The sequence below is a fragment of the Pseudomonas sp. LBUM1660 genome (genome assembly GCF_059695935.1).
In genome coordinates this window covers 3577669-3633351 of sequence record NZ_CP166795.1, presented here as the reverse complement: position 1 = coordinate 3633351, position 55683 = coordinate 3577669, and the positions used below count along the sequence as shown (strand labels likewise).

General features: G+C 60.4%; 55 protein-coding genes and 1 pseudogene (2 of these 56 cut by a window edge). 25 read left to right on the top strand and 31 right to left on the bottom strand.

Features of this window, described 5'->3' with window-relative positions; all coding sequences use genetic code 11:
- Window positions 1–805: the 3' portion of a methyl-accepting chemotaxis protein gene (locus tag ACA068_RS16960; RefSeq protein WP_497303369.1), read on the top strand. Its footprint begins 800 nt before the window's first position; the window shows 805 of its 1605 coding nt (coding positions 801–1605); the start codon falls outside the window, past its left edge; its stop codon occupies window positions 803–805.
- Window positions 806–965: 160 nt separating this feature from the next.
- Here the strand turns inward: ACA068_RS16960 and ACA068_RS16955 are convergent, their stop codons facing one another.
- From ACA068_RS16955 to ACA068_RS16945, 3 genes are all read right to left on the bottom strand, one after another.
- Window positions 966–1205, bottom strand: coding sequence for a DUF2789 domain-containing protein (locus ACA068_RS16955; RefSeq protein ID WP_497303367.1), 240 nt, complete (start codon window positions 1203–1205; stop codon window positions 966–968).
- Window positions 1206–1337: 132 nt separating this feature from the next.
- A complete protein-coding gene (locus ACA068_RS16950) occupies window positions 1338–1568 on the bottom strand; it encodes a hypothetical protein (protein ID WP_010459643.1) in 231 nt (76 codons plus the stop codon).
- Between the two features lie 159 nt (window positions 1569–1727).
- Window positions 1728–1976 (bottom strand): hypothetical protein, encoded by a 249-nt coding sequence (locus ACA068_RS16945; RefSeq protein WP_497303365.1) that lies wholly within the window; start codon window positions 1974–1976, stop codon window positions 1728–1730.
- A gap of 410 nt (window positions 1977–2386) precedes the next feature.
- On the opposite strand from ACA068_RS16945, the gene ACA068_RS16940 reads away from it, so the two are divergent.
- The 3 genes from ACA068_RS16940 to ACA068_RS16930 all read left to right on the top strand — a co-directional run bounded on the left by ACA068_RS16940 (window position 2387) and on the right by ACA068_RS16930 (window position 4194).
- Window positions 2387–2857, top strand: a complete 471-nt coding sequence (locus ACA068_RS16940; RefSeq protein WP_042932119.1) for a hypothetical protein — start codon at window positions 2387–2389, stop codon at window positions 2855–2857.
- Window positions 2857–3060 carry a hypothetical protein gene (locus ACA068_RS16935; protein WP_403097083.1) on the top strand — a complete coding sequence of 68 codons (204 nt, stop codon included), beginning with the start codon at window positions 2857–2859 and terminating at the stop codon, window positions 3058–3060. The genes ACA068_RS16940 and ACA068_RS16935 overlap by 1 nt, the downstream gene beginning before the upstream one ends.
- 117 nt (window positions 3061–3177) lie before the next feature.
- Window positions 3178–4194: an ABC transporter substrate-binding protein gene (locus ACA068_RS16930; protein WP_497303363.1), complete on the top strand. Its 1017-nt coding sequence runs from the start codon at window positions 3178–3180 to the stop codon at window positions 4192–4194.
- A 71-nt stretch (window positions 4195–4265) separates the two neighbouring features.
- Here the strand turns inward: ACA068_RS16930 and ACA068_RS16925 are convergent, their stop codons facing one another.
- On the bottom strand, window positions 4266–6413 hold the full coding sequence (locus tag ACA068_RS16925) for a TonB-dependent receptor (protein ID WP_497303361.1): 2148 nt from the start codon (window positions 6411–6413) through the stop codon (window positions 4266–4268).
- Between the two features lie 89 nt (window positions 6414–6502).
- Window positions 6503–6889, bottom strand: a complete 387-nt coding sequence (locus ACA068_RS16920; protein ID WP_497303359.1) for a DUF2946 domain-containing protein — start codon at window positions 6887–6889, stop codon at window positions 6503–6505.
- Between the two features lie 95 nt (window positions 6890–6984).
- Here ACA068_RS16920 and ACA068_RS16915 point away from each other — a divergent pair, with 95 nt between their 5' ends.
- On the top strand, window positions 6985–7422 hold the full coding sequence (locus tag ACA068_RS16915) for a DUF3995 domain-containing protein (protein ID WP_497303358.1): 438 nt from the start codon (window positions 6985–6987) through the stop codon (window positions 7420–7422).
- 126 nt (window positions 7423–7548) lie between these two features.
- On the opposite strand, the gene ACA068_RS16910 is transcribed toward ACA068_RS16915, so the two are convergent.
- The 7 genes from ACA068_RS16910 to ACA068_RS16880 form a co-directional block, all read right to left on the bottom strand.
- Window positions 7549–7911 carry a Na+/H+ antiporter subunit G gene (locus ACA068_RS16910; RefSeq protein WP_010459660.1) on the bottom strand — a complete coding sequence of 121 codons (363 nt, stop codon included), beginning with the start codon at window positions 7909–7911 and terminating at the stop codon, window positions 7549–7551.
- Entirely contained in the window at window positions 7908–8186 is a 279-nt protein-coding gene (locus tag ACA068_RS16905; protein WP_007935991.1) for a K+/H+ antiporter subunit F, read from the bottom strand. The genes ACA068_RS16910 and ACA068_RS16905 overlap by 4 nt, the downstream gene beginning before the upstream one ends.
- Window positions 8183–8671, bottom strand: a complete 489-nt coding sequence (locus ACA068_RS16900; RefSeq protein ID WP_497303356.1) for a Na+/H+ antiporter subunit E — start codon at window positions 8669–8671, stop codon at window positions 8183–8185. Before ACA068_RS16900 ends, ACA068_RS16905 begins: the two co-directional genes overlap by 4 nt.
- Window positions 8668–10353 carry a monovalent cation/H+ antiporter subunit D gene (locus ACA068_RS16895; RefSeq protein ID WP_497303354.1) on the bottom strand — a complete coding sequence of 562 codons (1686 nt, stop codon included), beginning with the start codon at window positions 10351–10353 and terminating at the stop codon, window positions 8668–8670. Before ACA068_RS16895 ends, ACA068_RS16900 begins: the two co-directional genes overlap by 4 nt.
- The gene (locus ACA068_RS16890) at window positions 10350–10694 is read right to left on the bottom strand and encodes a Na+/H+ antiporter subunit C (protein ID WP_007986256.1); all 345 of its coding nucleotides are present in this window, start codon (window positions 10692–10694) and stop codon (window positions 10350–10352) included. The genes ACA068_RS16895 and ACA068_RS16890 overlap by 4 nt, the downstream gene beginning before the upstream one ends.
- Complete coding sequence (locus ACA068_RS16885) at window positions 10694–13612, bottom strand: monovalent cation/H+ antiporter subunit A (RefSeq protein WP_497303352.1); 2919 nt, start codon at window positions 13610–13612, stop codon at window positions 10694–10696. Before ACA068_RS16885 ends, ACA068_RS16890 begins: the two co-directional genes overlap by 1 nt.
- 272 nt (window positions 13613–13884) lie before the next feature.
- Window positions 13885–14910, bottom strand: a complete 1026-nt coding sequence (locus ACA068_RS16880; protein ID WP_497303350.1) for a DMT family transporter — start codon at window positions 14908–14910, stop codon at window positions 13885–13887.
- Between ACA068_RS16880 and ACA068_RS16875 the strand changes: the two genes are divergently transcribed.
- The 5 genes and pseudogenes from ACA068_RS16875 to ACA068_RS16855 all read left to right on the top strand — a co-directional run bounded on the left by ACA068_RS16875 (window position 14905) and on the right by ACA068_RS16855 (window position 19657).
- The gene (locus ACA068_RS16875) at window positions 14905–15468 is read left to right on the top strand and encodes a helix-turn-helix domain-containing protein (RefSeq protein WP_497303348.1); all 564 of its coding nucleotides are present in this window, start codon (window positions 14905–14907) and stop codon (window positions 15466–15468) included. The genes ACA068_RS16880 and ACA068_RS16875 overlap by 6 nt on opposite strands.
- 319 nt (window positions 15469–15787) lie before the next feature.
- Window positions 15788–16057 (top strand): annotated as a pseudogene (locus ACA068_RS16870) (ATP-binding cassette domain-containing protein); the annotation flags it as partial.
- A 14-nt stretch (window positions 16058–16071) separates the two neighbouring features.
- Window positions 16072–17505, top strand: coding sequence for an FAD/NAD(P)-binding protein (locus ACA068_RS16865; RefSeq protein WP_497303347.1), 1434 nt, complete (start codon window positions 16072–16074; stop codon window positions 17503–17505).
- Window positions 17506–17710: 205 nt separating this feature from the next.
- Entirely contained in the window at window positions 17711–19207 is a 1497-nt protein-coding gene (locus ACA068_RS16860; RefSeq protein WP_497303345.1) for a helix-turn-helix transcriptional regulator, read from the top strand.
- Window positions 19208–19402: 195 nt separating this feature from the next.
- Window positions 19403–19657 (top strand): DUF1652 domain-containing protein, encoded by a 255-nt coding sequence (locus tag ACA068_RS16855; RefSeq protein WP_497303343.1) that lies wholly within the window; start codon window positions 19403–19405, stop codon window positions 19655–19657.
- 486 nt (window positions 19658–20143) lie between these two features.
- Here ACA068_RS16855 and ACA068_RS16850 read toward each other — a convergent pair whose 3' ends face one another.
- Window positions 20144–21259: a Gfo/Idh/MocA family protein gene (locus ACA068_RS16850; protein ID WP_497303341.1), complete on the bottom strand. Its 1116-nt coding sequence runs from the start codon at window positions 21257–21259 to the stop codon at window positions 20144–20146.
- Between the two features lie 570 nt (window positions 21260–21829).
- Here ACA068_RS16850 and ACA068_RS16845 point away from each other — a divergent pair.
- Entirely contained in the window at window positions 21830–23377 is a 1548-nt protein-coding gene (locus tag ACA068_RS16845) for a TerC family protein (RefSeq protein ID WP_497303339.1), read from the top strand.
- A gap of 61 nt (window positions 23378–23438) precedes the next feature.
- Here ACA068_RS16845 and ACA068_RS16840 read toward each other — a convergent pair whose 3' ends face one another.
- The 5 genes from ACA068_RS16840 to ACA068_RS16820 all read right to left on the bottom strand — a co-directional run bounded on the left by ACA068_RS16840 (window position 23439) and on the right by ACA068_RS16820 (window position 27579).
- Window positions 23439–24206 carry an SDR family oxidoreductase gene (locus ACA068_RS16840; protein WP_219093920.1) on the bottom strand — a complete coding sequence of 256 codons (768 nt, stop codon included), beginning with the start codon at window positions 24204–24206 and terminating at the stop codon, window positions 23439–23441.
- Window positions 24207–24250: 44 nt separating this feature from the next.
- Window positions 24251–25318 (bottom strand): phosphotransferase family protein, encoded by a 1068-nt coding sequence (locus tag ACA068_RS16835; RefSeq protein WP_497303337.1) that lies wholly within the window; start codon window positions 25316–25318, stop codon window positions 24251–24253.
- 144 nt (window positions 25319–25462) lie between these two features.
- A complete protein-coding gene (locus tag ACA068_RS16830) occupies window positions 25463–26425 on the bottom strand; it encodes a 2-hydroxyacid dehydrogenase (protein WP_497303335.1) in 963 nt (320 codons plus the stop codon).
- A gap of 102 nt (window positions 26426–26527) precedes the next feature.
- The gene (locus ACA068_RS16825) at window positions 26528–27124 is read right to left on the bottom strand and encodes a TetR/AcrR family transcriptional regulator (RefSeq protein ID WP_497303333.1); all 597 of its coding nucleotides are present in this window, start codon (window positions 27122–27124) and stop codon (window positions 26528–26530) included.
- 71 nt (window positions 27125–27195) lie between these two features.
- A complete protein-coding gene (locus ACA068_RS16820) occupies window positions 27196–27579 on the bottom strand; it encodes a tautomerase family protein (RefSeq protein ID WP_497303331.1) in 384 nt (127 codons plus the stop codon).
- A 268-nt stretch (window positions 27580–27847) separates the two neighbouring features.
- On the opposite strand from ACA068_RS16820, the gene ACA068_RS16815 reads away from it, so the two are divergent.
- Window positions 27848–29128, top strand: a complete 1281-nt coding sequence (locus tag ACA068_RS16815; protein WP_497303329.1) for a serine/threonine transporter — start codon at window positions 27848–27850, stop codon at window positions 29126–29128.
- A 317-nt stretch (window positions 29129–29445) separates the two neighbouring features.
- Window positions 29446–31107 (top strand): SulP family inorganic anion transporter, encoded by a 1662-nt coding sequence (locus tag ACA068_RS16810; RefSeq protein ID WP_497303327.1) that lies wholly within the window; start codon window positions 29446–29448, stop codon window positions 31105–31107.
- 172 nt (window positions 31108–31279) lie between these two features.
- On the opposite strand, the gene acnB is transcribed toward ACA068_RS16810, so the two are convergent.
- Window positions 31280–33889: a bifunctional aconitate hydratase 2/2-methylisocitrate dehydratase gene (acnB, locus tag ACA068_RS16805; protein WP_497310612.1), complete on the bottom strand. Its 2610-nt coding sequence runs from the start codon at window positions 33887–33889 to the stop codon at window positions 31280–31282.
- Between the two features lie 408 nt (window positions 33890–34297).
- Here acnB and ACA068_RS16800 point away from each other — a divergent pair, with 408 nt between their 5' ends.
- On the top strand, window positions 34298–34768 hold the full coding sequence (locus ACA068_RS16800; RefSeq protein ID WP_008028699.1) for a DUF1289 domain-containing protein: 471 nt from the start codon (window positions 34298–34300) through the stop codon (window positions 34766–34768).
- A 125-nt stretch (window positions 34769–34893) separates the two neighbouring features.
- On the opposite strand, the gene uspL is transcribed toward ACA068_RS16800, so the two are convergent.
- A complete protein-coding gene (gene uspL / locus ACA068_RS16795) occupies window positions 34894–35757 on the bottom strand; it encodes a universal stress protein UspL (protein WP_497303324.1) in 864 nt (287 codons plus the stop codon).
- 161 nt (window positions 35758–35918) lie between these two features.
- On the opposite strand from uspL, the gene ACA068_RS16790 reads away from it, so the two are divergent.
- From ACA068_RS16790 to ACA068_RS16780, 3 genes are all read left to right on the top strand, one after another.
- On the top strand, window positions 35919–36527 hold the full coding sequence (locus ACA068_RS16790) for a MiaE family protein (protein ID WP_105345386.1): 609 nt from the start codon (window positions 35919–35921) through the stop codon (window positions 36525–36527).
- Window positions 36528–36684: 157 nt separating this feature from the next.
- Window positions 36685–37392 (top strand): winged helix-turn-helix domain-containing protein, encoded by a 708-nt coding sequence (locus tag ACA068_RS16785; protein WP_497310611.1) that lies wholly within the window; start codon window positions 36685–36687, stop codon window positions 37390–37392.
- Window positions 37393–38679, top strand: coding sequence for an ATP-binding protein (locus ACA068_RS16780; RefSeq protein WP_497303322.1), 1287 nt, complete (start codon window positions 37393–37395; stop codon window positions 38677–38679).
- Window positions 38680–38817: 138 nt separating this feature from the next.
- Here the strand turns inward: ACA068_RS16780 and ACA068_RS16775 are convergent, their stop codons facing one another.
- From ACA068_RS16775 to ACA068_RS16765, 3 genes are all read right to left on the bottom strand, one after another.
- A complete protein-coding gene (locus ACA068_RS16775; protein ID WP_497303320.1) occupies window positions 38818–39606 on the bottom strand; it encodes a MipA/OmpV family protein in 789 nt (262 codons plus the stop codon).
- A gap of 102 nt (window positions 39607–39708) precedes the next feature.
- Window positions 39709–40197 (bottom strand): GFA family protein, encoded by a 489-nt coding sequence (locus ACA068_RS16770; protein WP_497303318.1) that lies wholly within the window; start codon window positions 40195–40197, stop codon window positions 39709–39711.
- A gap of 45 nt (window positions 40198–40242) precedes the next feature.
- Entirely contained in the window at window positions 40243–40647 is a 405-nt protein-coding gene (locus ACA068_RS16765; protein WP_497303317.1) for a PaaI family thioesterase, read from the bottom strand.
- 259 nt (window positions 40648–40906) lie between these two features.
- On the opposite strand from ACA068_RS16765, the gene ACA068_RS16760 reads away from it, so the two are divergent.
- The 3 genes from ACA068_RS16760 to ACA068_RS16750 all read left to right on the top strand — a co-directional run bounded on the left by ACA068_RS16760 (window position 40907) and on the right by ACA068_RS16750 (window position 44116).
- Window positions 40907–41791, top strand: a complete 885-nt coding sequence (locus ACA068_RS16760; protein WP_497303315.1) for a LysR substrate-binding domain-containing protein — start codon at window positions 40907–40909, stop codon at window positions 41789–41791.
- Between the two features lie 100 nt (window positions 41792–41891).
- On the top strand, window positions 41892–43016 hold the full coding sequence (gene aguA / locus ACA068_RS16755; RefSeq protein WP_497303313.1) for an agmatine deiminase: 1125 nt from the start codon (window positions 41892–41894) through the stop codon (window positions 43014–43016).
- 2 nt (window positions 43017–43018) lie between these two features.
- The gene (locus tag ACA068_RS16750) at window positions 43019–44116 is read left to right on the top strand and encodes an extracellular solute-binding protein (RefSeq protein ID WP_497303312.1); all 1098 of its coding nucleotides are present in this window, start codon (window positions 43019–43021) and stop codon (window positions 44114–44116) included.
- 139 nt (window positions 44117–44255) lie between these two features.
- On the opposite strand, the gene ACA068_RS16745 is transcribed toward ACA068_RS16750, so the two are convergent.
- From ACA068_RS16745 to ACA068_RS16715, 7 genes are all read right to left on the bottom strand, one after another.
- Window positions 44256–44873, bottom strand: coding sequence for a DNA-3-methyladenine glycosylase family protein (locus ACA068_RS16745; protein ID WP_497303310.1), 618 nt, complete (start codon window positions 44871–44873; stop codon window positions 44256–44258).
- Between the two features lie 5 nt (window positions 44874–44878).
- Entirely contained in the window at window positions 44879–45682 is an 804-nt protein-coding gene (locus ACA068_RS16740) for an isocitrate lyase/PEP mutase family protein (protein ID WP_497303308.1), read from the bottom strand.
- A 40-nt stretch (window positions 45683–45722) separates the two neighbouring features.
- On the bottom strand, window positions 45723–46805 hold the full coding sequence (locus ACA068_RS16735) for a bifunctional transcriptional activator/DNA repair enzyme AdaA (protein WP_497303306.1): 1083 nt from the start codon (window positions 46803–46805) through the stop codon (window positions 45723–45725).
- Between the two features lie 64 nt (window positions 46806–46869).
- Window positions 46870–47559 carry an arsenical resistance protein ArsH gene (arsH, locus tag ACA068_RS16730; protein ID WP_497303304.1) on the bottom strand — a complete coding sequence of 230 codons (690 nt, stop codon included), beginning with the start codon at window positions 47557–47559 and terminating at the stop codon, window positions 46870–46872.
- Window positions 47559–48044, bottom strand: coding sequence for an arsenate reductase ArsC (locus tag ACA068_RS16725; protein ID WP_497303302.1), 486 nt, complete (start codon window positions 48042–48044; stop codon window positions 47559–47561). The genes arsH and ACA068_RS16725 overlap by 1 nt, the downstream gene beginning before the upstream one ends.
- A 74-nt stretch (window positions 48045–48118) precedes the next feature.
- Entirely contained in the window at window positions 48119–49159 is a 1041-nt protein-coding gene (locus ACA068_RS16720; protein ID WP_497303300.1) for a DMT family transporter, read from the bottom strand.
- A gap of 74 nt (window positions 49160–49233) precedes the next feature.
- Window positions 49234–49854 carry a LysE family translocator gene (locus tag ACA068_RS16715; protein ID WP_497303298.1) on the bottom strand — a complete coding sequence of 207 codons (621 nt, stop codon included), beginning with the start codon at window positions 49852–49854 and terminating at the stop codon, window positions 49234–49236.
- A 475-nt stretch (window positions 49855–50329) separates the two neighbouring features.
- Between ACA068_RS16715 and ACA068_RS16710 the strand changes: the two genes are divergently transcribed.
- Window positions 50330–50692 carry a DUF6124 family protein gene (locus tag ACA068_RS16710; RefSeq protein ID WP_497303296.1) on the top strand — a complete coding sequence of 121 codons (363 nt, stop codon included), beginning with the start codon at window positions 50330–50332 and terminating at the stop codon, window positions 50690–50692.
- Between the two features lie 172 nt (window positions 50693–50864).
- Here the strand turns inward: ACA068_RS16710 and ACA068_RS16705 are convergent, their stop codons facing one another.
- Window positions 50865–51761 (bottom strand): DMT family transporter, encoded by an 897-nt coding sequence (locus tag ACA068_RS16705; protein ID WP_497303294.1) that lies wholly within the window; start codon window positions 51759–51761, stop codon window positions 50865–50867.
- 91 nt (window positions 51762–51852) lie between these two features.
- On the opposite strand from ACA068_RS16705, the gene ACA068_RS16700 reads away from it, so the two are divergent.
- From ACA068_RS16700 to ACA068_RS16685, 4 genes are all read left to right on the top strand, one after another.
- Window positions 51853–53184 carry an aminotransferase-like domain-containing protein gene (locus ACA068_RS16700; protein WP_497303292.1) on the top strand — a complete coding sequence of 444 codons (1332 nt, stop codon included), beginning with the start codon at window positions 51853–51855 and terminating at the stop codon, window positions 53182–53184.
- A 155-nt stretch (window positions 53185–53339) separates the two neighbouring features.
- Complete coding sequence (locus ACA068_RS16695) at window positions 53340–54308, top strand: tripartite tricarboxylate transporter substrate binding protein (RefSeq protein ID WP_497303290.1); 969 nt, start codon at window positions 53340–53342, stop codon at window positions 54306–54308.
- Window positions 54305–54799: a tripartite tricarboxylate transporter TctB family protein gene (locus ACA068_RS16690; protein ID WP_497303288.1), complete on the top strand. Its 495-nt coding sequence runs from the start codon at window positions 54305–54307 to the stop codon at window positions 54797–54799. The genes ACA068_RS16695 and ACA068_RS16690 overlap by 4 nt, the downstream gene beginning before the upstream one ends.
- 13 nt (window positions 54800–54812) lie before the next feature.
- Window positions 54813–55683 carry the 5' portion of a tripartite tricarboxylate transporter permease gene (locus ACA068_RS16685; RefSeq protein ID WP_497303286.1) on the top strand. Its footprint extends 638 nt past the window's final position, so 871 of the gene's 1509 nt are visible here — the first part of the coding sequence; its start codon is at window positions 54813–54815; its stop codon lies off the right edge, out of view.

Genomic DNA, 55683 nt, shown 5'->3' with positions numbered 1-55683 from the left:
ACTGTCCAGCGACCTCGATACCGGTGTCGAGCAGGTCGAGCACACCGGACAGCACCTGGAAAACATTGCGCGTCTGGCTGCCGGCGTCGAACATCAGGTCGGGGAAATCGCCAAGGGCGCGGACACCAACCGCGAACAACTCGACAGCCTGTTCCATGCCATCGAACAGATGCGCAGCGACCTGGCGGTCAGCGACCAACAGACCCAACGCCTGGCTCAGGCTGCCGTGCAGATGGAAGGTCAGGCCGAAACCATCAGCGAGCGTCTCGCCGAGGTCGGGCTGGATGACTACCACCAACGGATCTATGACCTGGCCCGCGAAGGCGCCGGCCAGATTGCCGCGCGCTTCGAAGCGGACATCGACCAGGGGCGTGTCAGCCTCGATGACCTGTTTGATCGCAATTACCAGGCGATCCCCAACACCAGCCCGGCCAAGTTTCAGACGCGCTTTGATCGCTACACCGATCAGGTCTTGCCCGCCATCCAGGAGCCGTTGCTGCCGCGCCATGAAGGCCTGGTGTTTGCCATCGCCTGCACCCAGCAGGGTTACGTGCCCACCCATAACAAAATCTTCAGTCAGCCGCTGACCGGCGATACGCAGGTTGATACGGTACAAAACCGCACCAAGCGCAAATTCGCCGACCGCACCGGCATCCGCTGCGGCAGCCATCAACAGCCGGTGTTGTTGCAGACCTACACCCGCGACACTGGTGAACTGATGCACGACCTCTCGGTGCCTATCATGCTTAAAGGCAGGCATTGGGGTGGATTGCGGTTGGGGTACAAGCCGCAGAGTGCTCGCTAGATGCTCAACCTGATAACCGGTGAGCAAGTCTGAAACTCAACTGTGGCGAGGGAGCTTGCTCCCGCTGGGCTGCGTAGCGGCCCCAAGACGGGCCTGCTGCGCAGTCCAACGGGAGCAAGCTCCCTCGCCACAGGTTTATCGCTGACGGAAGACAGGCGGGCTAGTGAACCTGATGCATACGCAAGTTCAGGTCGTCGACCGCCCCAGCCCAATCGGCATCTTCACGCAATTGTTCTTTGAGGAAGCCGGATTGTTGTGGCGTCCAGAAATCGGCATCGATGAGTTTCTTGTCGTTGGCCAAAGGCGAATGGCTGGCGATGAAATCGTCGATGGCTTTCTCGCTGGAGTCCAGACCGAGCTGGTCGAACAAACCTTTCAAGTCGTGTGTAGGTGAATCCATCTTCATCTCCTGGCGGGTCGCGTCGAGTGCGATATCTGAGGTGCGGCTTCATTGCATCTGAGGGGGCCGCGCTTCAGGAGTTCGATTGCGATGTGGGGAAGCAGGAGAGAGCATAGACTGCAAATCCGGCGATCAGGCTTTCAATGCACCTTCATCGACAGCAGTTTTCAGGGCCTGGGCAGCCTCTTTGGCGGCGATGGCGGCGACGTCGGAGGTCTTGAACCAGCGATCTTTTTCGACCTGGTGATACGTCACCGTGGTCAACGGTGGTTTGGCACGCATGACAATGACTGCCTGGAATTCGCCTTCGACCTCTCTGGCTTCGCCCCGGATAAAAAATTCACCGATATCAAATTCCGTCACGTAGCTGCCTTCCCTTGGAAATAGAGTGTTGTGTTGAACGCCGTCCGTCCTGGGGACGGATTTTATTGGTCGGGCAGTATGGCAGTAGTTGCCTGCCGGCGGCTGAGTTAAGTCGCCGGCATGACGAAACGTCTATAGACATGAATGCAGGGGAACGCGTCAGATGCGAGACTCAAGCGAGCGGGCAAGTGCGCAGGCTTCGTTATGGCTGCCGCGGAAACCTCTTACACGACCCGTGGAAATTTCCTTGATATGGAAGAAAGCGTTACCGGCCAGCACGACCTGAAAGCGTGGCAGCAGAAGGCTTTCAGGCTGAAATTCATGCGGCTGGAACACCGCGGGGTGCAAGTGGGTGCAGCTGTTCGCGCGCGTTGCCTGAGGGGAAGCGAAGTGAGTCATGGTGCACATGTGAAGTCCTTTTCATTGTTTTGCCGACGTGTGTACGTCGTTTTGGGTAGTCTCGGTGAGCATCGCTGCTCTAGAATCAGCATCATTGGCTGGCGAATGGTGTTCATCTAAAGCAATTTTTTACTTGCGATATGTCGGAAAAGTGCTTTTTTTAGAGAGTTTTTTCCCTAAAGTTGGTAATCCGGTTTCCTCTGGCTGTAAGAAGGGCGTTTTCCTTCAACATCTGACGACTTTCACAGAGGACGGCGCGAGTGATATTCCAGTAATCTCACTGACCTCGCGAGGCATGAGCGCTCTGCTCGGCTCAAGATTTCAACCCGGGTCTTACGGCAACACTTCGGCATAGCCGCTTTATTCTGCTGTGCGCTTTTTCTGCGTGCGGCATCATTTTCAGATGTGGGGATGTTTCCTTGGCAGTAAGTAATCTCGATATGCATGCTTTGTTCGTGCTGGGTGATTTGCGCGCAAAGCTGGTTAAACAGTTTCAGTCACGTTTCGTTTACATCACCGAACAGAACGCTGAAGGCATTTACATCGCCGAGATCGACACCGAAGAGGCGCTGGTGGTCGATGACAAGCCAGGGCTCAAGCTCAAGGTCGGCGATCATTTCAGCGCTTCGGTTCTGCCCAGTCGTGAAGGCGGCAAGCTCGACATCAAGTTCCGTGAAATCAAACTGACGGTTTACGGGCTGGGCGATTACGCCTTTGTCACCACCGCAGAGGGTCACGCGATTGTGTTCAAGGAAGGTCATAGCGTGGTGATGGTCTTCGCTGCGCACCAGCAGTTGCAGGAAGGCCTGACCAAAACCCTGAAAGCCGTGACCGCTAAAGCAGCCAAGTGGCGCAAAGGCGAACTGATCACGTTCAAGGCCAGTGAGTAATGACCCTGACCCGCGCCGATTTCCACGAACAGAACCAAGCCAGTGCGCACGTCGAAGCCCGGCGACTGTTCGAGCACAAGGCGGTTCTGCAGGGAGGCTGGCTGACGTGGGTGGCGTCACAGATTTACACGCTGCGCCCGGCGGCCTACGCCAGCATGGTAAGAAGAGAGCTGGCACGCTTGCAGGAAACTTCCGAAAATTAAATCACACCCCTCGAAAGCAGGAACCTCTACTACAGTCAGTTGACTGAGTATTCAGAGGCTTGCGGTCTTCTGTCAGGCCATCCTGCTATTGCTGTGAACAGCACGAGGTGCAAAAGCATGAAAGGATTTCGACGGTTATTGGCCGTTGCCCTGGCCACGTTGGGAGTGTTGAGCTCACCCGTTCCGGTCTCCGCGGCACAGGCGCCGATCCACTTCGCCGACCTGAACTGGGAAAGTGGCAGCTTGATCACCGACATCCTGCGGATCATCGTCGAGAAGGGCTACGGCTTGCCGACCGACACCTTGCCCGGGACCACCATCACCCTGGAAACCGCATTGGCCAACAATGACATTCAGGTCATTGGCGAGGAGTGGGCCGGTCGCAGCCCTGTCTGGGTCAAGGCTGAAGCCGAAGGCAAAGTCGCGAGCCTGGGCGATACAGTCAAGGGTGCAACTGAAGGCTGGTGGGTGCCCGAATATGTGATCAAGGGCGACCCGGCCAAGGGCATCAAGCCACTGGCCCCAGGCTTGCGCAGTGTCAGCGACCTGCCCAAGTACAAGGATGTGTTCAGCGATCCGGAAAGCCCGGGCAAGGGACGCTTCCTCAACAGCCCGATTGGCTGGACATCGGAAGTGGTGAACAAACAGAAACTCACGGCTTATGGCCTGAACGACAGCTATGTGAATTTCCGCAGCGGGTCCGGGGCGGCGCTGGATGCTGAGATCAGTTCGTCGATCCGTCGCGGCAAGCCGGTGCTGTTTTACTACTGGTCACCGACGCCGTTGCTCGGGCGCTTCAAGCTGATTCAGCTGGAGGAGCCGCCCTTTGACGCCGAAGCCTGGAAAACCCTGACGGACGCTGACAACCCCAATCCGAAACCGACGCGCTCGCTGGCCTCGAAGCTGTCGATTGGCGTGTCTACGCCTTTTCAAAAGCAGTATCCGCAGATTGCCGACTTCTTCAGCAAGGTCGATTTTCCGATCGACCCCTTGAACAAGGCACTGGCTGAAATGAGCGAAAAACACACCCCGCCACGTCAGGCAGCGGAGGCGTTCATGAAGGCGCATCCTGAGGTGTGGCAGGCGTGGGTGCCGAAGGATGTGGCGGATAAGGTCTCCGCCAGCCTCCAGTGACTATTGTGGCGAGGGAGCTTGCCACAGGATTAGTGCCTGGCATCTGATCCTGTGGCATTCCGACAATGCTTTTAAAACCGCGTCTGCACCGCCAATTCAAAAGTCCGCGGTGTCCCGAGGTAATACGCCGGCGACACATGCGCAAACTCGGCATACACCTCATTGGTCAGGTTTCGCACCCGGCCGGTGACGGTGGTGTGCCGGTCGACCTTGTATCTGAGGAACGTGCCGTAGAGCGTGTACGACGGCACCGTCATGGTGTTGGCGCTGTCGGCGAACACCGAGGCCACATAACGCGCATCGACACCCCCTTGCCATTGCGGCGCGAAGTCATAGGTCAGCCACAGATTGCCGACCCGGTCCGGCACGTTGGTCGGCGTGTTGCCCTTGCGTGAAACCACCACGCCGGCCGCATTCTTCTCGGTGAACTCGTCGTATTGCGCATCAACCCACGCGAAGTTGCCCTCGGCCAACAGCTTGTCGGTGATCCGCAACGAACTGGCCAACTCAATGCCCTTCGACGTCTGCTCACCCACTGGAATGCTGAGAGTCGGGTCCAGTGGATCGGTCACTGCGAAATCCTTTCGCTCAATCGTGTACGCCGCCACCGTTGCCGAACCGCGCCCGTCCAGATAATCGAGCTTGCTGCCGACTTCCCATTGCTTACCCGTGGACACGTCAAAATCCTGCGTGCCGTTGGGCTGTTCGGCGGCGGTGCTGTATTGCACGTAGACATTGGCGGACGGAATGAACTGGTAGGTCAGGCCGACCCGGCCGGTCACCGGCTCCCAGCTGCGCTTGAGGTGCCGGGGATTGCTGGCGGTCACGACTCGGTGGTTGGTCACGTCCAGGTCGATGTCGTCATAACGCAGGCCGGTCAGTAACGCCAGTTTGTCGGTCAGCGCCAGGCGGTTTTCGGCGAACAGGGCTTTGGTGGTGACCTCGTTGGTCTTGTCGCTGACAAAACCCGGTCGGGTGCCGGGGATGTCATAGAAGTGCCCCGGCTGAAAGTTGTTCGGGGCGACGGTGCTGGCGCCTTTGACGTTCAAGGGCGAGTTGGTGGTCTGGTTGACCTTGTACTCGAAACCGCCAGACCAGGTGGTGTCCAGGCCAAGCAGCGTGTTGTCGTGGCGCAGTTCGAACTGGTTGCCGTTCTGCTCGCCCTGATGCCGGACCTGATACACAGTGGAGCGGTTCACCGCGCTGTTGTCGGCGTTGTACTGGTAGGTTTCCAGGTTGCGGTAATCGCGCTGGCTGTCGAGGTGGTACAGGGTGTTGCGCAGGGTGGTGCTGTCGTTGATCCGGTAGTCGATGATCGAGCGAACCCAGATCGTGCGTTGCTCGTAACGACCGTCTTCAACGTTGTAGTTGTTGAAGCGGTTGTGCTTGTCGATCTTCAGCTCGCCGGCCTTGGGGTTGAGCACGGGCGTGCCCCAGTATGGACTGTCTTCGTGCTCATCCTGATATTCCAGCGCCAGGGTGTGGGACAGGTTGGGCGTCAGGTCGCTGAGCAGCGAGAACGCGACGCTCCAGGCATCGCGCTCCTGGCGGTCGATGTAGCCATTGCCGGTGTTGTGGCTGACGTCGAGACGCGCATAGTGCTGCACATCGGCGCCGGCTTCGCTGAGTGCGTGGTTGAGGCCGAACGCGGTCTCGGTGGTGTCATAAGTCCCATAACTGACGCGACCTTCAATCGCTTGCTCTTCGCGGGTCGCGAGTTTGGTCACGTAGTTCAATGAGCCGCCCACGGAGCCGGCGCCATTGATCAGCGACGATGGGCCGCCCACCAGCTCGACCCGATCGTAAATCCACGCATCCACCGGCCGGGCGAGGCCGCTGGAGACGTTGATGCCGTTGAACATCTGGGTGATCTGGCTGCTGGTGAAACCGCGGTAGGAGATGAACCCGCCGAACCCCGGCGGTGCGCTGGCATTGACGCCGGGCAAGGTGTTGGCGGCGTCCTGGAAGTTTTGCGCGCCGTGGCGCTCGATGTCGTTGCGGTCGGCGATGGCCACCGAGGCGGGGGTTTCACGCACGCTCAGGCCCAGACGCGAGGCCATGCCGCTGGATTGATCAAGACTCAACCCCGGCTCAGCCGTCGCTTCGCCATCAATGGTAATGGGTGCAAGGTCGACGGTGGATTGCGCCCAGGCGTTTACAGACAGGCAGCCGCACAGGCTGGCCAGCAGAGGGCTTACTAACAAAGAAGCATGTTTCATCGAGGAATCCTGAATACTTGTCTAGGAAACAGCGCACAGGCAAACGCCACGCGTTGACGCGGTGGGCTGATCGGAAAAGGCGAAGAAATTCAGGCGAAAGGCGGGGCGCGAGGATTGGCCGAGGGCCAGGTGAAGCGGTCAGGGAGGTCGGCATTGGCGACGACGGCCAAGGGCGGGCTGTGTTGCTCTGGGAGGATCGCCAGGGTCAGGCTGGAGTTGAGCGCCGGGCCCATGCCGCCGGTGGAACATAGCGGGCAGCCGAAGGCTTTGGACAGGGTCGGCAGGTTGTCTTCGGATGTGTTCGTTGAGGCCGGCGCCTGGGTGGCCGGATCAACCGAACAGAACTGGCCGCCGACGCCATTGAGCTGCATCCCGACCATTTGCCCGTGACCGATACTGCAGGCAAACACGTTGAACAGGACGCAGCAATAAAGCATCCAGGCCATCAATGTGCGGTCAGTTCGGGCGAGTTTCATGGAGCGGCACTTTACCACCGTCGATGACAAATACCCTTACAAAATCGTTCAATGAGGTTCATCCTGCTGCGACATTTCACGCTGGATGTCTGAATATGAGCCTAATGGTCGCGCAATGGATTGCAGCAATCTTCCTCTTGATCAGCCTGGTCCACCTGTACTGGGCGGCGGGCGGCAAGGTGGGAAGCGAGGCGGCGGTGCCGCGAGTGCCCAAGGAGGGCGGCGCAGGATCCAGGCCGGCGTTCAAGCCGTCAGGGTTTACCACGTTGCTGGTAGCCGTGGGGTTGCTGTTGATCGCGATGCTGGTGTGCCTGCGGGTCGGGCTGTACTTGCCGACGGTGCATCACCGGTCTCTGCAATGGGTGATCAGCGCCATTGCGATGCTGATGTTTGCCCGGGCGATTGGAGATTCGAATCTGATCGGGTTCTTCAAACAGGTCAAGGATTCGAAGTTTGCCCGGCTCGACACCTGGGCGTATTCGCCGTTGTGTGTGGTGTTGGGGGCCGGGTTGTTAGCCGTCGCCTGGATCTGAAAAGCTTCGCGGGCAAGCCTGCTCCTACGGGTTTTGGGTCGACCACACGTTGGTGATTTCCCACGATCCTGTAGGAGCGAGGCTTGCCCGCGAAGAGGCCCTGACATCCAACACAATTCTTCTGAATTAACTCCCGCTTTCTGTGCGCCGACTACTCACCTCAGCCGGCACATCATCCCCCGCCATGCGCTTGCGAAACAGCGCCGCCCGCGCCAGCAGCAATGTGGTCACCGGCACCGTGATCGACAACAGAATCGGAATCAGCCAAGCGTGCAGCACCGGCCCGGACTTGAGCGCCGAAAAGTAAATGATCGAGGCCAGCGCCACACACCACGCCCCCAAGGTCGAGGCCAGTGCCGGCGGGTGCATGCGCTGGAAATAATCCTTCATCCGTACCAGGCCAATGGCGCCGATCAGCGCAAACAGACTGCCGAGCACCAGCAGGATCGCCACCGGAATTTCAACCCACAGAGACAGTTCCGCGTTCATTCGATCACCTCGCCACGCAGCAGGAATTTGGCCAGGGCAAACGAGCCGACGAAGCCGAACAGGGCGATCAGCAGCGCCGCCTCGAAGTAAGTGTCACTGGCGTACCGAATGCCCAGCGCCAGCATCATCAGCATCGCGATGATGTACAGGTAGTCCAGCGCCAGCACCCGGTCCTGGGCCGACGGGCCTTTGAACAGGCGAATCAGGGTCAGGATCATCGCCAGCGAAAAAATGAACAGGCTCAGCAGGATCGCGTTCGACAGCAATTCGCTCATTCGAAGATCTCCATCAAGGGGCGCTCATAGGTCGCCTTGAAGTGCTCGATAAACAGCGCTTCATCATCCAGATCGAACACGTGCAACAACAGGATGCTGCGGTCCAGCGCCAGCTCCGACCAGACCGTCCCGGGGACCACCGTGCAGATCATCGACAGCGCCGCGAGGCCGTTGGCGTCGCGCAAGTCCAGCGGCACCTTGATGAAGCGCGAGCGCGGTGGACGGCGACCGGCGTTGAGCACGCTCCAGGCCACGACGAGGTTGGACACCAACACGTCGCGACCGACCAGGAAGAACAAACGCAGGATCACCCCCGGACGACCAATGCGGATCGGCAGCGGCCGCAGCTTGCGCATCATCAGTGGCGCGCAGAACCCCAATATTGCGCCGAGCAACAGGTTGCCGGGGCTCATCGACAGGTTCAGCACCAGCCACAACAGCCCCAATGCCAGCGACAACCACGGTGCCGGAAAAAGACGCTTCATGGCTGTACCTCCAGCATCGCCGCCTTGGCTTCCGGGCTCGGCACCACACGCGTACCCAGCACCGCCATGACGTATTGCTGCGGGTTGTTCAACGCATCAGCGGCCGCCTGGGTGTAGCGCAGCAGGGGGTCGGCCTTGAAGGTCAGCGCAACGCTCAGCCCCAGCAGGACGATGATCGGCACGCATTCGAAGCGGCGCAGTAAGGGCGATGGCCGCTCTTCGGGTGTCCAGAAACGCTGGATGCCCAGGCGCGAGAAGGCAATCAACGACGCCAGCCCGGACAGGATCAGCAACGCCAGCAAGCCCCACGCCGCGTTCGACACCGGCACATCGGTGCTATTGCCCAACCCCAGCGGGTTGAGCAGGGCGCTCAGCAAGCTGAGTTTGCCAATAAACCCGGACAGCGGCGGCATGCCGATAATCAGCAGCGAGCAGGCAATAAAGCTCAAGCCGAGGAAGGCCATGGTCCAGGGAATCACCTGGCCGACCACGGCTTTCTGTTCGTCATCGAGGTTGATGCCTTTGGGCGGTTGCAGGGACTCCATCGGCCGAGGCAGCAGGTCGCCGTCGTCGAACAGCGGCATTTCATTGGCCGAACGTGAGCGCTCGATCAATTCGGCCAACAGGAATAGCGCGCTCAATGCCAGGGTCGAGCTGACCAGGTAGAACAGCGCCGCGCCGATCAGGTTCGGCTGGGCAAAGCCGATGGCCGACAGCAGAATCCCCGCCGACACCAGAATGCTCAGGCTGGCCATGCGTTCCAGCCGTTGTGCGGCGAGGATCGCCACGCCGGCGCAGACGATGGTCGCCATGCCGCCGTAGATCAGCCAGTCGCCGCCAAAGTACGCCGACGCCCCGGCCTGGCCGGAGAACAGCAAGGTCCACAAGCGCAGCAAGGTGTAGACGCCGACCTTGGTCATGATCGCGAACATCGCCGCCACCGGCGCGCTGGCGGCGGAATAGGCCGGCACCAGCCAGAAGTTCAGCGGCCACATCCCGGCCTTGGCCAGAAACGCCACCGCGAGAATCCCCGCGCCGGCATGCAGCAAGCCGCGATCGGCTTCGGGCACCAACGGGATCTTCAGCGCCAGGTCGGCCATGTTCAGGGTGCCGGTGACGCCATAGATCAGCGCCGCGCCGATCAGGAACAGCGACGAGGCGAGCAGGTTGATCGAGATGTAATGCAAACCCGCCGACACCCGTGACCGACCCGAACCGTGGAGCATCAGGCCATAAGAGGCCGCCAGCAACACTTCAAAAAACACAAACAAGTTGAACAGGTCCGCCGTCAGGAACGCGCCGTAAAGGCCCATCATCTGAATCTGGAACAGCGCGTGGAAACTCGAACCGGCGCCGTCCCATCGCGCCATGGCGAACAGCAAGGCACTGACGCCGATGATCCCGGTCAGCACCAGCATCAACGCCGACAGGCGATCGACCACCAGCACGATACCGAACGGTACCTGCCAGTTGCCCGGCAGGTAGACGCCGATCGAACCGGGCACGCCAGTGGTTTGCGTCCATTGCAGCAACAGCACGGAAATCCCTAGGCCCAGCAGGCTGGAGAACAGGTTGATCTTGGCTTTTAATGGCCGATGTTTCTCGCCCAGCATCAGCATGAGGGCGGCGGTCAGCAGCGGGAGCAGAATCGGTGCGGCGATCAGGTGCGTCATCGCAGTCATTCTTTTGGCTCCCGGCCATCGACATGGTCGGTCCCGGTCAAGCCGCGCGAGGCCAGCAGCACGACCAGAAACAGCGCGGTCATGGCAAAGCTGATCACGATGGCGGTCAGCACCAGCGCTTGCGGCAAGGGGTCGGTGTAATGCAACAAGTCCTGCGGCACGCCGTCCTTGATGATCGGCTCCTTGCCGATGAACAGGCTGCCCATGCTGAAGATGAACAGGTTGACACCGTAGGACAGCAGGCACAGGCCCATCACCACCTGAAACGTCCGTGGCCGCAGAATCAGCCAGACGCCGGACGCGGCCAGGACGCCGATGGCGATTGCGATGACTTCTTCCATCAGACGGCTCCTTTGGTGGCGACGGATCTGGGCAGGGCAGCGGTCTTGTGACCCCGGACCGATTGGTGAGCGAGGGCAGTGAGGATCAACAGCGTCGAACCCACTACCACGGCGTACACGCCGATGTCGAAGAACAGCGCACTGGCGACGTGAATGTCTCCCAGCACCGGCAATTCGAAATGCCAGGTGTGGGTGGTCAGGAACGGATACCCGACCGCCATCGCGCCGAGTCCGGTGACCGTGGCGAACAGCAGGCCGGTGCCCATCCAGCGCAGTGGTCGCAGGCTCATTTGCGCCTCGACCCACTGGGTGCCGGCGACCATGTATTGCAGGATGAAGGCGACCGACATCACCAGCCCGGCAACAAAACCGCCACCCGGTTGATTGTGCCCGCGCATGAACAAGTAGAAGGACACCACCACGGCAATCGGCAGCAGCAGGCGCACCAGCACCGCCGGGACCATCATGAAGCCGAGCGCGGTGTCGCTGGCCTGGCGCGGGTTGACCAGGTCGGTGACCACGTCGGGCGCCAGCAGGCGTTGCTGGGCCGGCAATTGCAGGCTTTCTTTCGGCGGACGGAAGCGGCGCAGCAAGGCGAAGACGGTCAGGGCTACGGCCGCCAACACGGTGATTTCACCGAGGGTGTCGAAGCCACGGAAGTCCACCAGCATCACGTTGACCACGTTGCTGCCGCCGCCTTCGGGCAGGGCGCGACTGAGGTAGAACGAAGAAATGTGGTTGGGCGTCTGGCGCGTCAGCATCGCGTAGGACAGCAACGCCATGCCGCCACCGACGACGGTCGACAGCAACAAGTCGCGGATACGACGGATACGCGCCTTGCGCAGGGTGCTCGGCAGTGGTGACACCTCTTCGATCCGTCGCGGCAGCCAGCGCAGGCCGAGGAGGATCAGCACCGTGGTCACCACTTCAACCGCCAGTTGCGTCAATGCCAGGTCTGGCGCCGAGAACCAGACAAAGGTGACGCAGGTCATCAGGCCGCAGACGCTGACCATGGTCAGGGCCGCGAGCCGGTGATACTTGGCCTGCCACGCCGCGCCGAGGGCACAGGCAATCGCCAGCAGCCACAGGGTCACGAACACGATCGAACCCGGAATCTTCGGCCGGTCACCCCAGCTCAAGCTGCTGTGCAGCATTGGGATCAACCCGGCCAGCACGGCGGCGAGCACCACCAGGAACAATTGGGTTTGCAGGCGCTTGGTGCTGATCCGCCGTTCCAGCCGACGGGCCAGGCGCATCATGACCACCAGGCTACGTTCGAACAGACGCTTGCCGTTGAAGCGGCCAATGAGCGGTGGGTATTTGAAACGCCCGCGCTTGAGCTGATTGCGCAGCAGCAGGTAGAGCACGATGCCGCAGGACATGGCGATCAGGCTCATGATCATTGGCGCGTTCCAGCCGTGCCAGATCGCCAGGCTGTATTGCGGCAAGGTGCCGCCCACCACAGGCAGGGCCGCCGCGGACAACAGCGGGCCGACCACTTGCGCCGGGAAAATCCCCACGACCAAACAGGCGAACACCAGCAGTTCCACCGGCGCACGCATCCAGCGCGGCGGTTCGTGCGGGGTGTGGGGCAGGTCGGTGGCGGTCGGGCCGAAGAACACGTCAACGGTGAAGCGCAGCGAATAGGCGACGCTGAAAGTACCGGCGATGGTCGCCACGATCGGCAAGGTCATCTCGACCCAGGCCGTGGCGTTGATGAACACGGTTTCGGCGAAGAACATCTCTTTGGAGAGGAAGCCATTGAGCAGCGGCACACCGGCCATCGAGGCGCTGGCGACCATCGCCAGGGTGGCGGTGAACGGGATCAGCTTGATCAGACCGCTGAGCTTGCGGATGTCACGGGTGCCGCTTTCGTGGTCGATGATCCCGGCGGCCATGAACAGCGAGGCCTTGAACGTGGCGTGGTTGAGGATGTGGAACACCGCGGCCACGGCGGCCAACGGACTGTTCAGGCCCAACAACAAGGTGATGAGGCCAAGGTGGCTGATGGTCGAGTAGGCCAGCAAACCCTTGAGGTCGTTCTGGAACATCGCACAGTACGCGCCGAGCAACAGGGTGCAGGCCCCGGCGCCGCTGACGATGTAGAACCATTCTTCACTGCCGGACAGCGACGGCCAGAGCCGCGCGAGCAGAAACACCCCGGCCTTGACCATGGTCGCCGAGTGCAGATAGGCCGAGACCGGTGTCGGTGCCGCCATCGCGTGGGGCAGCCAGAAGTGGAAGGGGAATTGCGCACTTTTGCTCAGGGCGCCGATCAGGATCAGGGGTAGCAGGATAGGGTAGAGGGCATGTGCGCGAATCAGATCGCCGGCGGCCAGGACCTTGTCCAGGTCATAGCTGCCGACCACATGGCCGAGCAGCATGACCCCCGCCAGCAAACACAAACCGCCCGCGCCGGTGACCATCAGCGCCATATAGGCGCCGCGTCGCGCATCGGCGCGGTGGTGCCAATAGCCGATCAACAGGAAGGAAAAGAGGCTGGTCAGCTCCCAGAAAAACACGATCTGGATCAGGTTGCCGGAGATCACCAGCCCGAGCATCGCGCCCATGAACGCCAGGAAAAATGCAAAGAACCGCGGCACCGGATCGTCCGGCGACATGTAATAGCGGGCGTATAAAGAGACCAGCGTGCCGATGCCCAGCACCAGCATCGAGAACAGCCAGGCGAAGCCGTCCATGCGCAGAACGAAGTTCAGGCCCAGGCTGGGCAACCAGAAGAATTCTTCACGAATGACGCCGCCGTCGGCGATTTGCGGGTACAAGAGGGCAACCTGGATGGTGCCAATCAACGCCACCAGGCCAGCCAACAAAGATTCGGTATTACGCGCGTTGTGTGGCAGCAAAGCCGCCAGACAGCTGCCAATAAACGGCAGAAGCAGTAGAACTATCAGGGACATAGGCTTCTAATCTGCGGAAGTTTGTGAAGCATCATACGTGCCAGCTCCCGGATCACCAAACGCGAAGCTGTCGCAGAATCCTACAAAGGTAGATGGGAAAAGCCTGATTTACACTGTTTGAAAGGTATGTTTTTGGCAGGTCCGGCCCCTTCGCGGGCAAGCCTCGCTCCTACGGGTTTTGCGTCGTTCGCAAGTTCGGGTATCGACACAAAATCTGTAGGAGCGAGGCTTGCCCGCGAAGGCAATATGGCAGGCACTGAAAATCTTGAAGCTTAACCTTGGGTTTCCTGTTCCAACTCTTCTTCGGTCGCAGCCGCTTTACCCTTGGTCTTCAACTCACTCACAATCACCGCCGCCACAATCAACCCCGCACCCACCAGTGCAATCGCCGGCAACCGCTCCCCGGCGATCCTTCCGACAATCCCGGCCCACACCGGCTCACCCGCATAAATCAACGTCGCCCGAGTCGGCGAGACACTCTGCTGTGCCCAGTTCATCGCCACCTGGATCGCCGCGCTCGCGGCACCCAGGCCCAACGCGCTGCACAGCAACAGCCACGAGAAATCCGGAATCACTTCCTGAGTCGGCACCACCATCAGGAACGCCAGCACCGAGGTGGTCGCCAGTTGCACCACCGTCACCCGGCGCACATCGACTTGACCGGCATAGGTGCTGATCAGAATGATCTCCGCCGCAATCGCGACCGCACTGATCAACGTGGCGATTTCACCCGGACTGAAATTTAACGAAGCGCCCGCAGGCCCGGACAGCAACATCAACCCGGTAAACGCCAGCATGATCCCGAGGCTTGGCATCAGCCCCGGACGCCGCCCCAGCACCAGCCATTGCAGCAACGGCACAAAGGGCACGTACAGTGCGGTAATAAACGCCGACTGACTGCTGGGAATGCTTTGCAAACCCACGGTCTGCAAGCCGTAACCGAGCATGATCGCCACGCCGATAAAGGCACCGGCCTTGAGTTCGAACAGGGTCAGGTCTCGCAGGTGACGCCAGGAGAACAACGCAACAATGATTGCTGCTGCGGCAAAGCGCAGGCCGACAAAAAACATCGGTCCGCTGACGGTCATTGCATGCTGCACCAGCAAGAATGTCCCGCCCCAGACCATGGTGATCAGCACCAGCACGCACTCGGCCTTGCTGAACCGCGAGAAACGGGGAGAAGTGGGAGAGGCGTTCACAGACGTCATGACCTTGCGCGCTACCTGAGGGCGACGCACAATGCGCCGAATGTTGCGCAGTATACTGCCCAACCCCACCGAGTGAGCAATATAGTGCACAAAGATTCTACCCCGCGGGCTTCGGTCCTTCAGCACGTCAGCCAGAACGTCCGACGCCTGCGCCATGCCGCCGACATGAGCCAGGCCGCGCTGGCCGAAAAGTCCGGGGTCAGCCGGCGCATGCTGGTGGCGATCGAGGCCGGCGAGAAGAACGTCAGCCTGACCACCCTCGACCGCGTGGCCGAAGCGCTGGACGTGGCGTTCAGCGATCTGATTCAAGCCCCGGATGCCCGCGACCCGAGCCGCATCAACGAAGTGGCCTGGGCCGGAAAAATTCCTGGCAGCAAAGCCGTCTTGCTGTCCAAGGCCACCGCCACCCGCGAGGTGGAACAGTGGGAGTGGTGCCTGCAACCGGGGGAGGTTTATCCGTCGCAACCGGATGCGGAGGGGTGGAGTGAGCAGATCTATGTGTTCGAAGGCTGCCTGACGTTGATGCTGGGCGATACGCCGCAGCACATTGCTGCCGGTGAGTTTTTCATGTTCCCCAGCAACCAGCCCCATGCCTATCGCAACGATGGGCCGGTGGCTGCGCGGTTCGTTCGTAACGTGGTGATCTGACTGTTCGCCGGTCAACACAGGACAAATACATTACTGTTTTTAAGCTGCAAGTGTTTATCTGATAAGTATCCTAACCTGTTGAAATATAACCGAATCAAGTTAAGGTGCGACGTCTGCTGAAGCTCTGGTGTATTCACCAGAATCCCGGAGTCGGCTCATGACAACTCCAGCGCAATCATGACTTCGGCAACGTCCTGAAGGGCTTCCGATTCGGCAGTGCTTTCTCCCAATCCAAAAGCAACAACTGGCGCTTTCGAAACCCGCATTCGCATCGATCAAGACACGGCACAAATCGACGACAAGACGTTCTACTTTACCGGCGTTGATGACGCGTCCTACTTTGGTACTGCTTGATGAGCCTTCCATGGGTTTGGCGCCTATTATCGTCCAGGAGATTTTCGAGATCGTCGCGCAACTCAATCGTGACGAGCAGGTGAGCTTCCAGATTGCCGAGCAACACATTAACGTGGCACTGAACTACGCATCGACGGCCTACGTCCTCGATACCGGCCGAGTGGTGCTGTCCGGGAGCAGCGAGTCGTTGCTGGCGCGGGGCGATCTGCACGATTTCTATTCAGGCAAACATTGACCGGTGAGAACGCCATGACTCAAACCCAGCGCGCACAGGCGACCGACGCCATCCGCCATGCGGACATCCTGATCGTCGGCGGCGGCCTTAGCGGCACGATGCTGGCGGCGCAGTTGTTGCGATTGCCTGGCCAGCGTTCGGTGCTGGTGATCGAGCCGCGCGCCGAACTCGGCCGGGGCGAGGCGTACAGCGCGGTCGAGCTGGGCCATACGCTCAACGGCAATGCCGCGCGCATGAGTGTTGACCCGGACAACGCCGACGACCTGACCCAATGGCTGACCGGGCACATCGCGGCGGGTGGCTGGCCGGAGTCCGATGAGCAACATTTGCCAGTCAGCGAGTTGTTCCCGCCCCGGGGCCTGTTCGGGGTGTACGTGCAGCAGCGTCTGGCAGAGGCGCAAGCGGTGGGGGCGGTGAACGGTTCAACGGTCGAGCATGTGCGGGCCGAGGTGGTTGATCTGCAAACCCGGGACGACTCGGTGCTGCTGACCCTGAGTGACGGGCAACGTTTGCAAGGCGCTTACGCGGTACTGGCCACGGGGATGTTTCCCGCTGCGCGCACACCGCAGACCGAATCCAGCGGTTTGAACGCGGCGGCGCTGGATCCGTGGGATGTCGCGGCCATGCACCAGCTGGACCCGCAGTCGACGGTGTTGATCATCGGTTCGGGGCTGACCATGGTCGATGCCGTGGTGTCGCTGGAGCAGGCCGGGCATCGCGGGCCGATCGAAGTGTTCTCCCGTCACGGCTTGCTGCCGCACGTGCGCCGGCAACCGCCGGCCTGGGGGGATTTTCTCGCCGAGGATCCGAGCCTTCGCACGCCTCGTCAGCTGGTGCGCGAACTGCGCCGGCATTGCCAGGACGCCATCGCTCAAGGCATCGACTGGCAGGCACCGCTCGACACGGTGCGGGCGCATATTGGCCGGTTGTGGAATCAGGCGACGGACGTACAGCGTCGACAGTTTGTGCGGCACGTGAGGCCCTGGTGGGAAAGCCATCACCACCGCTCGCCGCCGTTGAGTGCCGAGCTGGTGGCACGGCTGCACAAGGAAGGGCGGTTGCGGATTCAGGCGGCGTCGTTCAAAGGGCTGGAATCGACGGTCGAGGGGCGGGTGAGCATCCGCATCCGCCGTCGTGGCGAGGTTGAAAGCACGGTGGTCAGCGGCGCGGCGTTGATCAATTCCAGCGGCATCGAATACGACTGGCGCCGGGTGGCCCGACCGCTGCCGCAGCAACTGCTGGCGCGCGGGTTGATTCGTCCGGGGCCATTGGCGTTGGGGATTGCAGCGGCGGTTGATGGCGCTGTGCTGGACGCTGACGGACAGGTCGCCCAACGCCTGTTCGCCATGGGCCCGCCGTTGCGCGGCATGTGGTGGGAAAGCACGGCCGTCACCGACGTGGCCAGCCAGGCCAAAGCCCTCGCCGAACGACTCGCCCGGTCGCTGTAGCCGCTGTCGAGCTTGCGCGGCTGCGTTCGGCGGCGAAGCCGTCGTAAAACCTGTGATCGCGGTTTACCTGAAACACCGCATAGCCTGATTTCACAACGGCTGCGCAGCCAAGGCCGCTTCAGGTGCTTTGCACTATCCCACCCCCCTGCGGTCGTAGTCTTCACAGGGCGGCGCGTCACTGCGCCGCCGCAACCTTGGAGATCCAATGAGCCAGGACGTCCTGACCACCGAAACCAATCGCCGTCAGTTGCAGCAGATCATCGCCGGTTTGTCCGATGGGGTGATTCTGCTGGAGCTCGATCAGACCATCCTGTGGGCCAATGACGCCGCGTTGGCGATGCATGGCGTCAGTCGGATCGGCGAGTTGGGTGTCAATGCCAGGGAGTACGCCAAGCGCTTTGCCTTGCGTTATCGCAATAATCACCCGGTACCGCCGGAAAACTACCCGCTCAGCCGCGTCGCCAAGGGCGAGACGTTCGCCGATGTGCTGGTTGAGGTGACGCCGACTGACGACGAAGATCGCACCTGGGTTCACAACGTGCGCAGCATGGTGCTGGCCGATAGCGCCGGCGAGCCGGAGTCGCTGGTGTTGATCATGGACGATGTCACGGAATGGGCCAGCGCCGAGCAGCGTTTCGAAAAGACCTTCAACGCCAATCCGGCACCGGCGGTGATCTGTCGTCTCAGCGATTTGCGTTACATCAAGGTCAATGCGGGCTTCCTGGAAATGACCGGCTATACCCGCGACCAGGTGATCGGGGTTTCGACCTATGAGCTGGACATTCTGGATGGGGCCGAAAAAAAAGACCTGGCCATCGAGCGTCTACGCAAGCACGCCACGATCCCGCAGATGCAGGCCGAGCTGAAATTGCCTGACGGCGGCAGCAAGCAAGTGATCGTCGCCGGTCAACCGTTGGAGTTCAACGAGGAAGACTGCATGCTGTTTTCCTTCGTTGACATGGAGCCGCGGTACAAGGCCGAGGTTGCCCTGCGCCAGAGCGAGGAGCGGTTTGCCAAGGCGTTTCGCCTGACGCCCGTGCCGACATTGGTCTGCGATGCCCGGGATCAGGTGGTGATCGACGTCAACGAAGCCTTCCTGGACACTCTCGCGTACCCCAGTGAAGAAGTGCTTGGCAAAACCGTTATCGAGCTCGACTTTATCGACGACAAAGGCGCGCGCACCCGCCTGTTTGCGGCACTGGAAAAGGCCGGAAGCCTGGATCGGGTTGACGTCAAAGTCCGCCGTAAAGACTCGACCTTGATTGACTGCACCGTGTCGGCCGACACCGTGAACATTCAGGACAACCCGTGCTACCTGCTGGTGTTGATGAACATCACCGAACGCAAGCGCACCGAACTGGAGCTGGTGTCGGCGATCGAGGAGGTGATGAAAGACGCTTCCTGGTTTACCCGCACGCTGATCGAAAAACTCGCCAACGTGAAGAACATCAACTCGCCGCAGTTGCCCAGCGTGTCCTTCACCGACCTGACCGCCCGCGAGCGCGATGTGCTCGGCCTGATCTGCGAAGGCCTGGCGGACAAGGAAATCGCAGCACGCCTGAAACTGGCACCGAACACGGTGCGCAATCATGTGTCGACGGTGTATTCCAAGCTTGATGTGCACAGTCGCAGCGAGGCGATTGTGTGGGCGCGGGAGCGCGGTTTGTTCTCCAGCGAGTGGAGGCCGAAGGGGCAGCGATAAGGTGCAAATGCACTAGATGGGGCAGTGCAAATAGATGTTCTGGCGGGCGCTGACAATTCTTAGTCTGTAAGGGTGCGACACGGGTCCTTGACCGGTGTCGTGTCCTCTACGAAAAAGCTTAAGGAACAGTCGCATGCTTGGCCAATTCAACAGGTTTTCAGTCGATGGGGTCAGCCGGCCCATGGGTGAATCGTAATGATTTATCTGACGCAATTGCGCGCGCAACTGGAACAGCACTTTTCCCCGCTGGCTTGTGAATGCAGCGTATCGGGTGACAACTCGGTGACGGTGAAACTGTATCACCCGGTGTCGGGGCAGGTGGATCTGGTGGTCAGTGGGTTGAATGTCGCGCACCTCAGGACCCCGGAAGCGGTTACGGCGTTGATTGAGGAGCTGCGTTATGAGCTTGAGAGCAATAGTCTGGATCGGCGGTCGGATGCAGTTTCGTAGGAACTGTCGTTTTTCAGCGTTGAAAAGGGGCTAAGTGCCTCATTTGCTGGCATTGGCAGCTGACTAGACTATAAGAAATGCGAGGGTATTATTTTCTGTGACCAGTCCGCGGCTTCGCGGCAGGGGTGTCGGGTCGCGGAAAGTGTCGATGACTTATCGCGAGACAGCCTATGAACAGCCTTGGGAAACGTGCTTTTTCGCCTCTGTCGCTCGCCTTCTGCGTAGCGATTCTCAGCGGTTGCGCCAGTCCGCCACCTCCACCGCCCGCCGCTCCACCGCCTGTACCGCAGCGCACGTGTGAAACCAATGAACAAACCGATGTGATGGGCGACGCGAGAGTGACGGAGGAAGTGACCCGGCAAACGACGCTGACCCGTTGCGTCACTCAGTAGGTCTGAGCGACCGCATCGTTGCTTTCTTCGTCGCGTTGAGTACGGATTTGACCCGGCACCCTCACCGGTGCCGAAACCCGTGGGCGCCTGAACCTCAGACGTCCTCGATCCTGACCCAGCGTGATTCGCTTGCCGCCAACCGGATCGCTGTCGCCAGACGTTCCACTTCCCACGCTTGCTCAAAGTCAGTCCCACCCTGTGAAAGGCCGGCCAGGGCCATCACCACGTCATGTACTTCCAGCGTCTTGAGTTCGTTGTACCCCAACTGATGACCCGCAGCCGGGCTGAATGCCGCGTAACCCGGCAGGTTCGGCCCGGCGAGCAAGCGCTGGAAGCCGTCCTGGCCGGCGCGATACAGCCGCAGCTCGTTCAAGCGCTCCTGGTCGAACGCCAGCGTGCCTTCCGTGCCGCTGATCTCGAAACTCAGGTGGTTCTTGTAGCCATGCTTGAGCCAACTGCTGCTGAACGTACCGCGTGCGCCGTTGGCAAACCGCAGCAGCGCGTGGACCTGATCGTCGACCGCAATGCTACGTTGCTCCTGGCTGCCAGCCGTCGCAGGACGCAGCCGGTGTACGGTTTGAGCGTCGGCGCACACCGATTCGACATCGCCCACCAGATAGCGCGCCATTGCCAGCAAATGACTGCCCAGATCCGCCAGCGCGCCGCCCGCGTGCTCAGCATCACAGCGCCACGACCACGGTGAAGCAGGATCGGCCATGAAGTCTTCGCTGAATTCGCCCTGAAAACTGATGATCTGCCCCAGTTTGCCGCTGTCGATCAGCTCCCGGGCCAGCCCGATCATTGGGTTGTGCTGATAGTTGTAACCCACCCGCGTCACGACGCCCGCGGCGTTGGCGGCCTGACGCATGGCGTTGGCTTGCTGCAGATTCACCGCCAGAGGCTTCTCGCAATACACCGCTTTGCCAGCCGCGAGGGCGGCCATGGCCATGGGGTAGTGGAGGTGATTGGGTGTGGTGATCGCGACCAGATTGACCTTCGGGTCATCGATCAGCTGTTGCCAGTCGGTGTGAGCGGTTTCGAAACCCCAGGCGTCGGCGCAGTGCCTTGCGCGGTGTGGATCGGCGTCGGCGAGGGCGGCCAGTCTGAGATTCAGTGGGAGCTCGAACACCGCGCTGACGTTGCGAAAGGCCAGGGCGTGGGCGCGGCCCATGAATCCTGTGCCGATGAGTCCAATACCGAGTTCGCGCATAGCTGGGGGCCTTTTTGGGGTTTTTGTTTTTGGAAGGCTATTTATGGAATATAAATTCTCCAAATGCAATTAGTGGAATAATAATTCGTTTGTCGGCCTTGTTTCGGAGAGGTTGCGAGGCGCTATTGGCAAAATTCGGTGCACCGCCATTCCCGATCTCTACTGCCGCTCTGTCAGATTCTGAAATAAATCGTCTCGTATGAGGCGATCCGAAACATTGTAGGATCTCATCCCCAATTTATTTCAGGTCTATATGAACACCCTTCTGGAGCCTCCCAGTCGCTATTTTCAATCCACACCCTGTTTCAATTCGGTCTCCGCTATTCGGCGCAGGTCTCGTTTTCTAATATCGCTTGACCTCGAAATCCCTGCTGCAGGTCGCTCGGCGATGTCCTTCTGCAAGACGTCCCGTGTCATCTCCAAGGCTTCACCTCCTTGCCGACGCTCGGTGAAACCTTTCTTTCTTGTGCCTTTCGCCCTGAACATCAAATCCGCTCCGTCGAGCGGGCGTTCGTGTGTCCCTGCCATTCACTCATTCGCCCCCACTCTACGAGAGACTGAATAATTCCTATGGAATGGATTGCTGATCCCACGGCATGGCTTGGCCTGCTGACCCTGATCGTGCTGGAGCTGGTGCTCGGTATCGATAACCTTGTGTTCATTGCCATCCTGGCTGACAAGCTACCGCCAGAGCAGCGGGATCGTGCGCGTGTCATCGGGCTGTCCCTTGCGTTGCTGATGCGTCTTGGCTTACTGGCCAGCATCTCCTGGATGGTCACCCTGACCGAACCTTTGTTCGAGGTCTTCGACAAGACGTTCTCGGGTCGGGATTTGATCATGCTGTTCGGTGGTGTGTTCTTGTTGTTCAAGGCCACCATGGAATTGCATGAGCGACTTGAAGGGCATGTGACACAACGTTCAGGCAATGCGGCCTATGCGATGTTCTGGCCTATCGTTGCGCAAATTGTGGTGCTGGATGCCGTCTTCTCGCTGGACGCTGTGATCACTGCCGTGGGCATGGTGGAACACTTGTCGATCATGATGATCGCGGTGATTTTCTCCATTGGCTTGATGATCATCGCGAGCAAGCCATTGACCAACTTCGTCAACGGGCACCCCACCGTCATCATGCTCTGCCTGGGCTTCTTGATGATGATCGGCTTCAGCCTCACCGCTGAGGGCCTTGGCTTCCACATTCCGAAAGGCTATCTCTACGCAGCGATCGGCTTCTCGATCCTGATCGAAGTGTTCAACCAGGTGGCTCGCTCACGCCGCAAGAAGAGCGTCCAAGGTCATCGCCCTATGCGTGAGCGTACCGCGCATGCCGTTTTGCGTTTGCTGGGTGGCCACAAGTTGGGGGCCGATGAAGTCGGCGAGGAAATCGCTGACATGCTGTCAGGCGCAGACGCCGAGCAGGTTTTCCATCGACGGGAGCGCGTCATGATCAGTGGCGTGCTGCAGTTGGCGGAACGCCCGATACGCGGGGTCATGACCCCACGTGCGGAAATCGACCACATTGACCTGGCCGATTCCGCAGAAGACATCCGCACCTTGCTGATGCACTCGCCGTACTCCAGATTGCCGTTGATCCGCGAGGGACGCGTTGATGAGCCTTTGGGCTTCGTCCACAAGAAGGAGCTGCTCAAAGAGCTGTTGGCCGGTAACCAGCCCAACCTTGAAACCATTGCCCGCCAGGCCATCAACTTGCTGGACAGCTTCACGATTCTCAACGCACTGGAACAGATGCGCAAAGAGTCGACTCACATCGCTTTCGTGGTGAACGAGTTTGGTGACTTCATGGGTATTCTGACCATGACTGACATCCTCGAATCCATCGCGGGTGAGCTGCCGGATGCCAGTGAAATTGGAGGCCCGAACATCGTTGCCGAGGAGGGAGGTTTCCTAGTCAGCGGTGCGCTGAATCTCAGCCAGATTCGCGAACACATTGGCTTCCAGGCTAAAGCGACCGATGACTATCAGACGCTCGCAGGGTTGGTCATGAGTTTGCTGGATCGTCTGCCGGTCATTGGAGACAAGCTCAATTGGCAGGAGTGGAGCATGACCGTTGTCGAGGTCGAAGAGCGGCGTGTGACGAGGGTGCTGTTGCGTAAAGAGTGAGCCGGGACTTGCTCGGCAAAAGGCAGCCCTGAGGCTGCCTTTTGTTCATCTGAGCCGTAAATCAGGACAAGAACCCGCCATCCACATTCAACGAAACCCCGGTCGTGTAGCTCGACGCATCGCTGGCGAGGTACAGCACCGCACCGGCCATCTCGCTCGGATCCGCTACGCGCTTGAGTGGGATCTGCTGCAACGCGGTCTTCAAGATCGCGTCGTTCTTCACCAGGGCCGACGCGAACTTGGTGTCGGTCAGGCCAGGCAGCAGGGCGTTGCAGCGGATGCCGAACTGCGCGCATTCCTTGGCGAACACCTTGGTCATGTTGATCACGGCGGCCTTGGTCACCGAGTAGATGCCCTGGAAGATGCCCGGCGAGATGCCGTTGATCGAGGCGACGTTGATGATGCTGCCGCCGCCGTTTTCGCGCATCAGTTTGCCGGCTTCGACCGACATGAAGAAGTAGCCGCGGATGTTGACGTCGACGGTTTTCTGGAAAGCGCTGAGGTCGGTGTCCAGTACGTTGCAGAACTGTGGGTTGGTCGCGGCGTTGTTGACCAGGATGTCCAGGCGCCCGAACTGTTCCTTGATGCCGGCGAAGACCTGGCTGATCTGTTCCATTTCTCCGATGTGGCAAGCGACAGCGGTGGCTTTGCCGCCGGCGGCGATGATGGCGTCGGCCACGTGTTGGCAGCCGTCAAGCTTGCGGCTCGAGACGATAACGTGGGCGCCTTGCTGGGCCAGGAGTTTGGCAATGGCTTCACCGATGCCACGGCTGGCGCCGGAGACGAAAGCGATCTTGCCGTCGAGGTCGAACAACTGAGTCTTGGACATGGGATTCCTTTATAAAAAGTCTTGTTATCGGGCCAGGGGCGTAATCAAAGGCTGGATTTCTGGATGACCTGCAAACTCATCTGCTCCAGCAGTTTGTTCATGTGAATGAACTGCGCGAAGCGTTTGTCCTGGGTCTGACCGTGGAAGAAGCGGTAGTAGATCTGCTGCACGATGCCGGCCAGGCGGAAGAGGCCGTAGGTGTAGTAGAAGTCGAAATTGTCGATCTGGATGCCGGAGCGCTCGGCGTAGTAATCGACGAATTCGCGGCGGGTCAGCATGCCCGGGGCGTGGCTCGGCTGACGACGCATTAGTTGCACCGGCGCCGGGTCTGCGGCTTCGATCCAGTAGGCGAGGGTGTTGCCCAGGTCCATCAACGGGTCGCCGAGGGTGGTGAGTTCCCAGTCGAGCACGCCGATGATTTGCATCGGGTTGTTCGGGTCGAGGATCACATTGTCGAAGCGGTAGTCGTTGTGGACGATGCTGGAGGTCGGGTGATCGGCCGGCATCTTGTCGTTGAGCCAGGCCTTGACCGCTTCCCACTTCGGCGCGTCCGGCGTCAGGGCTTTTTCGTAGCGATCACTCCAGCCCTTGATCTGCCGGGCCACATAGCCTTCGGGCTTGCCCAGGTCGCCCAGGCCATAGGCCTTGTAGTCGACCCGATGCAGTTCAACGAACTTGTCGATGAAGCTTTTGCACAAGGCTTCGGTTTGCGCCGAGTCCAGGCCCAGTTCCGGTGGCAGTTCAGAGCGCAGGATGATCCCGTTGACCCGTTCCATCACGTAGAACTCGGCGCCGATCACCGATTCGTCGGTGCAGTGCACATAGGCCTTGGGGCAATACGGAAAACCGTCACGCAGCTGATTGAGGATGCGAAATTCGCGGCCCATGTCGTGTGCGGACTTGGCTTTGTGGCCAAACGGCGGCCGACGCAGGACGAACTCCTGCTCCGGGTATTCCAGTAGGTAGGTCAGGTTCGACGCACCGCCTGGAAACTGGCTGATCTGAGGCAAGCCACTCAAGCCCGGAATATGGGCCTTGAGGTACGGATCGATCAGGCTGGCGTCGAGTTCTTCGCCGGTGCGGATACGGGTGGACTGGTCAGTAAGCGCCATGCTTATCCCTTCTGCTTATTCTGGAGGCCTGCGATTATTGGCTAATCTAATGCGCGCACCTGGCACCCACAACCACGAACGGCCCTTATAGGTGAGCGTGTTGCCGGGCAATCATTGCTTTTGATACACCTGTTTGAATGACCCTCAGGGCGCAACGTTGCTCGGTGAGGCCGGCAGGGCAATGGGCGTCAACACGGGACTGCCGGAGAAGAATGCCACCAGGTTGCGACCCACCAGCTCCACGGTGCCTTGCGTGGCCTCCGGAGACAACCCTGCGACATGCGGCGTCAGGATCACGTTGGTCAGCGCCTTGAATGCATCCGGCACATGAGGCTCGGCATCGAACACATCCAGGGCGGCACCGGCAATGCGTCGCTGTTCAAGCGCGCTGACCAGATCTGCCGTGGCGATCACCGAGGCTCGAGCGATGTTCACGACGAACCCCTTGGGGCCCAGGGCGTCGAGGACGTGTTTATTGATCAGGTGTCTGGTGCCCAGGCCGCCGGGCGTGGCAACGATCAAAAAGTCCGAAGCACGGGCCAGTTCGGTGGGCGTCGAGCAGAAGGTATAAGGGACGTCGCTGCGATGCTGGCGGTTGTGGTAACTCACGGTCATGTCGAAGCCGGCAGCGCGTTTCGCAATGGCCATGCCGACCGCGCCGAGGCCGAGGATCCCCAGGCGTTTGCCGGCCAGGGAGGGGCGCATGATCTTCGGCCACTCGCCACGGCGTACAGCGGCGTCGCAACGGGGAATATCACGAACCAGCGCCAGCAACATCGCCATGGCATGGTCGGCGACTGAAGAGGCGTTGACGCCGGCGCCATTGGTGACGGTGATGTCTCGGTCGGCGGCGGCTTGCAGGTCGACGTGTTCGTAACCGGCGCCGATCACGCAGATGATTTTGAGGTTGGGCAGGGCGGCGATTTCATCGGCGTAAAGGCCCAATGGACCGCGAGTCAATACCGCATCAATCTGAGGGCCATGCCGTGTGATGGCGGCGGCGCGCTCGGCCGGCGTCGGGGCCAGAATCAGGTGAAAGCCCTGATGTTCGAGAATCGGCAAGTAATCATTGATGGTTTCAACCAGTACCAGAACGGTTGCAGGCATGCTGGGCTCCTGTGGGCATCGGAATGTCGGTTCTCGAAAGTTGCTTCAGATTGCTGATTCCAGAGGAGTTTAGCAACGACAGGGGATTGCACACGCCGTTGATCAGACTGATTCACCTTGCGAGGTCAGAAAATGGCGGGCGGCGTCGAGAATCTCATCAGACAGTTCATTCCCCCGCGTGGCGCGGGCCAGGGTCAGCGCGCCAACCATCAAGGAATAATCCACCAAGGCTTGTTGGCGATTGGCTTCGGGCTGATCCGAACCCATCAAAGGGGTGAGCATCTGCAACAAAGCTTCCAGCCCTTCGGTGTAGGTCTGGTGCAAGCCGCTTTCGGCGGTTTCATGGCACATGTCGCCGGCAAACGCCGTGACCGGGCAGCTTTCGCCCGGATTGTCGCGATTGGCCGCCGACAGGTAGGGCGCGATGATGCTCGCGCGGGCCGAGACGTTGTCATCGTTGGCGTCGATTTTCTGTTTCCAGCGTTCCATCGACTGGGTGAACGCCCGAGTGCAGGCCTCCTTCGCCAGCGCTTCCTTGGAGTCGAAATGGCCGTAGAACCCGCCATGGGTCAAGCCGGCCGCGCCCATCACATCGACAACGCTGATCCCGTGCAGGCCGCGCTCGCGAAACAGGCGTGTGGCGGCTTCAACGATAATCTCGCGGTTGAGTTCGGCTTGTTTACGGGAGACTCGAGGCATGGCGGCTCACAGGTGTTGAGAGTGTATGGGTGACAGCATCATAGGGGGCAGTGGGTCGCGTGTCAGGCCGCTCAAAGGGCGTATTGAGCAATGCCGTTGCCAAACGACCAGTTCTCTTTCTTCACCTCCACCAGATTGATAAACACATCTTCCAGGCGCACCGCCAGTTCCGTGTTGAGGCTCTCGGCGATGGTTTTATAGAGGAGTTTTTTCTGCTCGACGGTGCGGCCTTCGCTCAGGGTGATCTGAATCACCACCAGGCTGTCGGTGCGATTGATGCCCAGGTAGCCGGGATCAAAGATGAAATGCTGTTCATCGTGCTCGGCAAGAATCTGGAAGTTATCGTTTTCCGGCACGCCAATGGCGCTGTGCATGGCAGCGTAAATCAACTGCCCGACACGTTTGGCGAAAACAGGGTCTTGATGCTTTTTGATATCGACGCGAACAAGTGGCATGAGAGGACTCCGCAATCAAGGCTGCCGGTCAGCAGTCAGGATTGAAAGTACAGGACGCTTCTTCTTTATCAAATAGATGTTTTAAAACATCTAATTGGTAAAAGCGCCAGGAAAACTGATCCGCATAACCGCTCCTCAGCTAAGTCTTTGCTTCTGTTGATTAATCCCGGACAATCGCGCCCCTGTTTCGGCCAGGGCGCTGCCCGTCGGATTTTTCCGACTCGTCCTGACCGGGTAGCAAATGACCGGAATGCGGAGATCTCACCGGATGAATGATCAGGCCAATAGCGTCGACGAACGCTATGTAGCGGCGACACCAGCGACTCTCACCAGCTGGAATCGCCATGACACCACCTGGATGCTGGGCCTGTTTGGCACCGCCATCGGGGCCGGTACTCTGTTTTTGCCGATCAATGCGGGGCTGGGCGGTTTCTGGCCGTTGCTGATCCTTGCGGCATTGGCGTTCCCCATGACCTTCTATGCACACCGTGGCCTGACCCGTTTCGTGCTGTCTGGACGCGAAGGCGCGGACATCACCGAAGTGGTGGAAGAACACTTCGGCATCAAGGCCGGTGCGCTGATCACCTTGCTGTACTTCTTCGCGATCTTCCCGATCCTGCTGATCTACAGCGTGGCCCTGACCAATACCGTGGGCAGTTTCCTCGAGCATCAACTGCACATCATGCCGCCACCGCGCGCCGTGCTGTCGTTGGTGCTGATCCTTGGCCTGTTGGCCGTGGTGCGCTGCGGCGAGCAGGTGATCGTCAAGGCCATGAGCCTGATGGTGTACCCGTTCATTGTGGCGCTGCTGTTCCTCGCGGTGTTCCTGATCCCGCACTGGAACGGCGGCATCCTGGCCACGGCGTCGACCCTGCCTGAACCCTCGGCGCTGCTGCACACCTTGTGGCTGGCGATTCCGGTGATGGTGTTCTCGTTCAACCACTCGCCGATCATCTCGGCGTTTGCGGTGGACCAGAAACGTCGTTACGGCGAACACGCTGAAAAACGCAGCTCGCAGATCCTGTCCCGCGCCCACATCTTGATGGTCGTGATGGTGCTGTTCTTCGTCTTCAGCTGCGTGCTGACCCTGTCGCCGGGGCAACTGGCGGAAGCCAAGGCGCAGAACCTGTCGGTCCTGTCGTACCTGGCCAACCACTTCAGCAACCCGACCATCGCTTTTGCGGCGCCCTTGATTGCATTTGTGGCCATTTCCAAATCGTTCCTGGGCCACTACATCGGCGCCAGCGAAGGGCTTAAAGGCCTGATCGTGAAAAGCGGCAAACGCCCGGCGCCCAAGACGCTGGACCGCATGACCGCCGCGTTCATGCTGGTGGTGTGCTGGATTGTCGCGACCCTGAACCCGAGCATCCTCGGCATGATCGAAACCCTCGGCGGCCCGGTCATCGCGGCGATCCTGTTCCTGATGCCGATGTACGCAATCCGCAAAGTGCCGGCGATGGCGCGCTTCCGAGGTCAGGCGTCCAATGTCTTCGTGACGGCGGTGGGCCTGGTAGCGATTACGGCGTTGATCTATTCGCTGACGGCCTGATAGATGCTTTTGGGGCTGTGAGGCTGCTTTCGCGAGCAGGCCCGCTCCCACAGGTTCTGCGCGGTCCTTGTGGGAGTGAGCCTGTTCGCGATTGGAGTGACTCGGTCCTCACGTTGACCAGGCCGTGAGCCGCTCATTTGTTCATGGCATAAAAAACGCTGCTCATCTCTCGATGGGCGGCGTTTTTTATTGTGCAGCAGAACTCACACTCCTGACCCAGCGCACCCGTTGCCCGGGATTAGCGACTAAGCTTGCGCCTGCATCAGCGCGTCGTAGACCGTTTGCCGCAGGATTGCCCCTTTCTCTGGAGACGCTTTATGGCAGGTGCCCACGGCGCATCGGTGCAACCCCGTGCCGATACACCTAACCGCTGGCTCGACGTCCTGGCCGGTTTGTCGATTGCCGGTTTGTTATTGCCCGAAGCGGTTGCCTATTCCAGTATCGCCGCGCTGCCGCCCCAGGCGGGGGTGATTGCGTTGTTTGCCGGGCTGCTTTGCTACGGACTGTTCGGCACCAGTCGTTTCGCCATTGTTTCCGCGACCTCATCCTCGGCAGCGGTGCTGGCAGCCGCCACCGCGACGCTGGCCAACGGTGATTCAGGCCTGCGCATGACCCTGGCGGTCGGCCTGGTGCTGGTGACCGGTGGTTTCTTCCTGTTGGCCGGGCTGTTCAAGCTCGGCAGCGCGACCTCGTTTATCGCCAAACCGGTACTGCGCGGCTTTGCATTCGGGCTGGCCGTGACCATCATCTTCAAGCAAGTGGCGAGCATCGTTGACGTGCACTTGAGCAACGGCAACCTGATCCGTTTCCTGCCGCAATTGCTGGAGCAATGGCCGCAGTGGAATCGGGTTGGCTTGCTGGTCGCAGCGGTGGCGCTGCTGGTGTTGTGGGTGTGCGCACGTTTTCGGCGATTACCGGGAGGCCTGCTGGTGGTGGCGCTCGGCATTGCTGCCGGCCAATGGCTGAACCTGCCGGCCTACGGAGTGAAACTGATCGGTGTGATCGACCTGAGCCTTGAAGTGCCCCGCCTGCCGGTGCTGCCGTTTGCCGACTGGCTGCACCTGGGGGAATTGGCGTTTGCCATGGTGATGATTCTGTATGCCGAATCCTATGGATCGATTACCTCGTTTGCACTCAAGCATGGTGACCGGGTTTCCTCGAACCGCGATCTGCTGGCCCTCGGTGCGGCCAATCTGCTGTCAGGCCTGTTCCATGGCATGCCGACGGGCGCCGGTTACTCCGCGACGTCGGCCAATGAGGCGGCCGGTGCCGGTTCACGCCTGGCCGGTGCGGTAGCGGCGGGGGTGGTGTTGCTGATTGTCTTGACCGTGTTGCCCTGGATTGCCTTGACGCCCGAGCCGGTGCTGGCCGCCATCGTCATTCATGCACTGGCGCGCGGCTTGAGCCTGCAGCCATTGGGTCGGTATTTCATCTGGCGTCGCGATCGTTTGCTGGTGATCTGCGCGGTGGCCGCCGTGTTGGTGCTTGGCGTGCTGGACGGCTTGCTGGTGGCGGTGGTGATCAGCGTGGTGCTGATGCTCAAACAGATGTCTTCGGCGGATATTCAGGTACTGGGGCAAATGGGTGACGGTCATGATTATGTCGATCTGCAACGCCATCCCGATGCCCGGGCAATCCCCTGCGTGCTGATCGTAAGGCCCAGCGAGGCGCTGTTTTTTGCCAACGTGGAGCGCATTTTGGGCGGTGCACTGCATCTGGCCCGGCACGCGCAGCCGCCGGTGCATACCGTCATTCTCAGCCTGGAAGAATCCCCCGATCTGGACGGCACCAGCATCGAAGCGCTGGAAGCGTTCTTTTTGCAGGTGCGGGCGCTGGACATGCTGTTGATCCTGGCGCGGCTCAAGCACGAAGCCAAAGCGGTGCTCGCACAGTTACCGACGCAGGAACTGGAGCAGGTGATTCTCAGTGGCTTGAGCGTCGACGGCGCAGTGCAGCAAGCCCTCAACCCATCCACATAACCTGTGGGAGCGAGCCTGCTCGCGATTGCGGTCTGGCAGCCACATCTATGTCGACTGACAGGCCGCTTTCGCGAGCAGGCTCGCTCCCACAATGGGGAATGTGCGAACCCTGCAGGCATAAAAAAACGCCGCTCATCTCACGATGGGCGGCGTCTTTTACTGCGTTGCAGCGTTAGGCTTGAACGACCGGGATGTTGGCGTTCGCAGCAGCTTCACGGAACTCGGCGATCTGATCGAAGGACAGGTAGCGGTAAACGTCGGCCGCCATGCTGTCGATCTTGCCAGCGTATTCCATGTACTCCTCGACGGTCGGCAGGCGACCCAGGATGGAAGCAACAGACGCCAGCTCAGCCGAAGCCAGGTAGACGTTCGCGCCGTCACCCAGACGGTTCGGGAAGTTACGGGTCGACGTCGACACCACGGTGGAGTTCGGCTCTACACGTGCCTGGTTACCCATGCACAGCGAGCAGCCTGGCATTTCCATGCGTGCGCCGGCCTTGCCGTAGATGCCGTAGTAGCCTTCTTCGGTCAGCTGGTGAGCGTCCATCTTGGTCGGCGGCGACAGCCACAGACGGGTTGGAAGCTGACCCTTGACCTGATCCAGCAGTTTACCGGCAGCGCGGAAGTGACCGATGTTGGTCATGCACGAACCGATGAACACTTCGTCGATCTTCTCGCCAGCAACGCTGGACAGCAGACGGGCGTCGTCCGGGTCGTTTGGCGCGCAGAGCACAGGCTCTTTGATGTCGGCCAGGTCGATTTCGATGATTTCAGCGTATTCGGCGTCAGCATCGGCAACCATCAGCTCAGGGTTGGCAACCCAGGCTTCCATCGCTTGAGCGCGACGTTCCAGGGTACGCGCATCGCCGTAGCCTTCACCGATCATCCAGCGCAGCAGGGTGATGTTGGAGTTCAGGTACTCGGTGATCGACTCTTTCGACAGCTTGATGGTGCAACCGGCAGCCGAACGTTCAGCCGAGGCGTCGGACAGCTCGAAAGCCTGCTCGATGCTCAGGTTGTCCAGGCCTTCGATTTCCAGGATGCGGCCGGAGAAGGCGTTCTTCTTGCCTTTCTTCTCAACGGTCAGCAGGCCAGCCTGAATTGCGAAGTAAGGAATGGCGTGAACCAGGTCACGCAGGGTGACGCCCGGTTGCATTTTGCCTTTGAAGCGCACCAGGATCGATTCCGGCATGTCCAGCGGCATAACGCCAGTGGCGGCGGCGAACGCTACCAGGCCAGAACCGGCCGGGAACGAAATGCCCATCGGGAAACGGGTGTGCGAGTCACCACCGGTACCGACGGTGTCCGGCAGCAGCATGCGGTTCAGCCAGCTGTGGATGATGCCGTCGCCCGGACGCAGGGAAACGCCGCCGCGGGTCATGATGAAGTCTGGCAGGGTGTGGTGGGTGGTCACGTCGATCGGCTTTGGATAGGCCGCAGTGTGGCAGAAGGACTGCATTACCAGATCGGTCGAGAAGCCCAGGCACGCCAGGTCTTTCAGTTCGTCACGGGTCATAGGACCGGTGGTGTCCTGAGAACCGACGGTGGTCATCTTCGGTTCGCAGTAGGTGCCAGGACGAACGCCTTTGCCTTCCGGCAGACCGCACGCCTTGCCGACCATTTTCTGTGCCAGGGTGAAGCCTTTGCCGGTGTCGACAGGTGCTTCAGGCAGTTTGAACAGGTCGGTAGGGCCCAGGCCCAGTTCGGCACGCGCCTTGTCGGTCAGGCCGCGACCGATGATCAGCGGGATACGGCCGCCAGCGCGAACTTCGTCCAACAGCACCGGGGTCTTCATTTCGAAGGTGGTCAGGACTTCGTCAGTGCCGTGTTTGCAGACTTTGCCAGCATGCGGGTACAGGTCGATCACGTCGCCCATATTCATGTTGGTAACGTCGAATTCGATTGGCAGTGCGCCCGCATCTTCCATAGTGTTGTAGAAGATTGGAGCGATCTTGCTGCCGAAGCAGAAACCGCCAGCACGCTTGTTCGGCACGTTAGGAACGTCGTCGCCGAAGAACCACAACACCGAGTTGGTGGCGGATTTACGCGAAGAACCGGTACCGACCACGTCACCGACGTAGGCGATAGGGAAGCCTTGACCGCGCATTTCTTCGATCTGCTTCATCGGGCCAGTCACGCCTTGGGCGTCAGGCACGATGCCTTCGCGGGCCATTTTCAGCATGGCCAGGGCGTGCAGCGGGATGTCCGGGCGGGACCAGGCGTCCGGGGCAGGGGACAGGTCGTCGGTGTTGGTTTCGCCGGTGACCTTGAACACGCGCAGGCTGATCTTGTCGGCCAGCACAGGGCGGTTCTTGAACCACTCGCCGTCAGCCCAGGATTGCAGCACGCCTTTGGCGTGAACGTTGCCGCTCTTGGCTTTTTCCGCGACGTCGTGGAAGGCGTCGAACATCAGCAGGGTGTGCTTGAGTTCTTTGGCAGCCACTGGCGCCAGTTCGGCGTCGTCCAGCAGGTTGACCAGGGTCACGATGTTGTAGCCGCCCTGCATGGTGCCGAGCAGTTCAACAGCGCGTTTCTTGTCGATCAGAGGGGATTTTGCTTCGCCTTTGGCGAGGGCAGAGAGAAAACCGGCCTTTACATAGGCGGCTTCGTCCACACCTGGCGGAATGCGATTGGTGATCAGGTCAACGAGGAAAGCTTCTTCGCCAGCCGGGGGATTCTTCAGCAGCTCGACCAGGCCTGCAGTTTGTTCGGCGTTTAGCGGCTGGGGAACGATACCCAGTGCTGCACGCTCTTCGATATGTTTGCGGTAGGCTTCAAGCACAGTTATTACCCTCATCAGTGGTCCCAAATGGGTGTCCGGGACGCTCATCCCGAAATTGCCGTACTCATGCGCTGCGTGGCGTTGTGGGCCACTTAGCCAGAATTACCGACAATTCCTTACAGAAGCTGCTTTCAAAGTTTTACGCCTGCAGAACGGGGAGCTGATGAGGGTTGGCGTAGAGCTTTTCCCCGCTGGAAAAACCCTTCGCCAACACCGCTCTGAAGGAACGACTGTGCTCGTGACGCTTTGAAAACAGCTTCTAACGGACATTGGCGCCTTAAAAGGCTGGCTGATTCTACGGCAAAAAAAAATTAAAGGTAAGTTAGCCCCTCAAGATTGAGGGGTGATCAATGTTAGACAAAGGGCTAACATGCCGGCCTGTTCTGCTTTCCCGTGTTTTGCCTACCTATGCCCAATCAGACCATCAAGACCCCCTGCGTCGGCCTCTGTTCCACTGTTTACGGTGATCTGGTGTGCCGTGGCTGCAAGCGTTTCCACCATGAAGTGATCAACTGGAATGGTTACAACGAGGAGGAAAAGCGCGCGGTGTGGCTGCGTCTTGAGCAGCTGTTGTCCCAGGTGATGGCCAGCAAGCTGGAGGTTTTCGATCCCCAGCGCCTGCGCTTGCAACTGGAACAGCGCAAGATCCGCTTTGTGCCGCATCAGTCAGAATATTGCTGGGCTTATCAGCTGATCGCCCGTGGTGCGCGGGTCATCAACAATCTGGAAGCCTACGGGATGGTGCTGATGCCGGAGTTTCGCGACTGGAACTTGCCGGAATTGCGTGATGCCATTGATCGGGAATTCTTTTTGCTCTCTGAGGCGCATTATCAGCGCTACATTGCGCCGGGGTTTCTGAAAGACGCTTTTGGCGGCTGAACATTAAGAGCCTCGCGGGCAAGCCTCGCTCCTACAGGGTTTGTGTCGTACACAACGGGTGTGATCAACAAAACCTGTAGGAGCGAGGCTTGCCCGCGAAGGCGTACTACCTGACGCCGCAAATCTCAATGCTGAGTCACAATCTCTTCCAGATGATCCATGATTGCATCCGGCTTCAGCACCAGCACATCGCTCTCCACCGCATCCAGCACCACCTCCGCCGTATTCCCGATCAACGCTCCGGACAACCCGGACCGCGCCACGGTGCCGATCACCGTCACTGCCGCCTGCAGTTTGTGGACCATGTACGGAATCAACACATCCGCCGGGCCTTCCTCGATGTGCAGGTGTTCATCATCGATATCGAACTCGGCCTGGAACGATCTGCACTGCTCGCGATAGCGCGCCTCGATGGTTTCGCTGAGCTGCAACGTCGGGTCAGCCGCGGACAGCATCGGTGACGGATGCGCGCTGACCACGTGTAACTTGGCCTTTGCCAGGCTGGCGATGTCGTAACCGTGATCGACGATCGCGGCGTGCAACGTGCGGTGGTCGCCGTCGGTATTGCCGACGTCGATGGCCGCGAGAATGACCCCGCCGGTCCAGGGTTTCGAGGTTTTGACGAGCAGCACCGGCGTCGGGCAATAACGCAGCAGTTTCCAGTCCGCCGGGGTCAGCAGCGCTTTTTTCAACGGGCTGTCGGGGTAATGCTGTTTGACCACCAGCCCGCAGCCTTCCGCCTGCTGCACATCGACGATGGTTTCATGCAGGCTCTCATTCCAGGCCTGCTCGGTGGTGACGCTGTAGCCGTCCTCGATCAGGGCTGCCTTGAGCACGCCCAACATGCCGCTATGGTCATGCTTGCGATCGCACACCAGCAGATGCAGATGAGCCTGGGTTACGCCAGCAATCAGTTTGGCCCGTTTGAGCGCCAGGCTTTCTGAGTGTTCGGGTTCGATGACCACCAGGATGCTGCGAATGGCTTGCATGATCGGGATCTCCAGGAAGGTAAAAAATACTGCGTTGGACAACTATAGTTGTTCGTCGCCAACCCGGTACTTGATGCATATCAACGGCGGCGACTGGTGGTCTTGCGGCAGGCCGGTATAATCGGCGCCCTTCGATTCAGACCTTTTATTCCGTGAGCCCCATGATCCTTCCCGAAATTCACGAGTTCCTCGGCTGCCGCACCCCCGATGGCTGGGTCCAGGCAGCGCTTGCCGATCAGGAAACGTTGTTGATCGACCACAAGAACTGTGAGTTCAAGGCGGCCAGCACGGCGTTGAGCCTGATCGCCAAGTATCACTCTCATGTCGACCTGATCAACCTGATGTCGCGCCTGGCCCGGGAAGAACTGGTGCACCACGAGCAGGTCATGCGCCTGATGAAAAAGCGCAAGATCGAGCTGCGTCAGCTGTCCGCCGGGCGTTATGCCTCTGGCTTGCGCAAAGTGGTGCGCAGCCACGAGCCGGTCAAGCTGGTGGACACGTTGGTGGTCGGCGCGTTTATCGAGGCCCGCAGCTGTGAGCGTTTCGAGGCGCTGGTGCCGCATCTGGACGAAGAACTGGGCAAGTTCTATTTCGGCCTGCTGAAAAGCGAAGCGCGGCATTTCCAGGGTTACCTGAAACTGGCTTACCAATACGGTGATGCCAAGGACATTGCCCAGGTCATTGACCGGGTTCGCGCTGCCGAGCAGGAGCTGATCGAATCACCGGACGTGGAGTTCCGTTTTCACAGCGGTGTCCCGGCAGCGGCGTGAAAATCTTTGCGTCTGAATTGTTAAAAACTCTTAAGAGTATGAAAGATCACTGAAAACCGGCCCCCGAGGCCGGTTTTTGCTGCCCGTCCTCACCGTCCCGTCACCGATTGGCGCCATAATGCCGCCCACTTCACACAAGGGTTGGCAGACGGTCGTTATGGATAACCTGGGTTTTGGCAAAGTATTGCTGGTGGAAGACGACGAGAAGCTTGCCGGGCTGATCGCGCATTTCCTGTCCCAACATGGCTTTGAGGTCCGCCAGGTGCTCCGCGGTGACCTCGCGTTGGCCGCGTTCCTCGAATTCAAACCGAAAATCGTCGTGCTCGACCTGATGCTGCCCGGGCAGAGCGGCCTGCACGTGTGCCGCGAGATTCGCAGCGTCTCTGACACGCCGATCGTCATCCTGACCGCCAAGGAAGACGACCTCGACCACATCCTCGGCCTGGAGTCCGGCGCCGACGACTACGTGATCAAGCCGATCAAACCGCCGGTGCTGCTGGCCCGCCTGCGTGCGTTGCAACGGCGTCAGGCGCCGGACAGCAGCGTGTGCAGCGCCCTGGAGTTCGGCAACCTGAGCATCGACCGCAGCTGTCGCGAAGTGCGGTTGTCGGGGGAGGTCATCGACATGACCACCATGGAGTTCGAGCTGCTGTGGTTGCTGGCCAGTGCCGCCGGCAAGATTCTGTCCCGCGACGACATCCTCAACCGCATGCGCGGTATCGCCTTCGACGGTCTCAATCGCAGCGTTGATGTCTACATCAGCAAGTTGCGCGGCAAGCTCAAGGACAACCCGCGCGAACCGGTGTGCATCAAGACCATCTGGGGCAAGGGTTACCTGTTCAATCCGTTTGCGTGGGAGCTGTAAATGCTGCGGTTATTTCTTGGGCTGTTTCTGGTGATGACGGTCGGCCTGGTACTGGGGTTGCAAACGGTCGAGCGCACGTTCGATGCGCTTCTCGATGGTCAGATGCAGAGCTACAACCGCGAGGCGGTGCGTGGCCAGGCCTGGTCGCTCGCCGAGCAGTTACGCGATATGGACGGCTCGGACCGGGAGCGCGAACTGGAAGCGGTGCGCCCGCACTATGGCTTGGGCCTGAGCCTGGTCGAGAGCAGTCAACTGTCCCTGACCGATCAGGAGAAAGCCGAGTTGGCCCAAGGGCTGCTGGTGATTCGCGACAAGTACACGCAGTTCATTTCACGCATTGACGAGGGTTCGCAACTGCTCAGCATCAAGCTGCCGGCTGAGCCCAGTCTGATGCCGTTCTACATTGCCGCGGCCTATCTGATGATCGCGGTGATGATCGGTTTCGTGTTGATGTTCTGGGTACGCCCGCATTGGCGAGACCTGGAAAAGCTGCGCCTGGCGGCCGAACGTTTTGGCGATAACGACCTGTCGTCGCGGATCCAGCTGTCCAAGCGCTCGAACATTCGTGACCTGTCCGGGCACTTCAACCTGATGGCGGCGCGCATCGAAGGCTTGATCGCCAATCAGCGCGAGCTGACCAACGCGGTGTCCCATGAGTTGCGCACGCCGATTGCCCGCTTGTCATTCGAACTCGATCAGCTCAAGCAACAAACCGATCCGACCCAGAACCGCGAACTGATTGCCGACATGTACGCCGACCTTGGCGAACTCGAAGAAATGGTCTCCGAGCTGCTGACCTACGCCAGCCTTGAACGCGGCGCCACGGTCATCACTCGGGAAAACATCCAGGCCAACAGTTGGCTGGACAGCGTGGTCGGCAGCGTGGCCCTGGAGGCCGAGGCTGCCGGGGTGCAGTTGTTGATTGTCGAGTGTCAGGTCGAGGAGGTGCGCATCGAGCCGCGCTTTATGGCCCGCGCGGTAATCAACCTGCTGCGCAATGCCATTCGTTATGCCGATGAGCGGGTGGAGGTATCGTTGGTCCGTACCGGTGATCGCTACGAAGTGCGGGTCAACGATGATGGACCGGGTGTGCCGGTGGACGGGCGCGAGAAAATCTTCGAACCGTTCTCACGCCTCGACGCCAGCCGTGATCGCCGCACGGGTGGCTTTGGTTTGGGGTTGGCGTTGGTGCGGCGTGTGTCGCAATCCCATGGCGGGCAGGTGGAAGTGGGGGATTCGCCTTGGGGTGGAGCGTCGTTTCGCATGACGTGGGCGCATCAGGATTGATTGTGTTGTTCTCACTGACGCCTTCGCGGGCAAGCCTCGCTCCTACAGGAGATGGGTAGTTCACAATAGTCGCGAACGACACAAACCCCTGTAGGAGCGAGGCTTGCCCGCGAAGAGGCCATCAGCAACAAAGCATTATCAAAAGGTGTACAGCACCTGCCCACCCAATGAGGTCTGCATCCGCCGCTCGACAATCGGACTGTCCGCCGCATCACCCGCCAGATATTGCACGGCCAGCACTGTCGACACACTCCACTGATCATCAATCGGCATCGACCAGGTCAACGCCGCCCCGCGACTCACCAGTCCGCCGTGGGTGTCATGCGCCCTGAAACGGCTGCGCGAAGCCTGGGCGGCGCTGACGCCATACCAGGTGCGCACGTAATGACTGTCACCAAACTGACTGTTCAGACTGCCCACGACCTTGCCGTAGTCACCCTCATACAACGGCGCGCTGATACTCAGTTTCAGGCGATTCCAGGAAGAGCCAGTGTCGCGATCGTCATCGTCCTCTTCCCGCGCATGTTCGAAACTGGCACCGAGAATGAATGGCCCCATGTTATAGGTCCCGTCCAGACCCAACGCAGGCCGCGACTTGATCGAGCCCATGCCGTTCAGCTCATCCGAGCCTTTGAATCCGGTCTTGCGATCCTTGCGCACATCGCTCGCGCCGATGTACACGCTCAGGCCGAAGTCGTCATCATCAAACGCCCAGCCCAATCCCTTTTCAGAGTCCAGAAAGATTCCATACGGGCTGACCACCTTGCCGCCCAGCAGCGGCGCCACCACGCGCTCGTCGCTGCCGCTGTAACGCGGCACGTTGGCGGCGCCGGCGCGTAAGGTGTATTGCCAGTCTTCAGCGCGTAACGAGTCGGCGGGAAAGAGCAGGCAAAACGAAGGTAACGACAGACACAGCGAACGTAACATGGGAGCACCCGAGGGGAGGTTGGATGCGCCCATGCTAGGCGGCTGCCGGCTGGCAATCTTTGAGAGCTTTGTCGGGAAACTGTCAAAGACTGTGAAGCGGCTTTAGCGGCTCAAGCCCAGGCGTTCATGCCAGTCGGCGATGGACTCTTCGGGATAGACGTCGAACTGCTTGTCCCCGGGACGCAGGTCGGCTTCCACCCACGGCGCCTTGGAGTCGAGCAACAAATGCGTGTGTTGCGGCGGCACCGGCAGCGGGGTGTCGATGGCCGACGCGAACGGGTGAATCAGCTCCGGCCATTCGGGGCTATACACCCACAGGCACGAGCCGCAGACCGAGCAGAAGTGTCGTCCGAGGCTGCTGCGATGGGCACGCTTGTCGCCTTCGTTCTTGAGTTGCGCATGGTAGACCGCGACGTGCTTGCGCCCGCGAACCTTCAGGCTAGCGGCGTCACCGGCAATATTGATCGAGTAACCGCCACCGCCCTGAGTCTTGCGGCAGATCGAGCAGTAGCAACGTTGATACGGGTAGGGGTGGGCGCTGGTCAAACTGAACGACACAGCGCCGCAATGGCAGGAACCTTCGAGCTGCATGGGAACCTCCGACAAAGGTTGGGTTACCCAAGACAGCCTAGACCGTCAGCGCACTTCGACCGGCACCAGAATCGCATCGCCGGTCGCCACCAGTTTCAACTGGTCGCCGGTTTGCGCGAACAGCTCGGCGCGGGCGAACACCTGCTTCTTGCCGGCCTTCACCACGCGGCCCCGAGCGATGAACACTTCACCGACGGCGGGTGCCAGGCAGTTGACCGAAAAGTGCGAGGCCAGCACGTTGCCGGCGACCGTTCCGGCAGCGAATCCGCAAGCCGTGTCGAGCAGGGCGCCGATCAGGCCGGCGTGCAGGAAGCCGGCATATTGCGCCATGTCGGCTTCGCGAAAGGCCAGGGTCAGTTCGGCTTCGCCGCTCGCAGCGGCGGTCACTTCGAAACCGGCCCAGCGGTTGAAGGCTGAGGTTGAGTTGATCTGTTTGAGTGCGTTGAGCATGGCGAATCCCTCCGGTTGAGGCACCAACATGCGCCGGGTTTTGGGGGATGTCATGGTGGATAAGGGAGGGTGATGGGCCGCAGGATTTGTGGTGAATGTGCTGGCCTCATCGCGAGCAGGCTCGCTCCTACATTGGACTTCCAGTGTTCACAAAACCCTGTGGGAGTGAGCCTGCTCGCGATGAACGATAACGCGGTCTCACTGGACGCCGACCCATGCCCAAGGCAGCATGGTCGCCTTCATCACCGGGGCTGAACTCATGCGACGATTGCCTTCCCTGGCAGCACTCAGAACCTTCGAATGCGCCGCCCGCCACGCTCATTTCGGCCGGGCCGCCGCCGAGCTGTGCGTCACCGACAGCGCCGTCAGCCATCAGATCCGTCAGCTCGAAGAGCACTTGGGCGTCTCTTTGTTCATCCGCGAAGGTCGGCAAATCCGCCCGACCATGGCCGCGGGGCGATTGATGCAAAGCCTGCAGCACGCCTTCGAGCTGATCGGCGAGGCCTGCGATGAATTGCGCGACCCGTCGTCGCTGGCGGTCTTGCGCCTGGCGGTCACCGCCGAGCTGGCGCAGAAGTGGTTGATGAGTCGGCTCACGGACTTCTACGCGCGCTATCCGCACATCACGCTGCACCTCTACGAACAACCGATCGACGCCACTGCGCCAGGTGAAGACATCGATCTGGCAATCACCTACGGCACCGGCCCGGTCGACAGCAGCGCGTACTTCGTCCGGCCCTTGCCAGCGTTGCAATTTTTCCCGGTGTGCAGCCCCGGCCTGTTCAACCAGGGCACCCTGAAAACCCCGAAGGATCTGGTTCGTCATTGTCTGCTGCACGACGATCAGGACGGCAAGACCTGGACCGCCTGGCTCACCAGTCATGCCGGCGATCAGCGTCCCGAACGCCAACTGTATTTCGCCCACGCGGGCCTGGCGCTGGAAGCGGCGGCGCAAGGGCAGGGCGTGGCCATGGGCGACAATCTGACGGCTCAGGAAGACTTGCTCAGCGGTCGTCTGGTCCGGCCATTCACCGCCAGCATGACCGCGCTCGGGCAATATGCACTGGTGTGTGAGCGGGTGCGTTTGGAGCGTCCGGCCGTGGCGCAGATGCTGGAGTGGTTCAACGATCAGCTGATCGATTGATGAGTTGAATTCAAGTATTCCGAAATAATCATCGTTGGCGAGGAGGGCGCCGACGACCTTAGCCTGTGGTCACTCCAATCCCCGCTGATGAGGTCTGACCATGGCACGTTTGCTCGATTCCACCCCGAAACTCGACGGCTTCCGCCTGCCCGGCGAATTCGAAACCAAGGCCGGTTGCTGGCTCGGCTGGCCGGAACGTACCGACGTCTGGCGCAACGGTGCCAAGCCTGCGCAGAAAGTCTGGGTGCAGATCGTCACCGCCATTGCCCAGAGCGAACCGGTGACGGTGTGTGCTTCGGCCGCGCAATTCGCCACCGCCCGCCGCCAGTTGCCGCCTCAGGTCCGAGTGGTGGAAATGACGTGCAACGACACCTGGTTCCGCGACAGTGGCCCGTGCTTTGTGGTCAACGACGACAGCGGCGAAGTGCGTGGCGTCGATTTTGAATTCAACGCCTATGGCGGTCTCGACGGCGGCTTGTATTACCCGTGGGACAAAGACGATCAGATCGCCAGCAAAATCCTCGAAATCGAACGCTTTGACCGTTACCGCGCGACGTTGATTGCTGAGATGGGCGGAATCCAGAGTGACGGCCAGGGCAGTATCCTCACCACCGAGCAATGCCTGCTCAACCGCAATCGCAACCAGCATCTGGGCAAGGAAGAAGTGACCAGTCGTCTGATCGATTACCTCGGTGCCGAGCAAATTATCTGGTTGCCACGAGGGTGCAAGTTCGACGAAACCGACGGCCACGTCGACGATCTCGCCTGCTTCGTGCGCCCCGGCGAGGTGGTGCTGCAATGGACCGATAATCGCGATGACCCGCAGTGGGAAATCTATCAAGAGGCCTACGACATTTTGCGCAGCACCCGCGACAGCCGTGGCCGCGAGTTGATCGTGCACAAGCTGCCGCAACCGGATGTGCTGGAGTGGACCGCTGAAGAAGCCGAAGGCCTGGACCAGCAAGACAGCACCCATACCCGTCAGGCCGGGACTCAAATCTGCGCGTCGTACATCAATTACTACGCCGGCAACTCTTCGATCGTGGTGCCGCTGTTTGGTGATCGAAACGATCAGGCGGCGCAGGCGACGCTCGCCGAATTGTTCCCGAAGCACACAATCGTCGGCATCGAAAACTCCCGGGAAATCCTCCTCGGTGGCGGCAATGTCGCGTGCATCACCATGCCGCAATACGCCGCCCCCTCCAGTAACAGGAAGGAAGTTTAATCATGGGCCTGCACAAACTGACTCAAGCGTTATTGCTGGTGCTTGCACCCTTGTGTGTGCAGGCCGCCGACACCGCGAAACCGGTGGTGAACCTGTACATCTGGGGCGAGTACCTGGCCCCGGAGACCCTGACCAACTTCGAAAAGAAAACCGGCATCCATGTAGTGGTCGATCACTTCGACTCCCTTGAAACTGCCGAGACCAAACTGCTGACCGGCCGCAGCGGTTATGACCTGGTGCTGACGGCGGGGCAGCACCTGTCCCGGGCGATCCAGAGCGGGGCGATTCAAACACTGAACCTGCAACGGCTGCCGCACTTTGCCGGCGTCGGCGAGGAGTTCCGCCAGCACATGGCGGCGTTCGATCCGGGCAATCGTTATGCCGGCATCTACGCCTGGGGCACCACCGGCGTCGGCTATCAGGAAGAGGCGATCAAACAGCGTTTGCCCGACGCACCTCGGGACAGTTGGGCGATGCTGTTCGACCCGGCGGTGGTGTCGAAATTTGCCGATTGCGGGGTCAGTCTGCTCAACGATCCGAACGAGGTTTTCGCCGCGGTCATGAAGTACATGGGGCTGGACATCAACCGCCAGAACCTCGATGACCTGAAACTGGCCGAGCAACAATTGGCGAAGATCCGGCCGTACATTCGCTACTTCGACAATGACCTGAACATCAGCGACCTGGCCAACGGCAACACCTGCGTGGCGATGTCGTGGAACGGCAACGTGGCCATCGCGGCCGGGCAGGCCGAGGCGGCGAACAAACCGTTCAAGCTCAGTTACCGGATCCCGAAAGAGGGCACGTTGATCTGGTTTGACGCCATGGTCATTCCCAAGGATGCACCGCACCCCGAGGCCGGGCTGGCGTTGATGGATTACCTGATGACGCCCGAAGTGATTGCGCCGATCACCGACACCATTCACTACGCCAATGCGATTACGGCGGCGGACGGGTTGATTGATCCGGCGATTCGTAATGATCCAGGGACGTATCCGTCGGCGCAGGTGAGGGCTTCGTTGTATAGCAAGAATGACAATGGCAAGGCGTTCAACCGGGCGCTGATTCGGGCGTTCAGTCGGTTGAAATCCGGGTTGTGATCGGCTTTGAGTGATTCGGTGAATGGGCAATCGCCTTCGCGGGCAAGCCCGCTCCCACAGGTTATGTGTCGGGCACAGATGCTGCGTACACAAAAATCCTTGTGGGAGCGGGCTTGCTCGCGATGAACGATAACGCGGTCTACTTGCCCGTCATCCGCCACAAATACCAGGAAGCCACCGTCCGATACGGACGCCACGCCACGCCAATCTCCACCATCTGCTTACGCGTCGGCTGAACCTCCAGGCCCTTCAACCGGCGATACCCCTCACGCACCCCGAAGTCATCCGCCGGCAAAATGTCCGGGCGCTCGAGGCTGTAAATCAGCAGCATCTCAACCGTCCAGCGGCCAACACCGCGCAAGGTGATTAACCGCTCGATCAGCGCCTCATCGTCCATCGCCCGTGCCGTGGTGTAATCCGGCACCACACCGTCCAGAGCCGCCTGCGCAATCCCTTGGATGGTCGCAATTTTGCTCGCGGAAAACCCGCAGCTGCGCAGCGGATCAAAGCCTGTCGCCAGAATCTGCTCAGGCCTTGGAAACGTCGTCGACGGAAACAACGCCAGCAGCCGGCCGACAATCGCATCCCCGGCCTTGGCGTGCAGTTGCTGATAGGCAATCGCCCGCACCAGCGATTCATAAGGATCGCGAGCTGCGTGGGGCTCATGCAGGCAGGGGCCAACGGCGGCGATGTGGCGCCGCCAGTCGTCATCGATGGAGGATAGAAACTCAGTCGCGGGCAGATAGGGGTCGGGCATGACGATCAAGCGTTCCCGGCAGGTTTCAGCAGGGCGTTGATTTCCCCGTAGGTGAAGGCCTTGAGGTGGCTGCTGTCGAGTTTGCCAGTGTCCAGAAAACCTTTGGCCAGGGACGCCATGGCGCCATACAGAAATTCGGCGATGCCCGAGCCGGCACTCAGGCGTCGCACGCCAAGGGCTTGCAGCGCTTTCGGCGACGGCAAACCCGGCAGCCCCAGTACGTTCACCGGCAACGGTGTGCCCTGGCACAGCGCAGCGATCTCATACTCCGCCGTGACGCCCGCCGCAAACAGCCCATCGGCACCCGCCGCCTGATACAACGCGGCGCGCTTGAGCGTTTCGGCGACGCGATCTTCGGCAGGCACCAGGCCCCTTAAGTACACGTCGGTGCGGGCATTGATGAACAGTTTCACCTGGCGCCGATCGGCCATCTGCCGGGCGACTTCGATCTTGCGTGCCAGCAACTCAGGCGGGGCAGCACCGTCCTCGATATTGATCCCCACCGCACCGGCCGCGATCACCGCATCAACGACTTCGGCCACCCGCGTCAGGTCATCGGAATAACCGGCCTCGATGTCGACGGTCAACGGCACCGAGATCACCCGGGCGATGGATTCGACGGTCGATATCAAGCGTTCGAGGGGCAGGGCGTTGCCGTCCGCATACCCATGCGCCCAGGCCACCGCCGCGCTGCTGGTGGCCACGGCTTTGCAACCCAGTTGCTCGACGATGCGCGCCCCGGTCGCATCGGCGACGTTGGTCAGGATCAGTAACCCGTCGCGGTGCAGTTGACGAAATTGCGTGTCCATCGAATGTCCTTCCTTATGACGTTTGCAGAAAATCAGGGGATCAGAATGCGAGTTGTTCGGTCACCTGCACGGCAGCTTTTTCCAGCCGGAGCAAAAACGCCTTGCGCGGTTGCCCTCCACCATAGCCCGTCAACGAGCCGTCTGCACCGATCACCCGGTGGCAGGGCAACACAATCGAAAGACGGTTATGCCCGTTGGCCAGGCCCACGGCGCGGCTGGCGCCGGGCTTGCCCAATGTCGCGGCGATGGTGCCATAGGTGCTGGTCTGTCCGTAGGGAATTTTCGCCAGTTCAGCCCAGACCTGTCGCGAAAATTCGCTGCCGGGCAAGTGCAGGGAAACGGTGAATTTGGTGAGTTTGCCGGCGAAATACTGCGCCAGCTCGGCTTCAATCTGCTGCAAATGGGCGTTGTGTCCCGGCGCCACGGCATAGCCATAGCGGTTTTGCAATTCTTCGACTTCCCGGGTCAGCGCCGGCCGATCCAGAAACTCCAGCAGCACCAGCCCACGGCGTTCGGCCATGGCGATCATCGGCCCCAGCGGTGTGGTCAGGCGCGTGAACAGCAGCGGCTCGCTGTTGGCTGCGCGGCCCGGTGTGATGTGAAAGGATTTTTGAAACGCATCGCGAAAACCACTCAAGGATTCATAGCCCGAGTCGAACGCCGCGTTGTCGATGGAATCGCCCTGTTTGATACCGCCCAACGCCATACCCAGGCGACGGGTGCGCAGCCAGGCGTGGAAGGTCATGCCGAAATGCTGCTTGAACCAGCGGCGCAGTTTCAGCGGCTCGATGCCCTCGGCCACGAGCTGGGCATCGGTCCAGCGCAACTCGGGATCGCTGTCCACCGACTTGAGCAACGCCTGCACCCAATCCGGCGCAATGGCCGCAGCGTCCAGCGGTTTGCAGCGCAGGCACGCGCGATAGCCCGCCGACATGCACTCATCGGCGTGGGCGAAGAACTCGACGTTCTCCGGCTTGGGCTTGCGCGCCGTGCAGCTGGGGCGGCAGAAGATCCCGGTGGTCTTGACCGCAGTAAAGAACACCCCCTCGTAGGCGGTGTCTCGTTCGAGCATGGCGCGAACCATCTCGGCGTGGGGCGGCAGCACAGCGTTTTGTAGGTTCATGGGCTGAGCATAAGGCTCGTTGACCATCGCCTCCACCGGAAAATCGACAGGGAACTTCGCGGCTTCAGATCGACCGTTGATTGACCCGTTTCGACAGCTCTTCGGCGCTCTCTTTGCGTTCCGAATAACGGTCCACCAGAAATTCCTCGCGGCCACGCACCAACAATGTGAACTTCATCAGTTCCTCCATCACGTCCACCACACGGTCGTAATACGCCGAAGGCTTCATCCGGCCAGCCTCGTCGAACTCCATGAAGGCCTTGGGCACTGACGATTGATTGGGGATGGTCAACATTCGCATCCAGCGGCCCAGCACGCGCAGTTGATTGACCGTGTTGAACGACTGGGAGCCGCCACAGACCTGCATCACCGCCAGGGTTTTACCTTGGGTCGGACGAACCGCGCCCATCGTCAGCGGGATCCAGTCGATTTGCGCCTTGAACACCGCCGACATCGAACCGTGGCGTTCCGGTGAGCACCAGACCTGGCCTTCTGACCAGAGCACCAGCTCGCGCAGTTGCTGGACTTTGGGATGGTCGCTGGGCGCATCGTCGGGGAGGGGCAGGCCAGAGGGATCGAAGATCACCGTTTCGGCGCCCATCAGACGCAGAATCCGTGCGGCTTCCTCAGTCAGCAGGCGACTGAAAGAGCGCTCGCGAGTCGAGCCGTAGAGCAGCAGGATGCGCGGTTTGTGGGTGCTTTCAGTTGAAAGCGTCAGCAGTTCCAGATCGAGATTGGGCAGGTCGTCGTTCATCACAGGGCTCCGATGCGGTCCAATTCGACTTTCAGTTCAGCGTCCGAAAAGCTTTGCAGGTCCAGCGCGAAAAACGCTGCAAACCGCTGCTTGATCGTGTCGACGGTGGCGTCAAACGCGGCCTGAATCGCTTGCTCGGTGCCCTGCACGTCCGACGGATCGGCCAGCCCCCAGTGGCTTTTGACCGCCGGGCCAAAATACACCGGGCACGCTTCCCCGGCGGCTTTGTCACACACGGTGATGACGATATCGGGCGGGGAGTCGGCGAATACCGAAGAGTCTTTGCTGTACAGGCCTTCGGTCGAAATACCGAGGTTGTGCAGCGTTTGCACGGCTTGAGGATTGAGCCGGCCGCTGGGGAAGCTGCCGGAGCTCACCGCCGCAAAACCCACGGGTGCCATGTGATTGAACAGCGCTTCGCTCAACACGCTGCGGCAGCTGTTGGCGGTGCACATGAAGAGAACGGTGGTGGGACGCATAGTCATTGCGGCGACTCATATATATGGATATCCGAATATACGGATGCTCGCGGAAAAAACCAACGCACATTTTCCACCTGCTAATGCTTGTGCCGGTGATGGATGTCCGGAAAGTGTGGATGGCTGTGGCGGATCGGCGTGTGCTGATGTTCGTGGCTGTGCGGCTCGGTCCCGTCCCACTTGAACGAATGCTCATGTTGATGATGCTCGTCATGCACATGCCGATGGCCATGGGTGAGCGCCACGTGCTGATGTTCGTGGGCATGATGTTCCCTGAGGTGTATCCAGACGCCCAGGCCCATCAGCAACGACGCGATCCAGAACGTCAGGGACACCGTCTCGCCGAACAGCAGAAGGGCGATTGCGGCACCGAGAAAAGGCGCCGTGGAAAAATAGGCGCCCGTGCGTGCGGTGCCCAGCCCGCGCAAGGCCAGAACGAACAGCACCAGACTGATGCCATAACCGAAGAAACCGACGATCAATGTCGGCCCAAGCACCGTGATGTGTGGCAGTTTTGCGCCCAGCATCAGAGCCAGAGAGCAGTTCACCAGCCCGGCGGCCAAGCCCTTGATGCCGGCGATGAACACGGCATCCGAGGCCGACACTTTGCGCGTCAAGTTGTTATCGATCGCCCAGCAGGCACAGGCTAGCGCAACCGCCAGCGGCCCGATCCAGCTCTGTGACTGTGCTGACTCCTGCGGCCACGCCAGAAGCAATCCGCCGGCGACAATAGCCAGCATTCCGGCGACGATGCGTCGGTCGGCATTCTCTTTGAACACCACCCAAGCCAGCACGGCTGTCAGAACCGATTCGAGGTTTAGCATCAACGAGGCCGTGGCGCCGGAGGTCAGCGTCAATCCAGACATCAATGCCACCGGCCCAAGCACGCCGCCGAATACGATGGCGCCGATCAGCCAGGGCCATTCAGACGATTTGAGGCCGCTGGGCTGCCAGCCCCGGTCACGGATCAATCTGACAATCGTCAGGCCCAGTCCGCTGCCCAGATACAACAGCCCGGCCAGCAGGACCGGTGAGAGGTTCAGGCCTAACACCTTGGCCAACGGTGTGCTCGCTCCAAACAAGGCAGCGGCACCCAAGGCATAGACAACGTTCAGGTTCATTCAAGACTCGGCGAGAGTTGAGACGGGATGTAACGCAGTTTGAACCCGCGTTGCATCCCGTCAACCCCTGGAACTCAGGCCCGACGCGCCATCAACAGCACCGAAGCCGCCGCCGACAACAACCCCGCGCAGCAGCGGTTAAATACCCGCTTGCCCCGGGGCTCGGCAAACCAGCGGCGCATGTGCAGGCCCATGTAGGCGTAGGCGCTAATGGCGATCCATTCCAGCATCAGGAACAACGCGCCGAGCAGCGCGAATTGCGGTGTGACCGCGCGGGTCGGGTCGACGAACTGCGGCAGGAACGCGGTGAATATCAGGATCGCCTTGGGGTTGCCGGCCGCCACCAGAAACTCCTGCCGCGCCAACGCCAATACGCCAACCGACGTTCCCGTCACCGCTTTCTCGACGCCCGGGTCGGCGCGCCACAATTGCCATGCGAGGTAAAAAAGATACGCCGCGCCAACAATCTTGATGCCGTAGAACAGCAACTCGGACGTTTGCAGCACCACCGCCAACCCGGCCGACGCCAGGGCAATCATCCCGGCAAACGCCAGCAACCGCCCGATCCCGGCCACGCACGAGATGCGATAGCCGTAACGGGTCGAGTTGCTGACCGACAGCAGATTATTCGGGCCCGGCGCCATGTTCAGGGCGAAGCAGGCGGGGAGAAACAGCGTAAGCGTGGCGAGGTCCATGACAGGTCTCCGGTAACGAGAGCGGTATTTTTATCATGAACGGCGAGGGGCTTTCCCCGTACAGCGGTGGACGCAAGTCGCCGTACACTTTCATTGCTCGTGGTGAGTGCGCGTCCGTTCATTCAACAGGTTTTGAGAGCGCTTGTTTAAACGACATCGGGTTTACTTCCTGAAAGCTACAAATCCTTGCGCCGTTGCCTACGGCTGCGCCAGAATCCGCCGGCTTGTGCGCCTTGGGCCTGGGCTCTATCGTTTCCGGGTCGCTGCTAATTCAGCGTCCGGATTTGACCGTCCGATTCAATCAAGGCGCACCAGTGTCCAAGAAAAGCTTCCGGCTTTTTTGCGGTGGCTGTGCGCGGGACATCTTCGGGTGTGCCGGATTCCTTGATTTCCGGTCGGTCAACCCGCGTACAGCTGCCACCTCAATTCGTTTGACCGCGAACGGTGGCGGCCCCGCTAATCAAGGAGCATCACCATGTTCAAAGCCACACCCAATCCCCCGGAAACCGACGATGTTTCCCCCTACGAATCCGCCGATTCCAAAAAACTCAACGAAGCCGCCGAGCGGGCTCTCGACTTCCACTTCCCGTCGAATGCCGATATCAAAGCTACTCCGCGAATACGCAGCACCCTGTTTTCCGTGGATCCCGAGGCTACGGCCGAAACACTGGCGGTTTATCTGGTCGAGACCCTGGCCTCGGTCGACGTGATGGTGCACCAGTTGGTGGATCATCTGGAGGGTGAGTCGCGCTACGCGTTGCTGGGTATTTCCAACAGCATCATGGTGGCGGAGATCACCGCGAACCGGGTGTTGGATAAAATTGATCTGCCCAAGTAGGTGCCGCTTGCTGCGGTGAGTGGCTAACTGATGTTTGGCTTTTAATCAGGGCACGAAGTGGCATAGCAGCGACTCGTGCGTTTCAAACGCGAAGAAACCCCCTGGTGGTTTGCCAATCACTGGGGGTTTTTGTTGGCTGCAAGACCGGCCGGCTTCGCCGAGGACCAGTGCGTCACCTCGCAAACCTCCTCGCACCCACCACACACAAAATCACCGCCACGGTAACCCCCAGCATGCCGAGGCTGACGTGCTCGTGAAGCAACGTAGCCGCCAGCGCCAATCCAAAAAACGGCTGTAGCAGTTGGAGCTGTCCGACGGCGGCAATCCCCCCTTGGGCCAGCCCGCGATACCAGAATACAAAGCCGATCAGCATGCTGAAGAGCGACACATACGCCAGGCTCAACCAGGCCGGTGCGCTGATGCCCGAGAACGAAGAGGGTGTCAGCCACCAAGTCAGCGGGGCCACCACCGGCAGCGACAACGCCAGCGCCCAGGAAATCACCTGCCAGCCGCCCAGGGTTTTGGACAGTTTCGCCCCTTCGGCATAACCGAGGCCGCAGGCGAGGATGGCCAGCAGCATCAGGATGTCGCCGGCCGGCGAAGCGGTGAGCCCTTGGGAAACGGCGAACCCGACCACCAGCAAACTGCCCAGGACCGAGAAGAACCAGAACGCTGGCCGGGGACGCTCGCCACCGCGCAACACGCCGAATGCGGCGGTCGCGAGCGGCAACATGCCGACGAAGACAATGGAGTGCGCGGACGTCACATATTGGAGCGCCAGCGCCGTCAGCAGCGGAAACCCGACCACCACGCCCATCGCGACGATGACCAAGGGCAGCATCTGGCTGCGCGCAGGACGCTTTTCCTTGAACAGCCACAACATGCACAGCGCCAGTACGCCGGCGATGGTGGCTCGGGCGACGGTCAGAAAGACTGGGTCAAATTCCAGGACGGCCACCCGCGTCGCGGGCAGCGAACCGCTGAAGATCAGGACGCCGATGAGTCCATTGATCAACCCGCTGGTGTTCTTTTCCATGGTCTGGTTTTGCAGCTTCGATGTGCGTTCCATTGGGCGTTCACTCAAGGGGCGGGATTGCGTTCAACGCATCGTATGGCTGACTATCGATACAATCAAAAAATTGTCATGGATACATTTCCCTATGCCACGCTCCCGCTACAAGTCGCTGGTGGACGCCTTTGCAGCCGATATCCGCTCAGGGCGTTTGCCTCCCGGTACGCGCTTGCCGACTCATCGTCTGCTCGCCGCCAGCCATGGTTTGGCCTTGGTCACTGCCAGCCGGGTCTATGCAGAGTTGGAGGCCATGGGCCTGGTCAGCGGCGAAACGGGGCGCGGGACTTTCGTCCGGGAGACTTCGCTGCCGCCCAGTCTGGGCATTCACCAGCCCAACGTGGCGGCAGGGATGATCGACCTCAACTTCAACTATCCCTCGGTGCCGGGGCAGGCCGATCTGCTGCGCAATGCCCTGCGTCAACTCGCGTTGTCCGGCGACCTGGAATCCCATCTGCGCTACCAACCACACGCGGGGCGCCTGCACGAGCGGGCATCGGTCGCGCGTCATCTGGTGGCGCGCGGGCTGACGGTACAGGCTGAACAGGTGTTGCTCGTCAGTGGCGCTCAGCATGGATTGACGGTGGCGTTGATGGCGTTGCTGCAACCGGGTGATGTGATCGCGGCGGACGCCTTGACCTATCCGGGGTTCAAGGTGCTGGCTGAGACGCTGCATCTGGAAGTCGTGCCTGTTCCTGGGACCGACACCGGGCCGGATCTGGATGCGCTGGAAAAGCTCTGCCGGAGCCGATCGGTGCGAGCCGTCTACACCATGCCGACGCTGCACAATCCGCTGGGATGGGTGATGGCCGCCGATCAACGCGAGCGCTTGGTGGCGATTGCGCGCCAGCACGACCTGCACATCATCGAGGACGCTGCCTACGCGTTTCTGGCCGAAGATTCGCTGCCACCGCTTGCGCAACTGGCTCCCGAAAGAACGGTGTACGTATCAGGGTTTTCCAAGAGCGTCGCCACCGGCCTGCGCGTCGGATTCGTCGCCGCCCCTCTGCAAACCGTGCCCGCACTGGAACGGACGATCAGGGCGACCACCTGGAATACCCCCGGGGTGCTGACGGCGATTGCCTGCGCCTGGATCGATGATGGAACCGTCAGCCTACTGGAAGCGCAAAAGCGTGCAGATGCACAGGCCCGCCAGGCCGTGGCCGACCAGCACCTGGCCGGCCTGCACTTCGTGCGCCATCCATCCTCCTACTTTATCTGGCTGCCCTTGTCGGAAGACGCACGGGCCGACCAGATCGCCATGGCGTTGATGCGCGAGCAGGTGGCGGTCTCGACCGCTGAACCGTTTGCCACCTCCGTCCATGTGCCGCACGCGATCCGCCTGGCGCTGGGCTCGGTGGACATGGGCGCGCTTGGGGTTGCGCTGGAGAAAGTGAAGCGGGTGGTGGGGGCCTATACGTAGCGAAGTCATTACCTGGGTGTGATCACTTCGCGCGCCAGTCGCCAATAACCACAACCATGACCTACGCTTGTTCAAAGACGCATGTTCAGTGAGCAGGGCGTGCTCCTGAGCGAGATTCAATCGACACCCACAAAAATAATATCGGGAGATTCCCTATGCTTGCCTTGTTCCGTCGATCAAGCCGCTTCATTGCAATAGCCGTAACCGCTGCCGCGCTCACTGCACCGGCGTTTGCGCTGGACACCGTCAAGTTCATGGCCCCCGGCTCGGTCGGTGGCGGCTATGACCAGACCGCACGGGATCTGGGCAAAGCCCTGGTCGAGGCGAAGGCGGCCAAATCCGTCACCTTCGAGAACAAAGGGGGCGCCGGCGGCACGCTCGGACTGGCGCAATTTGCCAACAGCACCAAGGGCGATCCGAATGCGCTGCTGGTGGTAGGCGCGATCATGGTTGCGGGTATTGAGCAGAACAAGCCGCAAATTACCTTGAAGGACGTGACACCGATCGCCCGGCTGTTTACCGAATACAACGTGATTGCCGTGCGCAAGGAGTCCGAGTTCAAAACCCTGGAGGACTTGCTCAAAGCCTTTAAGGACAAACCGTCCAGCATCACGTGGGGCGGTGGCTCCAAGGGCTCGATTGACCACATCGGGATCGCCGACCTGGCCAGCAAAATGGGAATCCCGGTCAACAAGGTGAACTACGTGGCGTTCGCGGGTGGGGGTGAAGTGGTTGCTCAGGTTCTGGGTGGCCAGATCAAGGTGATCACCGGTGGTTATGCCGAGCTGGGCCAATACATCCGCAACGGCCAGTTCCGGGTGCTTGCCATCGGCGCGCCCGAGCGCATTGCCGGCATCGATGCACCGACACTGAAAGAGAGTGGCTACGACGTGATCATCGGCAACTGGCGGGGTGTTTACGGTGCCGCGGGCCTCACACCCGAGCAGCGCAAGGACGTGACTGACGCCGTGCTGGCCGCCGCCGCAAGCGTTGGCTGGAAAGCCAATGTCGAGACCAATAAATGGGCCCCCAACGTTCTGACCGGCGATGAATTCGGCAAATTCGTCGACGAAGAACACGTGCGGCTGCATGGGATGCTGGTTGAGGTCGGGTTGATCAAATGAACCCGTCTCGTGGAATCATGCCGGTACAACTGGCGATTGGCCTCGGTGTGGTCGCCATCAGTGCAGTGTTAGCAGTCGGCGCCTACCGTTTTCCTGAGGAGATGGGGTTCGTCATTCTCGGCGCTCACGTCTATCCCTACGCATTAGCGGTGTTCCTCGGCGTCGTCGGCCTGTTGCTGTGTTTTCAGGCCGTCACCGGAGGTTTCCGCGAATTGGCCGATCACGATGACGAGTCTGCCAAAGCGCTGCCCGGCGGCAAACTCGGGGCCGCCTGGGTGACCGCGGGACTGGTGGCCGTGGCCGTGCTGATCAACCTCATCGGGTTCGTTCTGGCGGCCGGGTTGCTGTTTGCCTGTTCCGCTCGGGGGTTTGGCAGTCGCCGCCCGGTGCGCGATCTGGCCATCGGCATTGCCTTGACGTTGCCGATTTACTGGCTGTTCAACACCGGGCTCGGGGTTTCCCTGCCGCCCTTGATCAACGCCTGGCTCTGAGGAGAAAAACACCGTGGATATTCTCTCAAGCCTGGCCATCGGTTTTGCCGCCGCGCTGACGCCGATCAATCTGATGTGGGGGTTTATCGGTTGTTTGCTCGGCACGGCCATCGGCGTCTTGCCGGGGATCGGACCGGCGCTGACCGTTGCGCTGCTGTTGCCGATCACCGCCAAGGTCGACCCCACTGGGGCGCTGATCATGTTCGCCGGGATCTATTACGGCGCTCAGTTTGGCGGCTCGACCACGTCCATCCTGCTCAATACTCCCGGCGAGTCGTCGTCCATGGTCACGGCCCTGGAAGGCAACCTCATGGCCCGCAACGGACGGGCAGGGCCGGCCCTGGCGACGGCGGCCATTGGATCGTTTGTCGCCGGCACCATCGCGACGGTCCTGCTCACTTTGTTTGCACCCATCGTTGCTACGTTGGCGCTCAACTTTGGTCCGGCGGAGTATTTTGCGATCCTTGTGTTGTCCTTCACGACCGTGTCGGCGGTGCTCGGCGCGTCGATGCTGCGGGGGTTCGCTTCGCTGGGGATTGGCTTGACCATTGGCTTGATCGGCCTCGACTCGACCTCGGGCATTGCCCGCTACACCCTGGGCGTGCCGGAGTTGGTGGACGGCATCGAAGTGGTGCTCGTGGCGGTCGGCTTGTTTGCCGTGGGCGAGGCGTTGTACAGCCTGCTGTATCAAAAAGAAGAGGCGTCCGGTCGGCACCGGCTGACGTCTTTGTGGATGACGCGCTCTGACTGGAAGCGCTCGATACCCGCCTGGTTGCGGGGCACGCTGATCGGTTTTCCTTTTGGATCGATTCCGGCCGGTGGCGCGGAAATCCCGACCTTTTTGTCCTATTCGGCCGAACGCAAACTGAGCAAGTTTCCAAAAG

Excerpts from the sequence above, each read along its gene's own strand:
- ACA068_RS16955 (WP_497303367.1), bottom strand. The coding sequence starts at position 1,205 with ATGGATTCACCTACACACGACTTGAAAGGTTTGTTCGACCAGCTCGGT.
- ACA068_RS16945 (WP_497303365.1), bottom strand. The coding sequence starts at position 1,976 with ATGTGCACCATGACTCACTTCGCTTCCCCTCAGGCAACGCGCGCGAAC.
- ACA068_RS16935 (WP_403097083.1), top strand. The coding sequence starts at position 2,857 with ATGACCCTGACCCGCGCCGATTTCCACGAACAGAACCAAGCCAGTGCG.
- ACA068_RS16930 (WP_497303363.1), top strand. The coding sequence starts at position 3,178 with ATGAAAGGATTTCGACGGTTATTGGCCGTTGCCCTGGCCACGTTGGGA.
- ACA068_RS16925 (WP_497303361.1), bottom strand. The coding sequence starts at position 6,413 with ATGAAACATGCTTCTTTGTTAGTAAGCCCTCTGCTGGCCAGCCTGTGC.
- ACA068_RS16920 (WP_497303359.1), bottom strand. The coding sequence starts at position 6,889 with ATGAAACTCGCCCGAACTGACCGCACATTGATGGCCTGGATGCTTTAT.
- ACA068_RS16915 (WP_497303358.1), top strand. The coding sequence starts at position 6,985 with ATGAGCCTAATGGTCGCGCAATGGATTGCAGCAATCTTCCTCTTGATC.
- ACA068_RS16910 (WP_010459660.1), bottom strand. The coding sequence starts at position 7,911 with ATGAACGCGGAACTGTCTCTGTGGGTTGAAATTCCGGTGGCGATCCTG.
- ACA068_RS16905 (WP_007935991.1), bottom strand. The coding sequence starts at position 8,186 with ATGAGCGAATTGCTGTCGAACGCGATCCTGCTGAGCCTGTTCATTTTT.
- ACA068_RS16900 (WP_497303356.1), bottom strand. The coding sequence starts at position 8,671 with ATGAAGCGTCTTTTTCCGGCACCGTGGTTGTCGCTGGCATTGGGGCTG.
- ACA068_RS16895 (WP_497303354.1), bottom strand. The coding sequence starts at position 10,353 with ATGACTGCGATGACGCACCTGATCGCCGCACCGATTCTGCTCCCGCTG.
- ACA068_RS16890 (WP_007986256.1), bottom strand. The coding sequence starts at position 10,694 with ATGGAAGAAGTCATCGCAATCGCCATCGGCGTCCTGGCCGCGTCCGGC.
- ACA068_RS16885 (WP_497303352.1), bottom strand. The coding sequence starts at position 13,612 with ATGTCCCTGATAGTTCTACTGCTTCTGCCGTTTATTGGCAGCTGTCTG.
- ACA068_RS16865 (WP_497303347.1), top strand. The coding sequence starts at position 16,072 with ATGACTCAAACCCAGCGCGCACAGGCGACCGACGCCATCCGCCATGCG.
- ACA068_RS16860 (WP_497303345.1), top strand. The coding sequence starts at position 17,711 with ATGAGCCAGGACGTCCTGACCACCGAAACCAATCGCCGTCAGTTGCAG.
- ACA068_RS16855 (WP_497303343.1), top strand. The coding sequence starts at position 19,403 with ATGATTTATCTGACGCAATTGCGCGCGCAACTGGAACAGCACTTTTCC.
- ACA068_RS16850 (WP_497303341.1), bottom strand. The coding sequence starts at position 21,259 with ATGCGCGAACTCGGTATTGGACTCATCGGCACAGGATTCATGGGCCGC.
- ACA068_RS16845 (WP_497303339.1), top strand. The coding sequence starts at position 21,830 with ATGGAATGGATTGCTGATCCCACGGCATGGCTTGGCCTGCTGACCCTG.
- ACA068_RS16840 (WP_219093920.1), bottom strand. The coding sequence starts at position 24,206 with ATGTCCAAGACTCAGTTGTTCGACCTCGACGGCAAGATCGCTTTCGTC.
- ACA068_RS16835 (WP_497303337.1), bottom strand. The coding sequence starts at position 25,318 with ATGGCGCTTACTGACCAGTCCACCCGTATCCGCACCGGCGAAGAACTC.
- ACA068_RS16830 (WP_497303335.1), bottom strand. The coding sequence starts at position 26,425 with ATGCCTGCAACCGTTCTGGTACTGGTTGAAACCATCAATGATTACTTG.
- ACA068_RS16825 (WP_497303333.1), bottom strand. The coding sequence starts at position 27,124 with ATGCCTCGAGTCTCCCGTAAACAAGCCGAACTCAACCGCGAGATTATC.
- ACA068_RS16820 (WP_497303331.1), bottom strand. The coding sequence starts at position 27,579 with ATGCCACTTGTTCGCGTCGATATCAAAAAGCATCAAGACCCTGTTTTC.
- ACA068_RS16815 (WP_497303329.1), top strand. The coding sequence starts at position 27,848 with ATGAATGATCAGGCCAATAGCGTCGACGAACGCTATGTAGCGGCGACA.
- ACA068_RS16810 (WP_497303327.1), top strand. The coding sequence starts at position 29,446 with ATGGCAGGTGCCCACGGCGCATCGGTGCAACCCCGTGCCGATACACCT.
- ACA068_RS16800 (WP_008028699.1), top strand. The coding sequence starts at position 34,298 with ATGCCCAATCAGACCATCAAGACCCCCTGCGTCGGCCTCTGTTCCACT.
- uspL (WP_497303324.1), bottom strand. The coding sequence starts at position 35,757 with ATGCAAGCCATTCGCAGCATCCTGGTGGTCATCGAACCCGAACACTCA.
- ACA068_RS16790 (WP_105345386.1), top strand. The coding sequence starts at position 35,919 with ATGATCCTTCCCGAAATTCACGAGTTCCTCGGCTGCCGCACCCCCGAT.
- ACA068_RS16785 (WP_497310611.1), top strand. The coding sequence starts at position 36,685 with ATGGATAACCTGGGTTTTGGCAAAGTATTGCTGGTGGAAGACGACGAG.
- ACA068_RS16780 (WP_497303322.1), top strand. The coding sequence starts at position 37,393 with ATGCTGCGGTTATTTCTTGGGCTGTTTCTGGTGATGACGGTCGGCCTG.
- ACA068_RS16775 (WP_497303320.1), bottom strand. The coding sequence starts at position 39,606 with ATGTTACGTTCGCTGTGTCTGTCGTTACCTTCGTTTTGCCTGCTCTTT.
- ACA068_RS16770 (WP_497303318.1), bottom strand. The coding sequence starts at position 40,197 with ATGCAGCTCGAAGGTTCCTGCCATTGCGGCGCTGTGTCGTTCAGTTTG.
- ACA068_RS16765 (WP_497303317.1), bottom strand. The coding sequence starts at position 40,647 with ATGCTCAACGCACTCAAACAGATCAACTCAACCTCAGCCTTCAACCGC.
- ACA068_RS16760 (WP_497303315.1), top strand. The coding sequence starts at position 40,907 with ATGCGACGATTGCCTTCCCTGGCAGCACTCAGAACCTTCGAATGCGCC.
- aguA (WP_497303313.1), top strand. The coding sequence starts at position 41,892 with ATGGCACGTTTGCTCGATTCCACCCCGAAACTCGACGGCTTCCGCCTG.
- ACA068_RS16750 (WP_497303312.1), top strand. The coding sequence starts at position 43,019 with ATGGGCCTGCACAAACTGACTCAAGCGTTATTGCTGGTGCTTGCACCC.
- ACA068_RS16745 (WP_497303310.1), bottom strand. The coding sequence starts at position 44,873 with ATGCCCGACCCCTATCTGCCCGCGACTGAGTTTCTATCCTCCATCGAT.
- ACA068_RS16740 (WP_497303308.1), bottom strand. The coding sequence starts at position 45,682 with ATGGACACGCAATTTCGTCAACTGCACCGCGACGGGTTACTGATCCTG.
- ACA068_RS16735 (WP_497303306.1), bottom strand. The coding sequence starts at position 46,805 with ATGAACCTACAAAACGCTGTGCTGCCGCCCCACGCCGAGATGGTTCGC.
- arsH (WP_497303304.1), bottom strand. The coding sequence starts at position 47,559 with ATGAACGACGACCTGCCCAATCTCGATCTGGAACTGCTGACGCTTTCA.
- ACA068_RS16725 (WP_497303302.1), bottom strand. The coding sequence starts at position 48,044 with ATGACTATGCGTCCCACCACCGTTCTCTTCATGTGCACCGCCAACAGC.
- ACA068_RS16720 (WP_497303300.1), bottom strand. The coding sequence starts at position 49,159 with ATGAACCTGAACGTTGTCTATGCCTTGGGTGCCGCTGCCTTGTTTGGA.
- ACA068_RS16715 (WP_497303298.1), bottom strand. The coding sequence starts at position 49,854 with ATGGACCTCGCCACGCTTACGCTGTTTCTCCCCGCCTGCTTCGCCCTG.
- ACA068_RS16710 (WP_497303296.1), top strand. The coding sequence starts at position 50,330 with ATGTTCAAAGCCACACCCAATCCCCCGGAAACCGACGATGTTTCCCCC.
- ACA068_RS16705 (WP_497303294.1), bottom strand. The coding sequence starts at position 51,761 with ATGGAACGCACATCGAAGCTGCAAAACCAGACCATGGAAAAGAACACC.
- ACA068_RS16700 (WP_497303292.1), top strand. The coding sequence starts at position 51,853 with ATGCCACGCTCCCGCTACAAGTCGCTGGTGGACGCCTTTGCAGCCGAT.
- ACA068_RS16695 (WP_497303290.1), top strand. The coding sequence starts at position 53,340 with ATGCTTGCCTTGTTCCGTCGATCAAGCCGCTTCATTGCAATAGCCGTA.
- ACA068_RS16690 (WP_497303288.1), top strand. The coding sequence starts at position 54,305 with ATGAACCCGTCTCGTGGAATCATGCCGGTACAACTGGCGATTGGCCTC.